This window comes from Mesorhizobium sp. M0052 (genome assembly GCF_040323255.1).
In the GTDB taxonomy this organism is placed as follows: Bacteria; Pseudomonadota; Alphaproteobacteria; order Rhizobiales; family Rhizobiaceae; genus Mesorhizobium.
Map to the genome: position 1 here is coordinate 57,672 of NZ_JAMYUS010000002.1, position 55,740 is coordinate 113,411.

Annotated in this window: 55 protein-coding genes and 1 tRNA gene (2 of these 56 running past the window's edge); 25 read left to right on the plus strand and 31 right to left on the minus strand. The window is 63.2% G+C overall.

The features are described 5' to 3' along the window. Together gltB and NKJ77_RS02535 are read left to right on the plus strand one after the other, a co-directional pair. Positions 1-1,053, plus strand: partial view of a glutamate synthase large subunit gene (gene gltB / locus NKJ77_RS02530; protein WP_352534161.1) — the 3' end only. Its footprint begins 3,729 nt before the window's first position; the window shows 1,053 of its 4,782 coding nt (coding positions 3,730-4,782); its start codon lies beyond the left edge, outside the window; the stop codon is at positions 1,051-1,053. A 140-nt stretch (positions 1,054-1,193) separates the two neighbouring features. Next, the gene (locus NKJ77_RS02535; protein ID WP_023671207.1) at positions 1,194-2,648 is read left to right on the plus strand and encodes a glutamate synthase subunit beta; all 1,455 of its coding nucleotides are present in this window, start codon (positions 1,194-1,196) and stop codon (positions 2,646-2,648) included. Here NKJ77_RS02535 and NKJ77_RS02540 read toward each other — a convergent pair. Beyond that, complete coding sequence (locus tag NKJ77_RS02540) at positions 2,645-3,850, minus strand: SGNH/GDSL hydrolase family protein (protein ID WP_023832927.1); 1,206 nt, start codon at positions 3,848-3,850, stop codon at positions 2,645-2,647. The genes NKJ77_RS02535 and NKJ77_RS02540 overlap by 4 nt on opposite strands. Positions 3,851-3,952: 102 nt before the next feature. Next, entirely contained in the window at positions 3,953-5,176 is a 1,224-nt protein-coding gene (locus NKJ77_RS02545; RefSeq protein ID WP_023832928.1) for a lytic murein transglycosylase, read from the minus strand. A 207-nt stretch (positions 5,177-5,383) separates the two neighbouring features. On the opposite strand from NKJ77_RS02545, the gene galU reads away from it, so the two are divergent. After that, positions 5,384-6,289, plus strand: a complete 906-nt coding sequence (galU, locus tag NKJ77_RS02550; RefSeq protein WP_023671956.1) for a UTP--glucose-1-phosphate uridylyltransferase GalU — start codon at positions 5,384-5,386, stop codon at positions 6,287-6,289. On the opposite strand, the gene NKJ77_RS02555 is transcribed toward galU, so the two are convergent. After that, positions 6,290-8,074: an outer membrane beta-barrel protein gene (locus NKJ77_RS02555; RefSeq protein WP_031196011.1), complete on the minus strand. Its 1,785-nt coding sequence runs from the start codon at positions 8,072-8,074 to the stop codon at positions 6,290-6,292. Positions 8,075-8,224: 150 nt separating this feature from the next. On the opposite strand from NKJ77_RS02555, the gene NKJ77_RS02560 reads away from it, so the two are divergent. Next, complete coding sequence (locus NKJ77_RS02560; protein WP_023832930.1) at positions 8,225-9,220, plus strand: KpsF/GutQ family sugar-phosphate isomerase; 996 nt, start codon at positions 8,225-8,227, stop codon at positions 9,218-9,220. An 82-nt stretch (positions 9,221-9,302) separates the two neighbouring features. On the opposite strand, the gene NKJ77_RS02565 is transcribed toward NKJ77_RS02560, so the two are convergent. The 12 genes from NKJ77_RS02565 to NKJ77_RS02620 all read right to left on the minus strand — a co-directional run bounded on the left by NKJ77_RS02565 (position 9,303) and on the right by NKJ77_RS02620 (position 23,662). Continuing rightward, a complete protein-coding gene (locus NKJ77_RS02565; RefSeq protein WP_023686409.1) occupies positions 9,303-9,767 on the minus strand; it encodes an NfeD family protein in 465 nt (154 codons plus the stop codon). A 96-nt stretch (positions 9,768-9,863) separates the two neighbouring features. Next, entirely contained in the window at positions 9,864-10,814 is a 951-nt protein-coding gene (locus NKJ77_RS02570) for an SPFH domain-containing protein (protein ID WP_023832931.1), read from the minus strand. A 158-nt stretch (positions 10,815-10,972) separates the two neighbouring features. Next, entirely contained in the window at positions 10,973-12,037 is a 1,065-nt protein-coding gene (gene hemH, locus NKJ77_RS02575; protein WP_023828224.1) for a ferrochelatase, read from the minus strand. A gap of 156 nt (positions 12,038-12,193) precedes the next feature. After that, a complete protein-coding gene (locus NKJ77_RS02580; protein ID WP_023832932.1) occupies positions 12,194-14,221 on the minus strand; it encodes a bifunctional metallophosphatase/5'-nucleotidase in 2,028 nt (675 codons plus the stop codon). Between the two features lie 197 nt (positions 14,222-14,418). Further along, on the minus strand, positions 14,419-14,796 hold the full coding sequence (locus tag NKJ77_RS02585) for an Omp10 family outer membrane lipoprotein (protein ID WP_023671949.1): 378 nt from the start codon (positions 14,794-14,796) through the stop codon (positions 14,419-14,421). A gap of 188 nt (positions 14,797-14,984) precedes the next feature. Then, complete coding sequence (locus NKJ77_RS02590; protein WP_023691759.1) at positions 14,985-16,430, minus strand: homospermidine synthase; 1,446 nt, start codon at positions 16,428-16,430, stop codon at positions 14,985-14,987. A 127-nt stretch (positions 16,431-16,557) separates the two neighbouring features. Beyond that, positions 16,558-17,796: a hypothetical protein gene (locus NKJ77_RS02595; protein ID WP_023832934.1), complete on the minus strand. Its 1,239-nt coding sequence runs from the start codon at positions 17,794-17,796 to the stop codon at positions 16,558-16,560. A 2-nt stretch (positions 17,797-17,798) separates the two neighbouring features. Next, complete coding sequence (locus NKJ77_RS02600; RefSeq protein ID WP_023832935.1) at positions 17,799-18,722, minus strand: heme-dependent oxidative N-demethylase family protein; 924 nt, start codon at positions 18,720-18,722, stop codon at positions 17,799-17,801. Between the two features lie 52 nt (positions 18,723-18,774). Beyond that, complete coding sequence (locus NKJ77_RS02605) at positions 18,775-19,437, minus strand: aminotransferase class IV family protein (protein WP_031196012.1); 663 nt, start codon at positions 19,435-19,437, stop codon at positions 18,775-18,777. Further along, positions 19,386-20,531 (minus strand): aminodeoxychorismate synthase component I, encoded by a 1,146-nt coding sequence (locus tag NKJ77_RS02610; protein WP_023671944.1) that lies wholly within the window; start codon positions 20,529-20,531, stop codon positions 19,386-19,388. The genes NKJ77_RS02605 and NKJ77_RS02610 overlap by 52 nt, the downstream gene beginning before the upstream one ends. 163 nt (positions 20,532-20,694) lie before the next feature. Next, positions 20,695-21,411, minus strand: a complete 717-nt coding sequence (locus NKJ77_RS02615; RefSeq protein WP_352534165.1) for a helix-hairpin-helix domain-containing protein — start codon at positions 21,409-21,411, stop codon at positions 20,695-20,697. Between the two features lie 412 nt (positions 21,412-21,823). Next, positions 21,824-23,662, minus strand: a complete 1,839-nt coding sequence (locus NKJ77_RS02620) for a M3 family oligoendopeptidase (protein WP_023832937.1) — start codon at positions 23,660-23,662, stop codon at positions 21,824-21,826. Positions 23,663-23,807: 145 nt separating this feature from the next. Here NKJ77_RS02620 and NKJ77_RS02625 point away from each other — a divergent pair, with 145 nt between their 5' ends. From NKJ77_RS02625 to NKJ77_RS02635, 3 genes are all read left to right on the plus strand, one after another. After that, a complete protein-coding gene (locus NKJ77_RS02625; protein WP_352534167.1) occupies positions 23,808-25,346 on the plus strand; it encodes a sigma-54-dependent transcriptional regulator in 1,539 nt (512 codons plus the stop codon). A gap of 389 nt (positions 25,347-25,735) precedes the next feature. Beyond that, positions 25,736-27,562 (plus strand): peptidoglycan L,D-endopeptidase MepK, encoded by a 1,827-nt coding sequence (gene mepK / locus NKJ77_RS02630; RefSeq protein ID WP_023832939.1) that lies wholly within the window; start codon positions 25,736-25,738, stop codon positions 27,560-27,562. A 120-nt stretch (positions 27,563-27,682) separates the two neighbouring features. Continuing rightward, positions 27,683-27,756, plus strand: a tRNA-Gln gene (locus tag NKJ77_RS02635). 137 nt (positions 27,757-27,893) lie between these two features. On the opposite strand, the gene NKJ77_RS02640 is transcribed toward NKJ77_RS02635, so the two are convergent. Then, positions 27,894-28,532, minus strand: a complete 639-nt coding sequence (locus tag NKJ77_RS02640; RefSeq protein ID WP_023817276.1) for a 2-dehydro-3-deoxy-phosphogluconate aldolase — start codon at positions 28,530-28,532, stop codon at positions 27,894-27,896. A 174-nt stretch (positions 28,533-28,706) separates the two neighbouring features. On the opposite strand from NKJ77_RS02640, the gene trhO reads away from it, so the two are divergent. Beyond that, the gene (trhO, locus tag NKJ77_RS02645) at positions 28,707-29,633 is read left to right on the plus strand and encodes an oxygen-dependent tRNA uridine(34) hydroxylase TrhO (RefSeq protein WP_023832940.1); all 927 of its coding nucleotides are present in this window, start codon (positions 28,707-28,709) and stop codon (positions 29,631-29,633) included. A gap of 25 nt (positions 29,634-29,658) precedes the next feature. On the opposite strand, the gene NKJ77_RS02650 is transcribed toward trhO, so the two are convergent. Continuing rightward, positions 29,659-30,021, minus strand: coding sequence for a YybH family protein (locus NKJ77_RS02650; RefSeq protein WP_023832941.1), 363 nt, complete (start codon positions 30,019-30,021; stop codon positions 29,659-29,661). 202 nt (positions 30,022-30,223) lie between these two features. Between NKJ77_RS02650 and NKJ77_RS02655 the strand changes: the two genes are divergently transcribed. Then, entirely contained in the window at positions 30,224-30,961 is a 738-nt protein-coding gene (locus tag NKJ77_RS02655) for a tellurite resistance TerB family protein (protein WP_023671935.1), read from the plus strand. Between the two features lie 87 nt (positions 30,962-31,048). On the opposite strand, the gene NKJ77_RS02660 is transcribed toward NKJ77_RS02655, so the two are convergent. Then, positions 31,049-31,171: a hypothetical protein gene (locus tag NKJ77_RS02660; RefSeq protein ID WP_023710951.1), complete on the minus strand. Its 123-nt coding sequence runs from the start codon at positions 31,169-31,171 to the stop codon at positions 31,049-31,051. A 142-nt stretch (positions 31,172-31,313) separates the two neighbouring features. On the opposite strand from NKJ77_RS02660, the gene NKJ77_RS02665 reads away from it, so the two are divergent. Beyond that, positions 31,314-32,075, plus strand: a complete 762-nt coding sequence (locus tag NKJ77_RS02665; RefSeq protein ID WP_023832942.1) for an SDR family oxidoreductase — start codon at positions 31,314-31,316, stop codon at positions 32,073-32,075. 12 nt (positions 32,076-32,087) lie between these two features. Here NKJ77_RS02665 and NKJ77_RS02670 read toward each other — a convergent pair whose 3' ends face one another. Further along, entirely contained in the window at positions 32,088-33,272 is a 1,185-nt protein-coding gene (locus NKJ77_RS02670) for a pyridoxal phosphate-dependent aminotransferase (RefSeq protein WP_352534170.1), read from the minus strand. Between the two features lie 83 nt (positions 33,273-33,355). Here NKJ77_RS02670 and NKJ77_RS02675 point away from each other — a divergent pair, with 83 nt between their 5' ends. Genes NKJ77_RS02675 through denD form a run of 4 tightly spaced genes read left to right on the plus strand, consistent with a single transcriptional unit; the run spans position 33,356 to position 36,289 of the window. Then, positions 33,356-34,042, plus strand: coding sequence for a GNAT family N-acetyltransferase (locus NKJ77_RS02675; RefSeq protein WP_023671931.1), 687 nt, complete (start codon positions 33,356-33,358; stop codon positions 34,040-34,042). Positions 34,043-34,057: 15 nt separating this feature from the next. Beyond that, the gene (locus NKJ77_RS02680; protein ID WP_023832944.1) at positions 34,058-35,029 is read left to right on the plus strand and encodes a cation diffusion facilitator family transporter; all 972 of its coding nucleotides are present in this window, start codon (positions 34,058-34,060) and stop codon (positions 35,027-35,029) included. 58 nt (positions 35,030-35,087) lie between these two features. Then, the gene (locus NKJ77_RS02685) at positions 35,088-35,294 is read left to right on the plus strand and encodes a hypothetical protein (RefSeq protein WP_023686390.1); all 207 of its coding nucleotides are present in this window, start codon (positions 35,088-35,090) and stop codon (positions 35,292-35,294) included. Positions 35,295-35,305: 11 nt separating this feature from the next. Beyond that, positions 35,306-36,289, plus strand: a complete 984-nt coding sequence (gene denD / locus NKJ77_RS02690; RefSeq protein ID WP_023747152.1) for a D-erythronate dehydrogenase — start codon at positions 35,306-35,308, stop codon at positions 36,287-36,289. Positions 36,290-36,299: 10 nt separating this feature from the next. Here the strand turns inward: denD and NKJ77_RS02695 are convergent, their stop codons facing one another. The 4 genes from NKJ77_RS02695 to NKJ77_RS02710 form a co-directional block, all read right to left on the minus strand. Next, positions 36,300-37,472, minus strand: coding sequence for a nickel/cobalt transporter (locus tag NKJ77_RS02695; RefSeq protein ID WP_502902113.1), 1,173 nt, complete (start codon positions 37,470-37,472; stop codon positions 36,300-36,302). Positions 37,473-37,480: 8 nt separating this feature from the next. After that, positions 37,481-38,149, minus strand: coding sequence for a DUF1007 family protein (locus tag NKJ77_RS02700; RefSeq protein WP_023671926.1), 669 nt, complete (start codon positions 38,147-38,149; stop codon positions 37,481-37,483). Positions 38,150-38,238: 89 nt separating this feature from the next. Further along, positions 38,239-39,138 carry a LysR family transcriptional regulator gene (locus tag NKJ77_RS02705; RefSeq protein ID WP_023671925.1) on the minus strand — a complete coding sequence of 300 codons (900 nt, stop codon included), beginning with the start codon at positions 39,136-39,138 and terminating at the stop codon, positions 38,239-38,241. A gap of 2 nt (positions 39,139-39,140) precedes the next feature. Next, complete coding sequence (locus NKJ77_RS02710; RefSeq protein ID WP_023725171.1) at positions 39,141-40,340, minus strand: amidase; 1,200 nt, start codon at positions 40,338-40,340, stop codon at positions 39,141-39,143. 541 nt (positions 40,341-40,881) lie between these two features. Here NKJ77_RS02710 and odc2 point away from each other — a divergent pair. Both odc2 and NKJ77_RS02720 read left to right on the plus strand, forming a co-directional pair. Continuing rightward, entirely contained in the window at positions 40,882-42,015 is a 1,134-nt protein-coding gene (gene odc2, locus NKJ77_RS02715) for an ornithine/lysine decarboxylase (protein WP_023671923.1), read from the plus strand. Positions 42,016-42,159: 144 nt separating this feature from the next. Next, positions 42,160-42,702 (plus strand): GNAT family N-acetyltransferase, encoded by a 543-nt coding sequence (locus tag NKJ77_RS02720; RefSeq protein ID WP_023686385.1) that lies wholly within the window; start codon positions 42,160-42,162, stop codon positions 42,700-42,702. Between the two features lie 69 nt (positions 42,703-42,771). Here NKJ77_RS02720 and NKJ77_RS02725 read toward each other — a convergent pair whose 3' ends face one another. From NKJ77_RS02725 to flhA, 7 genes are all read right to left on the minus strand, one after another. Continuing rightward, positions 42,772-43,056 carry an SCP2 sterol-binding domain-containing protein gene (locus tag NKJ77_RS02725; RefSeq protein WP_023683274.1) on the minus strand — a complete coding sequence of 95 codons (285 nt, stop codon included), beginning with the start codon at positions 43,054-43,056 and terminating at the stop codon, positions 42,772-42,774. 194 nt (positions 43,057-43,250) lie between these two features. Beyond that, positions 43,251-43,799, minus strand: coding sequence for a hypothetical protein (locus NKJ77_RS02730; protein WP_023683275.1), 549 nt, complete (start codon positions 43,797-43,799; stop codon positions 43,251-43,253). Positions 43,800-43,827: 28 nt separating this feature from the next. Beyond that, on the minus strand, positions 43,828-44,244 hold the full coding sequence (locus NKJ77_RS02735; protein WP_023671919.1) for a hypothetical protein: 417 nt from the start codon (positions 44,242-44,244) through the stop codon (positions 43,828-43,830). A gap of 13 nt (positions 44,245-44,257) precedes the next feature. Further along, positions 44,258-44,830 (minus strand): rod-binding protein, encoded by a 573-nt coding sequence (locus NKJ77_RS02740; RefSeq protein WP_023832945.1) that lies wholly within the window; start codon positions 44,828-44,830, stop codon positions 44,258-44,260. Between the two features lie 291 nt (positions 44,831-45,121). Next, entirely contained in the window at positions 45,122-45,505 is a 384-nt protein-coding gene (locus NKJ77_RS02745) for a hypothetical protein (RefSeq protein ID WP_023832946.1), read from the minus strand. Position 45,506: 1 nt separating this feature from the next. Next, the gene (fliR, locus tag NKJ77_RS02750) at positions 45,507-46,259 is read right to left on the minus strand and encodes a flagellar biosynthetic protein FliR (RefSeq protein ID WP_023832947.1); all 753 of its coding nucleotides are present in this window, start codon (positions 46,257-46,259) and stop codon (positions 45,507-45,509) included. Beyond that, positions 46,256-48,343 carry a flagellar biosynthesis protein FlhA gene (flhA, locus tag NKJ77_RS02755; protein WP_023832948.1) on the minus strand — a complete coding sequence of 696 codons (2,088 nt, stop codon included), beginning with the start codon at positions 48,341-48,343 and terminating at the stop codon, positions 46,256-46,258. The genes fliR and flhA overlap by 4 nt, the downstream gene beginning before the upstream one ends. Positions 48,344-48,466: 123 nt before the next feature. On the opposite strand from flhA, the gene NKJ77_RS02760 reads away from it, so the two are divergent. Further along, positions 48,467-48,766, plus strand: coding sequence for a putative quinol monooxygenase (locus tag NKJ77_RS02760; protein WP_023691739.1), 300 nt, complete (start codon positions 48,467-48,469; stop codon positions 48,764-48,766). A gap of 66 nt (positions 48,767-48,832) precedes the next feature. On the opposite strand, the gene NKJ77_RS02765 is transcribed toward NKJ77_RS02760, so the two are convergent. Further along, a complete protein-coding gene (locus tag NKJ77_RS02765) occupies positions 48,833-49,120 on the minus strand; it encodes a hypothetical protein (RefSeq protein ID WP_155924037.1) in 288 nt (95 codons plus the stop codon). Between the two features lie 170 nt (positions 49,121-49,290). Between NKJ77_RS02765 and NKJ77_RS02770 the strand changes: the two genes are divergently transcribed. The 8 genes from NKJ77_RS02770 to NKJ77_RS02805 all read left to right on the plus strand — a co-directional run. Further along, positions 49,291-49,560 carry a hypothetical protein gene (locus NKJ77_RS02770; protein ID WP_023740977.1) on the plus strand — a complete coding sequence of 90 codons (270 nt, stop codon included), beginning with the start codon at positions 49,291-49,293 and terminating at the stop codon, positions 49,558-49,560. Positions 49,561-49,650: 90 nt separating this feature from the next. After that, the gene (locus NKJ77_RS02775; protein ID WP_027049833.1) at positions 49,651-50,304 is read left to right on the plus strand and encodes a helix-turn-helix domain-containing protein; all 654 of its coding nucleotides are present in this window, start codon (positions 49,651-49,653) and stop codon (positions 50,302-50,304) included. Between the two features lie 37 nt (positions 50,305-50,341). Continuing rightward, positions 50,342-51,418, plus strand: a complete 1,077-nt coding sequence (locus NKJ77_RS02780; RefSeq protein ID WP_023728389.1) for an extracellular solute-binding protein — start codon at positions 50,342-50,344, stop codon at positions 51,416-51,418. Between the two features lie 22 nt (positions 51,419-51,440). After that, on the plus strand, positions 51,441-52,313 hold the full coding sequence (locus NKJ77_RS02785) for an ABC transporter permease (protein WP_023691735.1): 873 nt from the start codon (positions 51,441-51,443) through the stop codon (positions 52,311-52,313). After that, a complete protein-coding gene (locus NKJ77_RS02790; RefSeq protein ID WP_023695739.1) occupies positions 52,313-53,110 on the plus strand; it encodes an ABC transporter permease in 798 nt (265 codons plus the stop codon). The genes NKJ77_RS02785 and NKJ77_RS02790 overlap by 1 nt, the downstream gene beginning before the upstream one ends. After that, complete coding sequence (locus NKJ77_RS02795; RefSeq protein WP_023686365.1) at positions 53,107-54,222, plus strand: ABC transporter ATP-binding protein; 1,116 nt, start codon at positions 53,107-53,109, stop codon at positions 54,220-54,222. Before NKJ77_RS02790 ends, NKJ77_RS02795 begins: the two co-directional genes overlap by 4 nt. A 50-nt stretch (positions 54,223-54,272) precedes the next feature. Further along, on the plus strand, positions 54,273-55,658 hold the full coding sequence (locus NKJ77_RS02800) for an NAD(P)/FAD-dependent oxidoreductase (protein ID WP_352534175.1): 1,386 nt from the start codon (positions 54,273-54,275) through the stop codon (positions 55,656-55,658). A 58-nt stretch (positions 55,659-55,716) separates the two neighbouring features. Then, positions 55,717-55,740 carry the start of a cupin domain-containing protein gene (locus NKJ77_RS02805; protein ID WP_081726812.1) on the plus strand. The gene runs 345 nt beyond the window's last position, so the window shows 24 of its 369 coding nt (coding positions 1-24); its start codon is at positions 55,717-55,719; its stop codon lies off the right edge, out of view.

The following is a 55,740-nucleotide window of genomic DNA, read 5'->3' on the forward strand; positions in this document are numbered from 1 at the left end:
GACCAGATCATCGGCGACAGCGACCTGCTGGAAAAGCGCGAGATGATCCAGCATTGGAAGGCGCGTGGGCTCGATTTCGGCAAGATGTTCTTCAAGCCGGACGCGCCGCATGAGGCGGTGCACTGGACCGAACGGCAGAAACACCCGATCGACGATGTACTCGATCGCAAGCTGATCGAACTGGCGAAGCCCGCGCTCGAAAGCAAGCAGCCGGTCAAGATCGAGGTCGACATCCGCAATGTCGATCGCTCCACGGGCGCCATGCTGTCGGGCGAAGTCGCCAAGCGCTTCAGGCACAAGGGCCTGCGCGAGGACACGATCCAGGTGAAGCTGACCGGCACCGCCGGCCAGTCGTTCGGCGCCTTCCTGGCGCGCGGCATCTCGTTCGATCTCGTCGGTGCGGCCAACGACTATGTCGGCAAGGGCCTGTCGGGCGGACGCATCGTCATCCGGCCGCCGGAGGAGTCCAGGATCGTCGCGGCGGAATCGATCATCGTCGGCAACACCGTCCTCTATGGCGCGACCGAGGGCGAGGCCTATTTCGCAGGTGTCGCCGGCGAGCGCTTCGCGGTGCGCAATTCGGGCGTCGCCGCCGTCGTTGAAGGCGTCGGCGATCATGGCTGCGAATACATGACCGGCGGCATCGTCGTCGTCATCGGCCAGACCGGTCGCAACTTCGCTGCCGGCATGTCGGGCGGCGTGGCCTATGTTCTGGATGAGGCCGGCGATTTCGCCGCGCGCTGCAACATGGCGATGGTCGAGCTGGAGCCGGTTCCGGAAGAAGACGATCTGATGGAAAGGCTGCTGCATCATGGCGGTGACCTCGACCACAAGGGTCGCGTCGACGTCTCGGGCGACATGACCACCCATGACGAGGAACGGCTTTACCAGCTTATCTCGAACCACGTCCATTTCACCGGTTCGGTACGCGGCCGCGAGATACTCGACGACTGGACGACCTTCCGGCCGAAATTCCGCAAGATCATGCCGGTCGAATACCGCCGCGCGCTGATCGAGATGGAACGCATGCGCATGGGCGTGGCGGCGGAATAGGTTTTTCGACTTGCCGGGAGGCGCAGGCTTCCCGGCGGAACTTTCAGCGACAGTTTGACCTCGGATGCAAGGTTGCCACGGCTGCCTCAAGGGGTTAACGGGTGCGAAAACCGCACCATCTGGACAGCAGGAACTGGACTATGGGCAAGGTAACAGGCTTTCTCGAAATCGACCGGCAGGTGCACAAGTACCAGCCGGCCTCCGACCGCATCCGGCATTTTCGTGAATTCACGCTGCCGATGTCGGACAAGGAGGTCGAGAAACAGGCGGCGCGCTGCATGGATTGCGGCATCCCGTTCTGCCACGGGCCGACCGGTTGCCCGATCCACAACCAGATCCCGGACTGGAACGACCTCGTCTACAATGGCGACTGGGACAATGCGATCCGCAACCTGCATTCGACCAACAATTTCCCCGAGTTCACCGGCCGCATCTGCCCCGCGCCCTGCGAGGAAGCCTGCACGCTGAACCTCGAGGACATTCCGGTTGCCATCAAGACTGTCGAACAGGCAATCGCCGACAAGGCTTATGAAACCGGCCATATCCGGCCTTATCCGCCAGAGAAGAAGACGGGCAAGCGGGTCGCTGTCATCGGCTCCGGCCCGGCAGGGATGGCGGCGGCGCAGCAGCTTGGCCGCGCCGGCCACGAGGTCAGCGTTTATGAGCGTGAGAGCCGTCCCGGCGGGCTGATGCGCTACGGCATTCCCGACTTCAAGATCGAGAAGCACTATATCGACCGCCGCATCGAGCAGATGCAGGGCGAGGGCGTGACCTTCCATTGCGGCGTCAATGTCGGCGTCGACAAGCCGGTGGCAGAGTTGCTCGCCGGATATGATGCGGTGCTCTATTGCGGCGGTTCGGAATCGCCGCGTCCGGCCAACATTCCGGGCGACGATCTCGGCGGCGTCTATGACGCCATGCCCTATCTGGTGCAGCAGAACCGTCGCGTTGGCGGCGAGCCGATCCAGTCGGTGGCCTGGCCGTCGCATCCGATCATCGCCGGCGGCCAGCATGTCGTCGTCGTCGGCGGCGGCGATACCGCGTCCGACTGCGTCGGCACCGCCTTCCGCCAGGGCGCGGTGCGCGTCACCCAGCTCGACATCCGCCCGCAGCCGCCGGAGAAGGAAGACAAGCTTTCGGTCTGGCCTTACTGGGCGACCAAGATGCGCACCTCGTCCTCACAGGCCGAAGGTGCGGAGCGCGAATTCCAGGTGGCGACGCTCGAATTCATCGGCGAGGACGGCCAACTGACCGGCGTCAAATGCTGCGAAGTCGACGAGAAGCGCAAGCCGATCGCCGGCACCGAATTCGTCATCCGTGCAGACCTCGCCTTCATCGCCATCGGCTTTGCCGGACCGGCTGCCGCCGGCGTCGCGAAAGAGCTGGACGGTGAGATGAAAATCACCACCGACAGCCGCCGTTCCCGCAATGTCGAAGCCAACGATCGCGACTACAAGACCAGCGTCGACAAACTCTACGCCGCAGGTGATGTGCGCCGCGGCCAGTCGCTGGTTGTGTGGGCGATCCGCGAAGGCCGCCAGGCCGCGCGCTCGATCGATGAAGCGCTGATGGGGTCGACGGTACTCCCCCGTTAACGGTTGATCGCCGTCGTCGTATCCGTCGCGGCAGCGGCCTTGGGCGGCCACGAGAAGTCGTCGACGCGGCCGGGCGAGGCCTCGGGCGCCTTGCCTTCGAGGATTAGTTTTTCGCCGGGCAGATCCGGATTGGCTTTCGGCGCCGCCGCCGCACCGAGAAGTTCGGTACCGCCGTCGAGCGCCGGATCGTTGAGCAGCATTGGAACGGTGCGGTCGACCACGATCGGGGCGGCGGGCAGCGACGGCGCCTCGACCGGGGCGCCGGCCGGTGCGGCAGCCGTCACCACGCTTCCCGGCGCTGCCAGGCCGAGGATCTTGGCCAGCGGCTTTTCGGTGTAGAAGGCGAGCTTTCGCTTGCCGGCTTTCGAGACGTTGATGCCGTCGTCGGAGCGCAGCCGCACGGCCTGGCCGTTAATGTCGGGGCCGGTCGAGACAAAGGCGCCGTTCTCGTCGACGAACCCATCCCAGACATCGACGAATTCGCCGCCGTTCTTCTCGGCTGCCGAGTGGTAGATGTCGTTGAATGCCAGCATGTCGGAGGTCATCTTCGGCGTCTTGAAGGCTGGCATGCCGACCCACAGATAAGGCACCTTGGTCGCCGCCAGTGCCTTTCCCAAGGCTTCGGTCCGGCGTTCGTATTCCTTGGTCCAGTTCTCGGAGCGCGGCTGCTCGCGCACATCGTTGACGCGCATCTGCTGGCGGTCGTTGGAGCCGAGCATGACGACGACCACGGAGGGTTTTTCGGTCTCGACCAGCGATTTGACCTGTTCGGGCCAATTGTAGACATCATCGCGCACGAAACCCGAAGAACCGTTGGCGCGCTCGACGATCCTGACGTTGGCATTGTCGGCAAAGGCTGTTTCGAGGCCCTCGGCCAGGCCGTTGGCCATGAAATCGCCGATCACCAGAACGACGCGGGCATCCGGTGTCTTCTCGACAATCGGAGCGGAAGGTTCAACGGGTGCACGGGGCTTCTTCTTGACCTTCGGCTTTGCCTTGCGGACGTCGAGCGGCGGCTCGATGCGTTCGCTGCGGCGCGGGAACAGAAGGTCGCGCAGCGACCAGCCGCGGTTCTGCGGTTGCTCCTGCGCCAAAGCCGGTGTGTGGAAACTGCCGGCGACCCCCGTCGCCAGGACGACGATGGCCAGAATGAGGATCGGCAAGCGGAAAACGATCACACGGATACGCGCTGCCGAAACCAAGCACCCTCTCCATCCCTTGGTGCATGGCCCTTGCAGGGGATCATGCACAGACCGATGCTACGGCATCCCTTGCGTCGCAAATGCAAGCTGCCGTCGCTGGCTCTATTTCTTTCTGAGCCATTTGAGCACTTCCATGCTCGGATACCCGTCCTGGGTCAAGCCGACCGTTGCCTGATAGGTCATGATGGCGGTTTTCGTGCCGTCACCGATCTTGCCGTCGAACTTGCCGTCGTAAAGTCCGTGCTGCGAAAGCCGCTTCTGCAACTCCTGCCTTTCCTCGAAGGACAGTTTGGTGAAAGGCCGCTTCCAGTCCTGCACCAGACCATTAGAGCCGGCGATTTCGTCGGCAAGAAGGCCGACGGCCAGGGCATATTTGTCGGCGTTGTTGTAGGCCTTGATGACGGAGAAGTTCTTGATCATCAGGAAGGCCGGTCCGCCGCGGCCGTCCGGCACTTTCAGCGTCGCCTTTTCGGTTGCGTTCTTGAACGGCTTGCCATTGGCCCTGGCTACGCCGAGCGCCTGCCACTGCGCCAATGTCTTCGAGCCGGCAGGCAGTTTGCCGGCTGGAATGGTGACCTCGTAGCCCCAGGTCTTGCCGCCCTGCCAGCCATTCTTCTTCAGCAGATTGGCTGATGTCGCCAACGCATCGGGGATCGAATTCCAGATGTCGCGCTTGCCGTTGCCGTCCATGTCGACGGCATAATGCTGGTAGCTGGTCGGGATGAACTGGGTCTGGCCCATGGCGCCGGCCCAGGAGCCCATCAGGTGGCTTTCGTCGATGTCGCCGGTCTGCAGGATTTTCAGCGCGGCGACCAATTGGGTGCGGGCGAATTTCGAACGCTTCGGGTCGCCATAGGCGAGGGTTGCCAGCGAGCGGATGACATTGCGCATGATGTCGTCGCGCTTGAGGATCTCGCCGTAATTCGATTCCATCGACCAGATGGCGAGCAGGATGTAGCGGTCGACGCCGAACCTCGCCTCGATCCGTTCCAGCCACGGCTTCCATTTTTTGGCCATCTGCTGGCCGACGGCAACGGACTGGTCGTGGACGCGGTTGTCGAAATAGTCCCAGGCAGGTGCGGTGAATTCGGGCTGGGTGCGTGCCTTTTCCAGCACCACCGGGTCGGGTTCATTGATGCCCCGGAACGCCCGGTCGTAGACCGCGCCGGAAACGCCGCCCGCCACGGCCGTGGCGCGGAAGCCGGCGACCCATTGCCGAAACCCGGCATCGGCGAAGGCCGGTCCGGCCGGCATCAGCAAGGTGAGCGAGAGGCTGGCCGCCGTCAGCACGCTGGTAAAGAGTTTTGCGGCACTGCGAACGGACATATTTTCCCCTTTCTCTATCTCAGGAAAGACCATTCATCGCCGAACCGGGTTAGCAATTGGTTTACCATAGGCGGCGCCTGGAACGAAAAGACACCTGGATGCTTTACCGGTTGATGTTTCCCTCAATGGCCCGATAATCCACAATTCCGGCGCGAAAATGTCGCGAGGCGGGATTGCCGGGCACGCCCTCAAACGGATAATTGACGCATGAAGCGAGTTCGCAAGGCAGTTTTCCCGGTCGCCGGTCTCGGCACACGGTTTCTCCCGGCCACCAAGGCCATTCCCAAGGAGATGCTGACCGTCGTCGACCGGCCGGTCATCCAGTATGTCGTCGATGAGGCGCGCGAGGCCGGCATCGAACATTTCATCTTCGTCACCGGCCGCAACAAGGCGGTCATAGAAGACCATTTCGATATCCAGTTCGAGCTCTATGATACGCTGGCACAGCGCGGCAAGGACGATCAGCTGGCCCGCTTGCAGCGGCTGCAGCCGGCGCCGGGGCAGACCTCGTTCACCCGCCAGCAGGTGCCGATGGGTCTCGGCCACGCCGTCTGGTGCGCCCGCGAATTGGTCGGCGACGAACCCTTCGCGCTGTTGCTGCCCGACATGATCATGCAGTCGGAGAAGAGCTGCACGAAGGCCATGGTCGAGCTTTACGAGGAGACCGGCAACAACATCATCGCGGTGCAGGAATGCGATCCGGCCGAAACCCACAAATATGGCATTGTCGGCCGCGGCGAGGACACGCATCACGGCTTCCGCATCACCGAGATGGTCGAAAAGCCGAAGACCGGCACCGCGCCGTCCAATCTCTACATCAACGGCCGCTACATCCTGCAGCCCGAGATTTTCAAGATCCTCGAAAGCCAGGAAAAGGGCGCCGGCAACGAGATCCAGCTCACCGACGCGATGCTGAAGCTGGAAAAGCAGCAGCCCTTCTTTGGCTACCACTTTCAGGGCCGCACCTTCGATTGCGGCTCGCCGGAAGGCTTCGTCGAGGCCAATGTCGCCTTCGCGCTGTGGCGCAGCGACATGAACGAGAACATGGCCGGCGTCATCCGCACGCTGCTCGATGAGATGAAGCCGTCCGAGCGTCGCGGCGCTGCTTTTTAGCTATCGCTGCAGCTTCAGCCCCAAATAGATGCTGTTGGCGGTGTAGTTGCGCCCGGGCAGATAGCTGGTCAGCTTTTCGGTGCGGGCGCGGCTGGTGAGGCCGACATAGCGGTTCAGCCACCAGGTCAGCCCGGCCTCTGCACTTAGCGTCATGTCATGGCCGTCGGAGCCGGTGTAATTGCGCCAGTCGAGCCCAAGGGCTGCGTTGCCGGTCAAGTCGGTGCGGATCTGCCGCTCGCCGGTGAGGCGGCCGGAATAGAGGATGTCGCCGCTCTCACCGGCGTTCGTCGTGCCTTCGACCGTGGTTTGCCCGGTGAGGCCGATGATGGTGCCGCGCTCGGGTGACCATTTGAGGTCGGCATTGATGGTGGCTCCCGAAATCGCCTCCAGGTTCTTGTCGTCGATCGCTTCCCGCAGCCAGCCGGCCGAGAACTCACCCTTGAGCTTCTCGCCCATGTCGACTTCGATACCGGCGCGTGCGCCAAGCCGGGTCGAAGAGCGCTCGAAGCCCTTGTTGTCGATCCGTTGGTCATATACCCGGCGGCCGAGCTCAATCTCGGCAAAGGGCGTCAGAGCCGGGGAAATTTCATAGCCGGTCCGCAACGTTGCGGTGTAGAGCGTGTTGTCCTGATCCTTCTGCGACAACACGGTGCCGTCCGTTAGCTTGGCGTCGCCATAGATGTCGTGGGAGACCGCACCGGTCAGCGCAAAGCGCAGCTTGCCGACATCCTTCTCGACGGCGAGGCTGCCGTCGACAGTCTGGCGGATCGGCTGCGAGGTGACGCCGGCAATCGCGTCGGGCGCGGAGGCCGATTCCGGCGCAATCTCGTAGCCGAGCTTGGCGATGGCGCGCAGTTCATTGTCGAGGTCGACATTGTACGTGCCTTGGATACGGCCGCGTGCCTCATTGATCTTCTGGCCCGAAATGGTGTTGCGGAAATTGCCGTAGCCGTCGATGACCGCCGAATTCTCGCGCCAATCGGAGGCGGCGGAGAAACGCAGCGCCGTTTCGGACAGCACCGCCGACTTGCCGCCAGCGCTGGAATCGGCGTTCGACGTGACGGCAACGCCCTGCTCGAGCGTCGGCCGCAGCAGGAACGAGCCGACCTTGATGCCGGTTGCCGCGTACGGGTCGTCCTCGAGCTTCTTCTTCTGGCCCTCGATGGCGTCGGTGCGCTCGGCGCCGGGGTCGAGCTTTCGTCGGTCGACACCGCCGACGGTGAGGACACGGCGGTTGGCTGTGTCCTGATCGGCGTCGCCTGCCGCAGTGCCGTCCGGGGTCGTTCCGGTGGTGGTCTGGTCCGTGGCTTTGCCAGGCTTCTTCTTGTCGGCAGCCTTGGTTTTGTCCTTGGCCTTGTCTGCATCCGCGGCGGCGCGTTGTTTTGCCGTCGATGGCCGGCGTGGCTGGACGGTTGGCGGCTTGTCGACGAACGAATCGTCGATGGTCGCCGGCGGGTCGAAAATGCTGTTTGCGCCGGCCTGTGACGGGTCGGTGTCGTCAGGCAAGGCGCCATCGCTGGCCGGCACATAAGCGGTTGGCGTGTTTCCCGTGGGGGCGGTGTCGGCAGGGGCGGGCTTGACCTGCGTGTTGGCCTTGGTCAATTGCCTGGCCCGGCGCTGCTGGTCGGACAGGATCGCCGATTCCGAAACTTCGCCGCGCAGCTCGGTCTCCTGGGCATGAAGCGCAGTTGGCCGCAGCAAAGCGAGCACGCTCGTCGCCAGAAGCAGAGCGCAAAAGGCTCTGCCCGTTCGACCTTTTTTCTCTTGAGGCTGGGCCCGCGACATCGTCACCACTGCTTGCGCGGCGCAAGCGCGCCATACTTACCGAACCGTAAACGGGGATGGTTAACGGAGGGTTGAAGGTGTGCCTGTACGACATGGCTGGACGGCAATTCTGTTGGACAGGCGAACGGCAAAGCGCTAATCGCATCAGCCATGCATGCGGGATCCCCAGAAAAGAAGCCTTTGGAGGCTTCGGTCGCCTCGGCGCTGAGAACGGTAGCCACGGAACAGGCCGGCGTGGCGGCATTGGCCGCCGCGCTGGAGAACGAACTGGCCGAACCTTTCGCCCGCGCCGTCGACATGGTGTCGCGCATCAATGGCCGCGTCATAGTCACCGGCGTCGGCAAAAGCGGCCATATCGGCACTAAGATCGCGGCTAGTCTGGCTTCGACCGGCACGCCAGCCTTCTTCGTCCATCCGGCGGAGGCCAATCATGGCGACCTTGGCATGATCGCCAGAGACGATGCCATCATCGCCATGTCATGGTCCGGCGAGAGCAAAGAATTGATGGGCATCGTCGCCTATTCCAGGCGCTTCTCGATCCCGCTGATTGCGATTACCGCGGGCGCGGCCTCGGCGCTGGCGCGCGCGGCCGACGTGGTGCTGCTCCTGCCGTCCGCGCCGGAAGCCTGCCCGCACGGTTTGGCGCCGACGACATCGACCCTGCTACAACTGGTGGTCGGCGATGCGCTGGCCATAGCGCTGCTCGAAGCGCGCGGCTTCACGCCCGACCATTTCCGCACATTCCACCCCGGCGGCCAGCTCGGCGCCAATCTGACTCTCGTCTCCGAGATCATGCGGGTCGGCGATCAGATTCCGCTAGCGGCGCTCGGTACCAAGATGCCGGAAGCGGTCATGACGTTGTCGAACAAGAAAGTCGGTTGTGTCTGTGTCGTCGACGGGAAGGGCGAGCTGGTCGGGATCATCACTGACGGTGATGTCGCGCGCAATCTGCATCGAAACCTGGCCGATATCGCCGTGGACGACATCATGACCCGCACGCCGAAGACGGTCGATCCGCAGACGCTGGCCGGAACGGCGATCGCGCTTCTCAACGAATACAATATCGGTGCGCTGGTAGTGACGGAAAACAGGATGCCCGTTGGGGTGGTTCACTTCCACGATTTGCTGCGTATCGGCGCAGCCTGAGGAAACTAAAACCGCATTGCGTTGGGGTGACCTACGCGGCGCGCTTCGATTGCTGCCAAATGCGCTGCGGGCCTTCGGGCGCTCAGACGGCCTCGACGGTCAGTTCCAGATCGGTGTCGGCCGAACTGACGACGCGCACCTGCGTGCCGGCCGGCAGGTCGGGACCCGAGACGCGCCACAGTGTGTCGCCGAGTTTGATGCGGCCGCGACCGTCCTTGATCGGCTCGGCCAGCGTTGCCATCCTGCCGACCAACTGCGCGCCGCGCCGGTTGAGCAGCGGCTGGTCGCTAGGGGTATTACGCCCACCAACCAGCTTCTTTCCGGCAAGGGCCGAGACCAGCGACAGGGCCAGGAAGGCGAGGACCTGGACTTCCCAGGCCCAGAAGCTTGCGTCCCAGACGAGCAGGGAAATCACACCGATCACCAATGCGGCGATGCCGATCCACAGCATGAATATTCCTGGCGCGATGACCTCCATCACCAGGAGGACGAAGCCCAGAACCATCCAGTTCCACGGACCAAGTTCGGAAATGATGCGGTCGAACATGGGAGTGCGCTCCTACTTCCTGTGGAGCATGATCTTTTCCGAAAACCGGTTCCCACTTTTCGGGATCATGCTCGCGACCTCAGTTCTCGCCCGATCTCAGTTTTCGCTTGGGCGAACCACCGGAGGGCGGGCGGCCTGCCTGGCGGCGCCGGCGGTGCCTTCGCTGCGGAACACCTCCCTGGCGATCTCGCCTATGCCGCCGAGCGTGCCGATCAGCGCCGAGGCTTCCATCGGCATCAGCACGACCTTGCTGTTGTTGGCGGTACCGATCTTGCCCATCGCTTCGGTGTATTTGAGCGCCACGAAGTAGTTGAGTGCCTGCACGTCGCCCTTGGAGATGGCTTCCGATACAACCTGGGTGGCTCGCGCTTCGGCTTCGGCCGAGCGTTCGCGCGCCTCGGCGTCGCGGAAGGCGGCTTCCTTGCGGCCTTCGGCCTCGAGGATCTGCGACTGCTTGAGGCCTTCGGCGGCGAGGATCTGCGCACGCTTGTTACGTTCAGCCGTCATCTGACGACCCATCGATTCGATGAGGTTGGCCGGCGGATTGATATCCTTGATCTCGACGCGGGTGATCTTGATGCCCCACGGATGGGCCGCTTCGTCGACCACGCGCAGCAGCCGTTCGTTGATGGCGTCGCGGTTCGACAGCAATTCGTCGAGGTCCATCGAGCCCATGACGGTACGGATGTTGGTCATCGTCAAATTGAGGATGGCGTTCTCCAGGCCGGCGACCTGGTAGGCGGCCTGCGCCGCATTGAGGATCTGGTAGAAGGCGATGCCGTCGACGCCGACAATGGCGTTGTCGCGCGTTATGATTTCCTGGCTCGGAACGTCGAGCACCTGCTCCATCATGTTCATCTTGGCGCCGATGCGGTCGACGAACGGCACGATGAGGTTGAGGCCGGGGCTTAGTGTTTTGGTGTAACGACCAAAGCGCTCCACCGTATAATTATAGCCTTGCGGGATTGTCCGGATGCCTTTGATAAGAAGCACCAATACCAGAAAGGCAAGCGCACCAATCGCAATACCGAAACCACTGAAGTCCATTTGAATCTCCCTCAGATGCCGGCCATGGCGTTGATTCCATGCAACCGACTTCACCAAACACTTAGGTGTGTTTCAATAATGTTACAATCAGGTGATCGTTGATTATTAGTGCATGGAATAGCGCAACTGCGGCGGTCGATCGCCGCAACGTGGCGGCCTCAGACCCAGCCCGACAGCTCGCGCCGCACCATCGCCTCGATCACCGCCATGCCTTCTGCACTGTCGTTGAGGCACGGGATGTGGGCGAATTTCTCGCCGCCGGCGTGATGGAAGGTCTCGGCCGCCTCGCGGCCGATTTCGTCCAACGTCTCGATGCAGTCGACGGAAAAGCCTGGATTGACGATGGCGATCGATTTGACGCCGTCCTTCGCCAGTTTCTCGATCGTCTTGTCGGTGTAGGGCTGCAGCCATTCCTGGACGCCGAAGCGCGACTGGAAGGTGATGATCAGCTTCTTTTCATCCCACCCCAGTCGTTCACGCAACAGTCGTGTCGTCTTCTGGCAGTGGCAGTGATAGGGATCACCCTTTTCGAAATAGGGCTTCGGGATGCCGTGATAGGAGGTGATGACCACCTCCGGCTCGAAGTCTAGCGTTGCCAGATGCCGTTCGATCGAATGGGCGAGCGCCTCGATGTAGACCGGCTCGTCATAGTAGGGCGGCACGCTGCGGACCGCCGGTGCGCGACGCATTTTCATCAGCGCGCGAAAAAGCTGGTCATTGGCGGTGGCGGTCGTGGTCGCCGAATATTGCGGGTAGAGTGGGAACGACAGGATGCGGTCGCAGCCTTGCTCGACCAGCCTTTGAGCGACGCTCGCGGTCGAGGGGTTGCCGTAGCGCATCGCCCAGTCGACCACGACATCGGGTAGGTCGATGAGCGCTGCGGCCAGCTTTTCGCCCTGCGCCCGGGTGTAGGTGCGCAGCGGCGACTCGTTCCTCTCGCGGTTCCATATCCTGGCGTAATTGGCGCCGGACTTCTTCGGTCTGGTGGTCAGCACCAAGCCGTAGAGGATCGGATACCAGATCGCCTTGTTGAGTTCGATGACGCGCGGATCGGACAGGAATTCGCGGAGATAGCGCCACATCGGCTTGAAATCGGTACCGTCGGGCGTGCCGAGATTGACCAACATGACGCCGATCTTGCCTGCCTTTACCGGCGGATGTCCGGCCGGTAGCGGGTCGAGCGCTTTCGCGGCTTTGGGGTCGACAGGCGTGGAAAGCGTCATGAAGGTCTCCCGACACCGCGAAAACCGACGATGTCGGGCGAAACTAGCGATGCGGAGCAAGTTTTCAATGCTGCGTCTGGCCGCACCTTACCTTGAAAGCCAAAAACCCGTCCGGTTACCCGGACGGGTTTTGCTGGTCGCAAGTGCGAAGCGAGGTTACTTCGCCGGAATGGTCAAGGTCGCGCCGACAGGAAGCCGGCGTGGTTCGTAGCCTTTGTTGGCCTCGGAGATCACCTTCCACTTGGCGCCGTCGCCGTAGGCCTTTTTGGCGAGATCCCAATAGGTATCGCCGGCGACGATGACATGGCTGGCTTCGGCCGGGGCGGCGTCAGCCGGCTTTGCCGGAGCAGGTGCGGCTTCGGCCGGTTTTGCCGGTTCGGCCGGAGCCGGCGTTGCCGGGGCGGTTTCCGCCGGGACAGTCGGCGGCGTGGTGGTGATGTCGCCGGAGCCTGCCGGCAATGCGGGCATCGCCGGCTCCGCCGGTGCAGCCTCGGCCGGTTTTGCCGGTTCCGCTGGAGCAGGTGCCGGTTCGGCTGGTTTTGCCGGCTCGGCGGCCGGGGCAGCCGCTACGGTTGCGGCAACCTCGGTGATGCGGCCGTCGAGCTTGGGCGTGTAGGGCCGGTGCGCGGCGAGATAGTCGGCGACCACCTGTTCGAGGCCCGGGCCGTAATCATAGGCGTTCTTGGCCTTCTCGGCGAAGACCTTGTAGCCGTCGCCGCCCTGGCGGACGTAATTGTTGGTGGCGACCAGATAGTCCTTGTCCGGATTGATCGCCGCCCAGGCACCGTTCTGCATCACCTCGACCGACTTGACTCGGCCGGCATTGGGCGCGACCGACTTGTCGAAGGAGTATTTAAGACCTGCCACCTGCGGGAAGCGGCCGCCGCCGTCCTCGACCTGGCTGACGCCGTTTTCCAGCCCGGCAACCAGATCCTTGCCGGAAATCTGGAAGGTCGCCAGCGTGTTCTGGAACGGCAGCACGGTCAGCACCTCGCCCATGGTGACGGTGCCCTTGTCGATCGAAGCACGCAGGCCGCCGCCATTCGAGACGACGATCTCGACGCCCTGTCCCTTGACGCGGTCGAGGATGGCGTCGGAGACGAGGTTGCCCATCGCGCATTCCTTGGTGCGGCAGCTTTCGCGGCTGCCGTCGATGGCCTCGGTGGTCTCGGCCACTTCCTTGTTCTTCAGCGCCTCGATCGGCGCGCCAAGCTCCTTGATGCGGGCAAGAACGGCCGGATCGGGAGTGATCGACTTGTCGAGGAAGATCGGGTCGCCGCTGGCTTCCTTGACGTTGCCATTGTCGTCGAACACGACCTTGAATTCGCCGAGATATTTCGAATAGGACGCGGCCTGCACCACAGGCACCTTGGAGCCGTCGGGGTTGTCGACCATCGTCGGGTAGGGGCCTTCAGCCTTCGGGTCGGTGTTGGACAGAAGCGAATGGCTGTGGCCGCCGACCACCACATCGATGCCCGGGATCTTGGCGATGACATCGCGCTCGCGCCTGTAGCCGATATGGGTGACGGCAATGATCTTGTTGACGCCTTGCGCCTTCAGCTTCTCGACCTCGGCGGTGATCGACTTGACGTCGTCCTCGATGGTAATGTTGGGGCCGGGAGAGGCGAGTTCCGGCGTGTCGTTGGTCACGGCGCCGACAATGCCGATCTTCTGGCCGCCGACCTCAAGCACAATCGACGGCTTGATCTTGCCTGCGGCGCCGGACTTGTCGTTGGGCACGACATTGGCGCTGACGATCGGGAACTTCGCCTTGTCGAGATAAGGCACCAGCGCGCTCTCGCCATCGTCGAATTCGTGGTTGCCGAGCGTCACCGCGTCGGGCTTGATCTGATTGAGGAATTCCTCCTCCGCCGTGCCCTTGTAGGTGATGTAGAACAGCGATCCCTGAAAGCTGTCGCCGGCATTGAGCAGCAGCACGTTCTGGCCTTCGAGCTTCTTGCGCTCCTGTGCGATCGCGGTGACCAGCCGGCCGGCGCCGCCGATGCACTCACCCTTGGTCTCTTCCTCGGCCGAGCAGGTTGACTCGTATTTGTTGTTGCCTTCGATGCGGCTGTGCCAATCGTTGAAATGCAGGATGTTCAACGTGTAATCGGCAAAGGATGGTGCGGCCGACAGGCCGAGTGTCGAGGCAGAGAGGGCGGCAATGGCGGCGAGCTTCTTCATCTTCGTCTCCCGGATATGATCAAAGGCGTTTAACGCTCTTGCCCGACTGCAGGATAACAGCCAGCATTTCGGGTATGTTCACATCGCGGTTGTGGCGATGCAAGAAGAATCAGGGCGGATAACCGGCATCGGTTTGCCGGCATAAAAAAGGCGGCGGCATCGCGCCGCCGCCATCCGCAAAGCCGCATGGGAAAGGTTCAGCCGCGCCTGGTCAGCACGAAGTTCTGCCCGGCGGAGCTGGTGCAATTCAGCTGGTTTATGGACACCAGCAGGCAGTTGAAAGCGATTGGCTGCTGTCGGATCAGCGAGGTTCCGTTGATCTCGACCGAGGTGGCGCCGGTCTTGGTGTAGCTGCCGTCAGCGAATTTCTCACCGGTCTCCGCCGAAACGGTGGTGAAGACGCCGCCGTTCAATGTCGAGACCGCCTTGCCTTCGGCGTTCAGCCATGAGCCTTCGACGCCTCGCGCCTGCGATGAGATCGGTGGCCCGTCGGAGCCGCCGGTGGTGCAGGCGGCAAGCATCGTCGCAAGAACGCCCGCCGCGCCCGCAGAAAGAATTTTGCGCGCAATCGTCATATCAAATCCTCTCCTGACGCATCGGCCCAATCGTCAAACGACGTTTTGGGGAACACGATGTGCGTGGCCTCAAGTTTCCAGAGCCGTCCCTCGTGCGTCCAAATGGATGCACACTGCGCTCGTCCGCATCCCTTCAATCGCCCGATTTCCGGGCGATTGCAAGGCAGTGATGCAGGGGTATGGAACCGCTATCGAACGAGGATGTTGCGGAATTGCCACGGGTCGCTTTTGTCGAGGTCTTCGGGAAACAGGCCCGGACGGTTATCGAGCGGCGTCCAGTCGGTGTAGTAGCCCTTGACCGGTCCGAGATACTGGGACTGCACTTCTAGGCAGCGCTTGTAGTCCATCTCGTCGGCCTCGACGATGCCGGCTTCCGGGTTTTCCAGCGCCCAGACCATGCCGGCGAGCACGGCCGAGGTGACCTGCATGCCGGTAGCGTTCTGGTAGGGCGCCAGCTTGCGGGCTTCGGCCAGCGACAGCTGCGAACCGTACCAGTAGGCGTTCTTGGCATGGCCGTAGAGCAGCACGCCAAGCTCGTCGACGCCGTCGACCAGCTCGTTTTCGTCGAGCACATGGTGGACCGGCTGCGGCTTGCCGGCAGCGCCGAACATTTCGTGGAGTGACAACACGGCGTCGTTGCAGGGGTGATAGGCATAGTGGCAGGTCGGGCGGTATTGGACCTTGCCCTTCTTACCGCGCACGGTGAAGAAGTCGGCGATCGAGATCGCCTCATTATGCGTCACCAGGAAACCGTATTGCGCGCCCGGCGTCGGGCACCAGGAGCGCACGCGGGTGTTGGCGCCGGGCTGTTCGAGATAGATCGCAGCCTTGGAGCCATGCTTGTGCTCCTTGCCGTTCTTCGGCATCCATCTCTCATGCGTGCCCCAGCCGAGCTCGGCCGGCTGCAGCCCTTCCGAGATGAAACCTTCGACCGACCAGGTGTTCCAGAACACGTTCATCGGCTTCGGCTTCTTGGTGCGCTGGGTGTCGCGCTCGGCGATGTGGATGCCCTTGACGCCGGCCTTCTTCATCAGCTTGGCCCAGCCGTCACGGTCGTCCTGCGCGGGTTCGGAAAACTCGAGGCCGAGGTCGCCGGCAAGGTTCAGCAGCGCCTGCTTGACGAACCACGAGACCATGCCCGGATTGGCGCCACAGGTCGAAACCGCGGTAGCGCCGCCGGGCTTGTCGTGCTTCTCCTTGATCAAGGCTTCGCGCAGCGCGTAGTTGGTGCGGCTGGCATTGTCGGCCTTGGCGTCGAAATAGAAGCCGAGCCACGGCTCGACGACGGTGTCGATGTAGAGCACGCCGAGCTTGCGGCAGAGCCGCATCAGGTCGACCGAGCCGGTATCGACCGACAGATTGATGCAAAAGCCCTGGCCGCCACCATTGGTCAAAAGCGGCGTCAGCAGTTTCTTGTAGTTTTTCTCGGTCACATGCTCCTGCACGAAGGCGATGCCGCGCTCGTCGAGCAGCTTGCGGTCGGTGTCGAGCGGGTCGATGACCGTCATGCGCGACTTGTCGAATTTGAAATGGCGCTCGATCAGAGGCAGCGTTCCCCGTCCGATCGAACCAAAGCCGATCATCACGACAGGGCCGGTGATTTCACCGTAAACGGGCCAGTTTTCATTCGCCATTTTATCGAGCACTCCTTCAAGCAACGCGCCAAAACGGCCGTTCGACCGCCGCGCGACAAACCATAGATCATTGTCACAATAAAGCGAAAAGCAGGGATAAGGTTAGTTCCCGGCCGCGCAGATACGCCTACGGTTCGAGCAGTTTCGCGAATTCCGGTGTGAACAGCGCTTGTGCTTCGGAGACCGGCATTTCAACGAGATCGCCGCCGCAAGCCTGGATGACGTTGGGCAAACCTTGCAGGCCGAAGACCAGAACCTGCCTGTCGCCATCGCGCTTCAGGCTGGCGCCGAGATAGTCGCCGATCAAATCGTGGATGCCGCATTCGGCCTCGTAATCCACCTCGGTCTGGTCGCTTGGCTTCTTGCGCTTCTCCTTGACGAAGGTGGCCAGCGAGGGGCCTGGCTTGCCGTCGACCGTATCGGAAAACATGTCCTGAAGGGTAAGCAAGGCGCCACGGCGCACGTCCATGACATAGGCGTCGGAATAGTTGTTCGGATGCGCACCGCCGCAATAGAGGCTGCCGGATTCCGACCAGCTCATCAGCTTCGGCGTCAATGACGTAACTTTGGACGTCGTGTCTTCATAGCCGCCAAGCGAATCGTCGTCCATGCCCTCCATCGGCGGCCCGTCGTGGAAACCGGCATATTGCAGCGCCGCGCACGTCAAGGCGCTGAGGCTGTGATGCCAATGGCGGTTCTGCAGCAAGGCATTGGCGGCTTCGATCGGCGCACTGCCGGCGAGATCGACGATGCGCGGCCTGGCGAATTTGGTGCGCGGATCGGTGACATAGTTGTAGGCTGCATCCGGCCAACCTTCCTTGGCGTCTGCCTTGGGCGCGAAATCCAGCTTGAGATAGTCGTAGGGCGATGCCGCCATGGTGATCGGCGCATCGTCACCCGAGAATGTCATGTCGGTGAAATCATAGAGATCGCGTGGCGTCGTCGCCGGCGTCTCCGTCTGGGCACGGCTGGCGATCCTTGTCAGCTTCAGCGGCAGGGTCTTTTTGGCCGTCCAGGTGCCTTCCAGCGTCTTGCCCTTGTCGGCGGAACTCAACCGCCAGACGGCGCCGATGGGTGGAGCCTGGCCGTCGCCGCACTTCTTGGCATCGCAGGCTTCTTCCTCGGCCAATTGAAAGGTGGCGCCCTTGCTCGACTTCGCCTGCAGAGGAATATCGACGCCCTTGGAACGGTAGAAATAGCGCGCCGCCAGTGCCTCTCCAGCCGTCGCAGGATCACCGGTAAACTCGACGACGATGTCGATGTTGCCGAGCTTCCCCGCATAGGTCACCGGTTCCGCATGCGCTGTTGCCGGCAACGCCAGGAATGCACCGAGCAGGACGGCTAGCTTCAGAACATGTCGGACCATCGTCACTCCTGAGCCATGGTTTGCAGGCGTTGCACCAGCCGGTCACGGTCTGATGTCATCCCCTTGTAGTCGAGTTGAGCCTCATCCAGCGCCTGCAATTGCGCCGCGAAAGAGGCGGCAAGTGTTGCCCGGTCGGGATGCCGCGCCAGCACTTTCAACGGGTCGAGATGGATGCGGATGGTGAACAGGATGTCGCGCGAGACGGACAGTTTGCGCAGCGTCTGGCGCTCGACGCGGATGAAGGCGTGGGCGTTTACGTCGCCGTCGGGAAATCGCGAGGGGCGCCTGGTGGCACGGTCGATGCGCTCGACATTGGAGAGCGGATGATAGAGCGCGTCGTCGGCCTGGATCGACCAGTTGAAGCGTTCGACAGCCTGACCCTGCAGGCCGTCGAACATGCGGTTGATGAGCTCGGCCGGCCTGGTGCCCGGACCGAAGCCCGGCACCGGTGCGTGGATCTGCTGCAGCGGCCGGCCGAATTTCTCGACCAGCGACCAGGATGACGGGAAACACAGCGAGCCGGCGGCGAGCCGCCAGCCGGTGTCGTCACGGCGCATCAGGATCAGGTCTTCCTGGACGAGCAGCGACGCTGCGACCAGCGGGGCATCGGGGAAGGTGGCGTCAGAGTCGGCTTTGGCGCCAATGACCTCAACCCCGGCATTGGTGCGCCGGTACATCCCGGGAAATCTCGACAGCAGATGTGCTTCGATGAGGCCGCGCACTTCGCGCTGGGCGTCGCGCGTGCCGTCTTCCTCGACAAACACCTTGTCGGGAATTTCGGCATACAGCCGGCGCTTTTCGGCGAGATGGTCGAAGAGATACCGGTCGACCTCGATCCACTTGTCGAGTTCGAGCGGCTTCAGCCCGATGGTGAAGAGCTTTGAGGAGCCATCATAGGGCGTGTGCGTGGGCTGACGAGAATTCATGCTTCGCTAGAAAGTGCCCAATGCCGGCGGTTATTCTCGCAGCCGCTTCGTATCAGGCCAATGTTGCCGGGATCAAGCCGCGCAGAGAATTGCCGACGAACAGTGTTTTGGCGGATTTCAACTCGTCATAGCTGTAGATCGCCTCTTGGGCGCGGCCTTCGTCCAGCAGCTCGGCGCGCAATACGCCAGGCAGCAGGCCGCAGTCGAGCCTGGGTGTCATCAGCATGCCATCACCGAAATCGGCGAAGACGTTGGTGATGGTGCCTTCGCAGATTTCGCTGCGCTCATTTGCGAGCAACACTTCGTCGGCCTGGGTGATCAGATATTCGGAGCGGGCGTGGGTGTAGATCTGTCGCCGGCTGGTCTTGTGGCGCAGCAGCGCGTCCGAGGAAGAGAGCCGGACCCGCGCCAGTCGCAGCCGCCAGACCTTGTCGGCGGCGAACGGCTCATAGGGCTGGACCGAGGCGGTCACTTCGCCATTGCGCTGCAGGGCGAGCCGGGTGCGCAGCGCCGTCTGCTGCGCCCCGATAGTATTCGCCAGCACCTCGCCGATCCGCTGCGGATCGCAGGCAAAGCCGAGTTCTTCCGCCGAGCCGTAAAGGCGTGCGAGATGGCGTTCGAAGCGCAGAAAGCCCTGGCCGGGCTCCCAGCGCATCGTCTCGATCAGCTCGAAATCGGCGGTGTCCCCGTCGCGAAGCGCGCCTTCAGCAGACACTCCTGATACTCCTCTTGCGCCGTCGAATCGAAGACGACGCCGCCGCCGACATTGTAAACGGCCTCGCCACTGGAAAAGAGCGATATGGTGCGGATCGCCACCGAAAAGCGCATCATGCCGCCAGGCGCGATCCAGCCGATGGCGCCGCAATAGACGTCGCGCGGTGTCTCTTCCAGCTCGTGCAGGATTTCCATGGCGCGGATTTTCGGTGCGCCGGTAATCGAGCCACAGGGAAACAGCGCGCCAAAGATTTGGCGGATGCCGAGATCAGGCAGAAGCTTCGCCCGCACACGGCTCACCATCTGATGGACGGTCGGGTAGCTCTCGATGCGGAACAGTTCCGGCACTTCCAGCGTGCCGATCTCGCTGATCAGGGAGATGTCGTTGCGCAGGAGATCGACGATCATCCGGTTCTCGGCCTGGTTCTTTTCGTCGCTGCGCAAGAAGGACTTCAACCGCGCGTCCTCGGCCTTGGTCGCGCCGCGCGGTGCGGTGCCCTTCATCGGATGGGTTTCGATCATGCCTAAGGCATTGATCTCGAAGAACAGCTCGGGCGAACGCGATAAGATGATGGGATCGCCGAGCGAAATCAGTGCGCCATACTTGACCGGCTGGCGTCCTGTCAGTGCGTCGAAGGCAGCAACCGGATCGCCCGACCATTGGGCACGGACCGGAAAGGTCAGGTTGCCTTGGTAGCAGTCGCCCTTGCGGATGTGGTCGTGAAGGCGCGCGAAGCGTTTGGCGTAGTCCTGAGCGGACCAACTGGCCCTGGCGTCGAAGATGGGGCCATTGGTGGCCGGCGCATCGTTGCGCGGCACGGCCTCTTCGGCCGGAGCATTGAAGACACCCAGACAAACCAATGGCGCGCGCCGGCCTTCAGGCAGCAGCGGCACGAGTTTCGGTTCGAGCAGATAGCCCGCTTCGTAGGAGAAATAGCCGGCCAGCCATTTGCCGGCATCGCTCGCCGCCTGCGCAGCCGCCAGCGCCGGCAGAAAATCCTTGGCATCATAGGCAATGATGATGTCGGCCGGGTGGTCGAAGACCAACTGACGGCCGCTTTCATCGTTGCGGAAAATGGCAGAGGGCAGGGGCATGGGGCTCGGGTACTGCGGTCGATGACGCCAGAACCGCTCTATATGGGGGCCGGGCGGCGTGCAATCGAGGGAGCGGCGTCGCAGGGCGCAAAGACAGTGGCGAATGCAAAAACAAAGACGGCGCCCGAGAGCGCCGCCTTCTGCTTATGTTGCCGATGACAGATCAGTTGTTGTTGGCGGTCCCGGCGCTCGGGAATTGGCGTGCGAACTCCTTTTCGTCGCCGGCGGCAAGCAGCTTGGCCTGCTCGACCCACTTTTCGCGAGCGATGCGGCCGTCGAAATTCAGCGTGTCCTCGATGCGCTTGACGTCGGCCGCGGTCCAGCCGGCGATCTGCGCGTAGGTCGTGACGCCAAGGCCCTTGAGCAGTTTGTCGTTGACCGGGCCGATACCGATCAGGCGACGCAGATTGTCGGCCTTTCCAGCTGCCGGGGCGGCCTTCTTCGGGACGGCGGCGGGCTTTGAAGCCGCGGCTTTGGGCGCGGCCTTGGCGGCGGCAGGTTTGCTGGCCGCTGGTTTTGCGGCCGCGGATTTGGCCGCAGCTGGTTTGGCCGCGGCGGGTTTGGCGGGGGTCGGTTTCGCGGCCGGGGCGGACTTGGCCGTTGCCGCTGTCGATACCAGGGCGGCCGGCGCCGAACTTGAAGGCTTGGCGGATGGAGCTGATGTTTCACGCAGCCGCCGTTCGAGATCGGCGCGGGTCTTGCCGCAGGCGTCGAGTTCGCCAGTCAGGCGATCGGCGTCGGCGCGCAGTCTGTCACGCTCGCTGCGGGTGCGGTCGAGATCGCCGCGCAGGCTGTCGAGTTCGCCGCGCAGCCGGCCCCAGATAAACCAGCCAACCAACACACCTACAAGGAACGCCAGGACAATGTAAAAGAAGGTCATCGTCTCTCTCCAGTCGGATCCGTCCGCCGCCGTCCCAAGTCATGACCTTGGCAGATCGGATCATCCAATGTGGTTCGGCGGCTCAGGGAACAGCCGGTCTGTCGTCGAGTGTCGGCGTTCGGCTTTCCGCCCATTGCCAACCGTCGCTGTCGCATTCGTCAGACCGCTGCCATGGGCCGGGATACTGTCCGGCCTTAAGCCGCGCGCCCGGCTGAGCTTCAGTCGGAAAGCTATCATACGGTTTCGGGAAAGCTAACGGAATTTTCGCCGGAGAGTTATTCAAGAACAGATATTTAGAACAAGAACAGAGCTGCCGTCACATGCATTCCGGCTAAACTGTTCTGCGATTCTGCAAAGTCGAGGCCGCTGCTGAACCTGCCACTCTGCGCCATCGGTCCAATGGGTGCGCGCATTAACTGTCGAGCGCTTCCAACTCGTCGATCAGGCCGCCGATCACGCCAAGCCCGATCTGCCAGAAGGCGGGGTCGGTGGCGTCGAGGCCGAAGGGCGCGAGAAGCTCCGAGTGATGCTTGGTGCCGCCGGCGCGCAACATCTCGAAATACTTATCCTGGAAGCCATGCTCAGCGTTCTGGTAGACCGCGTAGAGCGAGTTCACCAGGCAGTCGCCAAAGGCATAGGCGTAGACGTAGAAGGGGGAGTGGACGAAGTGCGGGATGTAGGTCCAGAAGACCTCATAGCCCTCGCGCAGCTTGATCGCCGGCCCCAGGCTTTCGGCCTGCACCTCGAGCCAGAACTGGCCGAGCTTGTCGGAGGTCAGTTCGCCGTTCTTGCGCTCCGCATGCACCTTGCGTTCGAACTCGTAGAAGGCGATCTGGCGCACGACCGTGTTGATCATGTCCTCGACCTTCTGGGCGAGCATCGCCTTGCGCTCGCGCTTGTCGGTGGTCTGGTCGAGCAGCGAACGGAAGGTCAGCATCTCGCCGAACACCGAGGCCGTCTCGGCCAAAGTCAGCGGCGTCGAAGCCATCAGCGCGCCCTGGCCGCCGGCCAGCACCTGATGCACGCCGTGGCCGAGTTCATGCGCCAGCGTCATCACATCGCGCGGCTTGCCCATGTAGTTGAGCAGCACGTAAGGGTGCGCCGAAGGCACGGTCGGATGGGCGAAGGCGCCGGGCGACTTGCCGGGCCTGACCGGCGCGTCGATCCAGTTGCGGTCGAAGAAGACGCGGGCGATCTCCGCCATATCGGGGGAAAAGCGCTGATAGGCCGACAGCACGGTGTTCCTGGCGTCGTCCCAAGGGATCACGGCCTGCGGCGTTTCGGGCAAGGGCGCGTTGCGGTCCCAGTGGTTCATCACCTCCATGCCGAGCCAGCGCGCCTTCAGCGCGTAGTAGCGATGAGACAGGCGCGGATAGGCCTCGCGCACGGCCGACGCCAGCGCATCGACCACGCTGCGCTCGACGCGGTTGGCGAGATGGCGTGAATCGGCGATGTCCTCGAAGCCGCGCCAGCGGTCGGAAATCTCCTTGTCCTTGGCCAGCGTGTTGGTGATCAGCGTGAAGGTGCGCAGGCTCTTGCGGAAGGTCGCGGCCAGCGCTTCGGAGGCGTGGCGGCGGACCTCGCCATCGGCGTCCTGCAGGCGGTTCAGCGCCGGCTCCAGCGTCAGTTCCTCGCCGTCTATGTCGAAGCGCAGATCGGTCATCGTCTCGTCGAACAGCCGGTTCCAGGCACCGCGTCCGGTGATCGACTTCTCATGGAAAAGCTGCTCGACCCGATCCTCGAGCTGGTAGGGCTTGTCCATTCTGAGGTCGAGCACCCAAGGCCGGTAATGGGCAAAGCCGGCGTCGGCGGCGAGGGCTGCTTCGAGCGCCTTGTCGTCGATCAGGTTCAGCTCCAGCGCGAAGAACAGAAGATGCGCGCTGGCGTCGGTCATCTTTTCCTGGATGTCGCCATAGAGCTTTGCGCGCTGCGGATCGGCGGTATTGCCGGCATAGATCAGGCCGGCATAGGAGACGATGCGGCCGATCAGTTCCTCCAGCGCCTCATAGGCTGTCAGCGCCTCGCCAAGCCTGCCGGCGCTGCCGCGCCCGGCCTCCGCGGCCAGTGTGCCCTTCCAGCGGTTCTCGAAGGCGACGGCATCGGCCGCCGCCTTGGCAAGGTCACGCTTCAGTTCGGGCGCCTCCATGCCGGAATAAAGGTCGGCGAGATTCCATTCCGGCAGGTCGCCGAGTTCCGCCGCGCCCTGACCGGACGCTGCCGCCGCAAGCTGCCGACCGAGAATCCTGCGCATCAACAATTACCTTCTGGAATCAAGGGGAAAGGACAAGCCGGTCAAATCCTAAGGAATTCATTCACCGGGTTTTTTGAAACCTTGTTTAGAACCCTGTGCCAAGATGATCCATGGGAATTTCCCAGGCGGGCAACTCAAATCAGTCATGACAGGTTCCATTCTTATAGTCGATGACGATCCCGTGCAGCGCCGGCTGCTCGAGGCGGCGGTGACGAAATTCGGCCACAGCGCCATCGTTGCCGATGGCGGCGAGGCCGGTCTGAGCGCGCTTGACGGACCCAATGCGAGGGATATTTCGGCAGTCATCCTCGACCTTGTCATGCCGGGCCTCGACGGCCTCGGCGTGCTGAAGGCGATGCGCGAGCGCGGCATCACTGTTCCCGTCATCGTGCAGACTGCGCAGGGCGGCATCGAAACGGTGGTTTCGGCGATGCGCCACGGCGCTTTCGATTTTGTCGTCAAGCCGGCGTCTCCCGACCGGCTGCAGACCGCGGTCGGCAACGCCCTCAAGGTCGAGGCGGTCGAGGACGAGGTCAAGCGCACGTCGCGGCGTCGCGGCGGCCACCTGACCTTCAAGGACATGATCACGCATAGCCCGGCGATGGACCGGGTGATCCGCCTCGGCCAGAAGGCTGCGGCCTCCAACATCCCGATCCTGATCGAGGGCGAATCGGGCGTCGGCAAGGAATTGGTGGCGCGCGCCATCCAGGGCAGCGGCGAACGCCGCACAAAACCGTTCGTCACCGTCAATTGCGGCGCCATCCCCGACAATCTGGTCGAATCGATCCTGTTCGGTCACGAAAAAGGTTCGTTCACCGGCGCCACCGAAAAGCACACCGGCAAGTTCGTCGAGGCGCATTCGGGCACGCTGTTCCTGGATGAGATCGGCGACCTGCCGCTCGACGTGCAGGTCAAGCTGTTGCGCGCCGTGCAGGATGGCGAGGTCGATCCGGTCGGCGGCCGTTCCACCGTCAGGGTCGACATCAGGCTGATCTCGGCCACGCACCGCAACCTTCTGCAGCAGGTCAAGGACGGCAAGTTTCGCGAGGACCTGTTCTACCGGCTCAACGTTTACCCGATCGTCGTGCCGCCGCTGCGCGACCGCCGCGACGACATCCCCTATCTGGTCAAGCATTTCATGGACAAGGTGGCGCCGGCGGGCAATCGCCTGCACGGCATCTCGGATGCCGCACTGGCCATGCTGCAGGCCTATGACTGGCCGGGAAACATCAGGCAACTGGAAAACGCCGTGTTCAGAGCCTCGGTGCTTGCCGAAGGAGATGTGCTGACGACTGACGAATTTCCGCAGATCCGGGCGCAGGTCGACGGCACCGTCAATCTCGACGCCGATGCGTCCTTGTCGGACCCCGGAATGGCCTCGAGCACCGAATTGCAAGGCGATGGCGCGCAGACTGATGACGCCGGTACTGCAGCTGCCGAGCTCGCCCCTCCGGCGAGGCTGCTTCAGCGTTTCGGCACATTGAGGGCGCTGGACGAGCGTGGCAATGTGCGTGCGCTGGCCGATGTCGAACTCGAAATGATCAAGCTCGCCATCAACCACTATAACGGCCAGATGAGCGAGGTCGCACGGCGTCTCGGCATCGGCCGCTCGACGCTCTACCGCAAGCTCAAGGAATACGGCATCGACCCGGAAACCGGCCGCCTCGACCGCCTTGCCTCCTGAACGCCGAATTCCACAGCTTGCCAACGCAAGGCCGGGACCAGCTTGCCATGCCACATCCAGCGCTGCATAAGGGTTGGGGCGGGAATATGGCTGATGCGGACAGCGTTGTTCACGCATTAAGGCCAGCGGTAACAGATCGTGTAGCGCGAAAAGGCTGAATCTTGATCTAAACCAGCAGTTTACCAAGAAATCCTGTGTATTATTTTTGACGGGATATCGCCACGGTGTTACCGCATTTCGGCTTCAATAAGCGATGATTAACCATTAGGATCGATATTCGGATGTGAGAACCACGCATCCGTTTGGACAAATCCGGGGACAAACGGCAGCCTGCAAGGCCTTTTGATTTGAACAAAGTCGAACGACACAGAAACGGGCGGCGCGATCACATGGGCGTCTGGCCGAGATGGCTGGCAGCGGTGATCGTTGCGTTCGCTTTCCTTGCCGCAACTGCTGCCGGCGCCAGCGCCGAAACGCGCTCGCTCAAGCTCTATCACCTCCACACGCACGAAAAGGCCGAGATCGTCTACAAGCGCAATGGCCGCTACGATCCGGCAGGCCTCAGGAAGATCAACATCATCCTGCGCGACTGGCGTCGCAACGAACCGACCAAGATGGATCCGCGCCTGCTCGATCTGGTGTGGGAAGCTTACCGGCAGGCCGGCGCCACCGACTATATCCAGGTCGTCTGCGGCTATCGCTCGCCGTCGACCAATTCGATGCTGCGCAGCCGCAGCCGCGGTGTCGCCAAGGAAAGCCAGCATATGCTGGGCAAGGCGATGGACTTCTACATTCCGGGTGTGCCGCTGAAAAAGCTGCGTAACATCGGCCTCAAGATGCAGGGCGGCGGCGTCGGCTACTATCCGTCGTCGGGTTCGCCCTTCGTCCACATGGACGTCGGCAATGTGCGGCATTGGCCAGGCATCAGCCGCCAGGAACTGGTCAGCCTGTTCCCCAATGGCAAGACGCTGCATGTGCCGAGCGACGGCAGGCCGTTGCCGGGTTATGACCAGGCGCTCGCCTCCTACAAGGCGCGCAAGGGCGCCGGTTCTCCTGCCATCATGATGGCCAGCGCAGGCGGCAGCACCAAGAAATCCGGTGGCTTCCTGTCCGCGTTCTTTGGCGGTGGCGGTGAAGACGAAGCCGACGACAGCGCCGATGTCGCTACCGCCGCGCCGCCGCCGAGAAGCGTGAAGCCGGTGCTGGCTGCCACGAGCAACAACAACAGCAATCTGCCTGGCATCGCGATCGTGTCGCCGCAGAACGCCAAGCGCGCCAACATTCCGCAGCTTGCCGACGACAGCGCTGACGATTCGGAGCCGCAGGACACGCCAGAGACGATCATCGCCGCGCTGCCCGCCAAGGAAGTGCCGCTGCCCGCTTTCGCACCGCGGCCGAAGGCCGATGTCGGCGCGCAACAACCTGAGACCGTGCCGTTCGGCGTCGCCGATGCCACCACCGAACAGACGGTGGCGACGGCGCAGGCGCCGGCCAATGTGCCGTTCGGCACGGCCGATGCGAGCAATGCCGACCAGGGGGCCGATCAAGCTGCCGCTCCGGCGCAGGTCGCGGTCAACGTCCCGTTGCCGACCTGGCGTCCCGACCGCTCTTCGCCGCCGGCTGAGCTTGCGCCGCAGGACAAGGGCGTTCTGCTGGCGCTGGCCGATACGGCTGCCCACAAGCAGACCGCAACCGACGCGTTCTCGGTGCTGCCGTCGCAGCGTCCGGACGAGGTCAAGGCGGTTCTCGAACAGGCCAGCGCCGCCGATACAGCCGGTGCTACCGACGACTATCAGGTTGCGTCGCTCGAGCCTCGCTCGGCGTTCAACGATCCGTCAGGTGTCGATGCCGCATCGCCGCGCGGTGCTATTGCTGCCCGTCCCGCCGGTACCGATCCAGCCTCGGTGATCGGCGCCGGCGTCAAGACGACACGCAAGGAAGCAAGGGCTTCGGCTCGCGACCTGAAGCCAGGACCGAAGGCAGTGGTGGTGGCGGCCGAACCGCAGGCGGCGCGCTGGGCGCTGAGCAGCGGCGACAACATCGCCACCGTTTCCAGCCCGACGACTGCGCCGCGCTATGCCTACAACATCGTGCATACGCCGCCGAGCGAGGTCTACACCGCAGGCTTCCAGGCGGACAACCAGATGGCCGATGCCAACCGCTTCACCGGCAATGCCGTAAAATTCCTTTCGGTCGCCCGCTTCCAGACGAAGTAAGGGCGTGACCGGGGCGTTATCGACTCGAAGCCGCGCTGGGCAACCTGTGCGGCTTTTGTTTTTAGCGAGATTTCGAGCACTGGCTTCCATCGCCACAGAATGCTAACCACCAAGCTGCATTCCCGCTTCGTCTAATGGTAGGACAGCGCCCTTTGAAGGCGTGAATCGTGGTTCGAGCCCATGAGCGGGAACCAAAATCTCAACGCGTAGCAAACCCGGTCGGCGCAGCTGGCGGGTTTTTGTGCCGAGTGCAATTCCGGGAACACTGTGATTTTCCCGGGAAAGCGCGGAGCGCTTCCTTGGGAATTGCGCAAAGACAAAGTAGCGGAGGTTATTTTCCGAGCTTGCTCGCGGTCTGTGCGAGCGCCTCGATCTCATCCCACTTGCCGGCTTTGACCAACTCGTCCGGCGCCACCCACGAGCCGCCGACGCAGATAACGTTGGACAGGCTGAGATAGTCGGCGGCGTTCTTGGCCGAGATGCCGCCGGTCGGGCAGAATTTCACGTCGGCCAGCGGCGAGGCAAAGGCCTTCAGCGAGGCGATGCCGCCGGATTGTTCGGCCGGGAAGAATTTCAGGAACCGCAGGCCGGCCTCGCGGGCAGCCATGATCTCGCCGGGCGTGATGGCGCCGGGCAGCAAGGGAACGTCGCTGTCCTTGGTCGCCGCCAGCAACTCTCGCGTGATGCCGGGGCTGACGATGAATTTCGATCCGGCGGCCGCTGCCTCGTCGAACTGCTTGGCATCGAGAATTGTGCCGGCGCCGACAATGGCGCCCTCGACCTCACCGGCGACGCGGCGGATCGCTTCCAGCGCATCGGCGGTTCTCAGCGTGATCTCGATCGCCGGCAGGCCGCCGGCGGCGAGCGCCCGGGCGAGCGGGACGGCGTCCGCGACATTGGCGATCTTCAGCACCGGAATGACCGGCTGGCCATTGAGCAGCGACAGGAGCTTTTCGGTCTTGCTGGGCATTGGCTTGTCTCTCCCTAGGTGATTTCAACCGATTAGCAGAAGGCCGATTCCGAGTCCACGAAACCCGGCCTGCCGCGATGTCACATGCCGGCCAACGAGCCTGCTGGCGAATACCGACAAGGTGTCTTTAGCTCTGCCTTGAATCCGCTTTGACCACGGTTTAGTGGCTTGGCGATGACCAACCATGAACCCGTGCGCGTCGCTGCGCTCTACAAATTTGCGAGGCTGGGCGACTTCGACGCGCTGCGAGAATTGCGCACGCCGCTTGCCGCCTTCTGCTGCGGGCGCGGCATCAAGGGCACATTGCTTCTGGCGCAGGAAGGTATCAACGGCACGGTCGCCGGCAGCGAAACCGACATAGCCGACCTGATCGCTTATCTCGAGGCCATCGAGGGTCTTGCCGATCTCGAGGTCAAATACAGCACTGCCGCCGAAATGCCGTTCCATCGCATGAAGGTGCGGCTGAAGCGCGAGATCGTCACCATGGGCGTCGAAGACCTCGACCCGGCGACGGGTGCGGGGACCTATGTCGCGCCGGCCGACTGGAACGCGCTGATCTCGGACCCCGGCACCATCGTCATCGACACTCGCAACACGTACGAAGTGTCGATCGGCACGTTCGAGGGCGCGGTGGATCCACGCACGTCGAGCTTTCGCGAATTCCCGGCCTGGGTGGAAAAACACCGCGACCAACTCGACGGCCGCAAGGTCGCGATGTTCTGCACCGGCGGCATTCGCTGCGAAAAGGCGACGGCCTATGTGAAGTCGCTCGGCTGCGAGGATGTGTTCCATCTCAAGGGCGGCATCCTCAGATATCTTGAAGAGGTGCCGGCCGAAAACAGCCTGTGGCAGGGCGAGTGTTTCGTCTTCGACGAGCGGGTCTCGGTGTCGCATGGGTTGACCGAAGGCGAGGCCGAACTCTGCCGCGCCTGCCGGCATCCGCTGACGCCGGAGGACCGGCTGTCGCCGCATTTTTCCACCGGCGTGTCATGCCCGCATTGCTACGAGGCACGCTCGGATGAGGACCGCGCCCGCTATGCCGAGCGCCAGCGCCAGGTCGAACTTGCGCAGGCGCAGGGCAGGGGACATATCGGCAATTAGCGCCCGATCGCTCGTATCGTTTCTGTCACCACGCGACGGAATAGCGGTCGATCACCCACAGCCATGCGCCATCTCTCTGCCGGCGCGCGACCTCTGAGGTTATCGAGCCGTCGGCAAGCCTGGTCGACGTCAACGCGAGGTCGCCGTTGATGGCCGCCGGGCGCTGCTCGCCGCGCTGGAATTTTCGCCCGCTCGCGGCAAAGGCTTCGAACAAAGCGCGGATCGCCTCGTGGCCACGCGTCAATTCGGCTGCTCCGGTGTCGATGGCGGCATCGGGTTCGAACAGCGCCACCATGCCGTCAATGTCTCCCACCCACTGCCGCTCGATCAGCAGACGTTCCAGATCCTGCGGATCGCGCGCCGGTTCCCGGCCAGGTTGATCGGTCACGGCAAGGTTCCTCCCTCGGCAATGCGGCGGCGACATTAGCGCAAGCCGAGGCCGGTATCGACACACCGATTACCGATTTGCGGCATTGCCGGGCCGATAGCAAAGCGTGCGTCCGTCATTGTAATGTCAGTGTGCGGGCCCTACGTCTGCAACGTCCAAAACCTGCCCGTCCACGTTTCGCGGGCCCTTTTCTGGAGGCACCATGTTCGACCCCAAAAAGCTTCTCGACGATCTGCTCGGCTCGCAAGTTCCCGGCACAACCGGCACCGTCCGCGACAAGGCCGGGCAGGCTGTGCAGATGGCCAAGGACAATCCGCTGGCCGCCGGCGCGCTGGCTGCGGTGTTGCTTGGAACCGGCACGGGACGGCAGGTCACCGGCACGGCCGTGAAGCTCGGCGGACTGGCTGCGATCGGCGGTCTCGCCTACAAGGCCTACCAGAATTACAAGGCCGGCAATGCACCCGAGCAGGCGCCGGCGGCCGGCCAGCCGGAATTGCTGCCGCCGCCCGCCGACACCGGCTTTCATCCTTCACAGGCGCCACAGGGGGAGGACGAGTTCACGCTGACCCTGGTGCGGGCGATGATCTCGGCGGCCAAGGCCGATGGCCATGTCGATGACGCGGAACGCCAAAAGATCGCCGGCAAGCTCAGTCTGGCCGGCATCGGCACGGAAGCGGAAAAGTTTCTGATGGCGGAGCTGGACAGCCCGCTCGACCTCGATACGCTGGTCGCCGGCGCCAAGACCGATGAGCAGAGGCTCGAGCTCTACACGGCGTCGCGACTGACGATTGACCCCGATACGCGCGCCGAACGCGGCTATCTCGACCTGCTCGCCGGCCGGCTCGGCCTGCCGGATGCGCTGGTCGATCATGTCGAGGCGACGGTGTCGGCGGCCAAGGTGCCGGTTCCGTCAGGCACGGCGCCGAACCCGCGCTGGTAGACAACGCAGCCGCGCGCCTGGGGCAGGGGACCGAGGCCGGAAAAAATGCGTTAACGTCTCGTTTACCGAGGAAGCGCATGATTTTAGTCAGTCGGATCGGCTTTCCTCCTCCCAAGCCCGGTTCAGATCAGGGCGGTCGCCAATGACCGCCCTTTTTGTTGGACCGATCACATAAAGTGCGTCGCGCTTCATGTTTTTGTCCTGATGCATGTCGTTCTCTCACAACCGGGGCCACTTTGAGCGACATGCATAGTGTCCGGCTTGCCATGATCGCCTTCATTTGCGATGGGTCGGTGCATTCGGATGCACCCCGATCTGTTGCCGGGATGCGCGGCGCGCAGGAGCAAAATCCATGACAGTCCTCACAGAGAAAACCGCCATCATCACCGGCGCCGGCACCGGCATCGGCAAGAGCGTCGCCACGGCGCTGCTGAAGGCGGGCTGGAACACGGTGTTTTGCGGCCGCCGCAAAGCGGTGCTCGACGCCGCCATTGCCGAAGCAGGGAAAACGGACGCCAAGGCGCTGGCGGTTGCCTGCGACATCAGCAAGGCCGGCGAAGTCGATGATCTGTTCGAGACGGTGGCCGCAGCCTTCGGCCGCGTCGACCTGCTCTTCAACAATGCCGGCATGAGCTACAAGTCGACGCCGATCGACGAGATCCCGGTCGAGGTCTGGAACGATATTGTCGGCGTCAATCTCACCGGATCGTTCCTATGCGCCCGCGCCGCCTTCGGCGTCATGCGCAAGCAAAAGCCAATGGGCGGCCGCATCATCAACAATGGCTCTGTGTCGGCCTATGCGCCACGGCCGGGCTCGGTGCCCTACACCGCGACCAAGCACGCCATATCGGGGCTGACCAAGACGCTGGCGCTCGACGGCCGGCCCTATGACATCGCCTGCGGCCAGATCGACATAGGCAACGCGCTGACCGATATGGCGCACGCAATGACGGTCGGCGTGCCGCAGGCCAATGGCACCATCGCCGCCGAAGCGGTGATGGACGTCCAGCGCGTCGCCGACGCCGTCGTCCACATGGCCAGCCTGCCGCTCGATGCCAATGTGCTGTTCATGACGGTGATGGCGACCAAGATGCCGTTCGTGGGGCGTGGGTGAAGAGCCGAAGGCCTACCTCTTCAAAAACGACTCGATCCGCTCCAGCGCGCGCAAGATGTTCTCTTCGGAATTGGCGTAGGAGAGCCTGATGTAGCCTTCGCCGAGAATGCCGAAATCGGGGCCGCCGATCAGCGCCACGCCGGCCTCCTCGAGCAGTGCCGAGGCGAGCTTCTTGGCCTTCCAGCCGGTCTTCGAAACATTCGGGAAGGCATAGAATGCGCCCTTGGGCGTGATGCAGGAGACGCCGGGCAGCGCGTTCAGCCCCTCGACCACGATCTTCCTGCGGTTGTCGAAGGCGCGCATCATCTTGTCGACATCGTCCTGCGGGCCGTCGATGGCGGCGATGCCGGCGAACTGGCTCGGCGCGTTGACGCAGGACCAGCAATTGACCGCCAGCTTGCGCACCTTGTCGTAGAGATGCGCGCCCTTGTCGCCATTCGGCCAGATCGACCAGCCCATGCGCCAGCCGGTCATCGCCCATGTCTTCGACCAGCCGTTGAGCACGATCAGCCGGTCGCGAATTTCCGGAAAATTGAGCAGCGAAAAATGCGTCTCGCCGTCATAGGTCATGACGTCGTAGATTTCGTCGGAGAGGATAGCGACCTGCGGATGCGCTTGCAGCCCCTCCACCAGCTTCTCGATCTCGGCGCGCGGCGTGACGCCGCCGGTCGGGTTGGCCGGTGAGTTGAGGATTAGCAGCCTCGTCTTCGAGGTGATCAGCCCCAGCGTCTCCTCGGCCGAGAAGGCAAAGCCGTTCTCTTCGCGGATCGGCACCGGAATGGGCGCGGCGCCGGTGAACTCGATCATCGAGCGATAGATGGGAAAGCCAGGGTCGGGATAGAGGATCTCGGCGCCGGGTTCGCCGAACATCAGGATCGCCGCGAACATGGTCGGCTTGCCGCCGGGCAGGATCATCACATTTTCCGGCGAGACCTCGACGCCGGTGGTGGCCAGCGTGCGCCGCACCACCGCTTCGCGCGTCGCCAGCAGGCCGTTGGCCGGGGTGTAGCCATGGTGACCGTCGCGCAGCGCCTTGATCGCTGCGTCGACAATGTGCTGCGGCGTTTTGAAGTCGGGCTGGCCGATGCCGAGATTGACGATATCGCGGCCCTGTTGAGCCAGTGCGGTCGCCCGCGCCAGCACGGCAAAGGCGTTTTCCTCGCCGAGGCGGTCGAAGGCCGAAATCATGTGGAGCATTTTTCCCGTCCGTGTGGTTCTTGCTGTTAGGTCGCGTTTTTGTGAGCGTCTGCTCACAAAAGTCAAACGGATTGGAGTTTTGCGTGTCGGAAAATCTCAAAGATTGGCAAGCGCGTCCGCGGCCCGAGCGCAAGCCCATTGACGGGCGCTATGTCCGGCTCGAACCGCTGAGCGCCGAAAAGCATGGCGACGGCCTTTACGAGGCGTCGTCGGTGCCTGACATTGACGGCCGCTTTGCTTGGCTGCCCGACTACCCGCCGCAAACCCGCGCCGATTTCCAGCCATGGCTGGACAAGGTCGAGGCGAGCGAGGATCCGCTGTTCTTCACCGTCATCGACAAGGCCAGCGGCAAGGCCGCCGGGCGACAGACGCTGATGCGCATCGATCCCACCTATGGCGTCATCGAGATCGGCAACATCTATTGGGGGCCGCTGATCTCGCGCAAGCCGGCAGCGACCGAGGCGCAGTTCCTGTTCATGAAGTATATTTTCGACGGGCTCGGCTATCGCCGCTACGAGTGGAAATGCAACAACCGCAACGAGCCGTCAAAGCGCGCGGCGGAACGGTTCGGCTTCAAGTTCGAGGGCATTTTCCGCCAGCATCTTGTGGTCAAGGGTGAAAACCGCGATACGGCATGGTACTCGATCATCGACAAGGAATGGCCGGCGCTGCGCAAAGCCTATGAGGCATGGCTCGATCCTGCCAATTTCGATGGCGAAGGCCGGCAGAAGCGGCGGCTCGAGGATTTCCGCGCCGAGTTCGGCGCGTAACAGGAGTTTCTTCCGATGGCGCACAGCCATGATCATGGTTTGCATGCTGGGCATGGCGCCGGCCACGTGCATGGCTCGACCGACAAGAAGCGTGTGCTGATCGCAGCCTGCCTGACCGCCGGCTTCATGGTGGCCGAAGGGCTTGGCGGCCTTTTGACGGGATCGCTGGCGCTGCTGGCCGACGCCGGCCACATGCTCGCCGACTCGATTGCGCTTGGCCTTGCCTGGTACGCCTTCCATCTTGGCGGGCGGCCGGCGACGGTGCGCCTCACCTACGGCTTCGGCCGAGTCAAGACGCTGGTTGCCTACACCAACGGCATTGCCATCTTCGCCATTGCGCTGTGGATCGTCTACGAAGCCTGGGGCCGGCTGATGACGCCGGCGCCGGTGCTGGGCGGGCCGATGCTGGTGGTGGCGATCGCCGGCCTTCTGGTAAACTTCGCCTCGTTCTTCGTGCTGCATGGCGGCGACCACGACAGCCTCAACATGCGCGGCGCCATCCTGCATGTGCTGGGCGACCTGCTCGGCTCGGCGGCGGCGATCGTGGCGGCGCTGGTCATACTGGCCACCGGCTGGACGCCGATCGATCCGATCCTGTCGGTGCTGGTCTCCCTGCTGATCCTGTCCACCGCGTGGTCGCTGATGCGCGAAGCCGCCCACGTCCTTCTCGAAGGCGTACCGGCAAGCCTCGACCGCGACCTCATCGCCAAGGACATTGCCGGCACCGTCAAGGGCGTGCGCGAAGTGCATCACATGCATGTCTGGTCGCTCGACGGGTCCAGCAACATGGCGACGCTGCATGCCTGCCTCAACGATGGCGTCGATCCGCACCAGGCGGTCAGCGCCATCAAGAAGCGGCTCGCCGCCGAACACGGCATCAGCCACGCCACCGTCGAACCGGAATTCGGCCAGTGCGCCGACAGCCATGACGAGCACGATCATGAACATGACCATGGTGCGCCACCGCATCATGGCCATTATCACTGACAGGGAATTTCATGGCGTTGGCATCCGAGTTGACGAGTTCCCGCGATGGCGGGCCGGCATGATGGACCGCGACACGCGAAACGCGCTGATTGCCGCAGCCTGGATCATGCTGCTGTTCGGCATCGCGGCGTTCTATTTGCCGACCGTGATGCTGGCCGTCGGCAATGTCTCGACCGTACTTGCCGGCATCGTCGGCATCGCCTTCGTGCTGGCATTTTTTCTGGTGTTCTGGTTGCGGGGCCGCAGCCAGAATAAGGGCAAATAAGAGGCTTTCGAATGCGCATCCTGATTACTGGCGCGGCCGGCATGGTCGGCCGCAAGCTTGTCGACCGGCTGGCCAAGGACGGCACGCTCAACGGCCGCAAGATCACCGGGCTCGACCTGCACGACATCGTGCCGCCGCAGGCGCCGGCGATGGACGGCGTCAGCATCGCCACGCATACCGGCGACCTTGCCGACGCCGGTGCTGCCGAGAGCCTGGTCGCCTCACGCCCCGACGTCATGTTCCATCTCGCCGGCATCGTGTCGGGTGAGGCGGAAGCCAATTTCGATCTCGGCTACCGCGTCAATCTCGACGGCACACGGGCACTGTTCGATGCGGTCCGGCTGGCGGGCTTTTCGCCGCGTCTGGTCTTCACCTCGTCGATCGCGGTGTTCGGCGCGCCGTTCCCCGATGTCATCCCGGACGACTTCCATCCGACGCCGCTGACCTCCTACGGCACGCAGAAGCAGATGAGCGAAGCGCTGCTGGCCGACTATTCCAGGCGCGGCTTCTTCGACGGCATCGGCATAAGGCTGCCGACCATTTGCGTGCGGCCCGGCAAGCCGAACAAGGCGGCGTCAGGGTTCTTCTCCGGCATCATCCGCGAGCCGCTGAGCGGCCATGAGGCGATCCTGCCAGTGCCGCGCTCGGTGCTGCACACCCATGCCAGCCCGCGCTCGGCGGTGAACTTCCTGATCCATGCCGCCGGGATCGACAGTGCCGCCGTCGGGCCACGCCGCAACCTCACCATGCCGGGCGTTGCCGTCACCGTCGGCGAGCAGATCGAGGCGCTGGAACGCATTGCGGGCACCAAGGTGGCGAGCCTGATCCGTGAGGAGCCCGACGAGACGATCTGGGCGATCGTCAAGGGTTGGCCGACGCGCTTCGAGGCGCGACGGTCAAGAGACCTCGGCTTCAGCGCCGAAAAAAGTTTCGATGAAATCATCCGCGCGCATATCGAGGATGAGCTGGGCGGAAAGATCGCGGGTCAGGCCTGACCCGCCGAGATCATACAGTTCCGGACAGGCTCGCCGACAACAGCAACAGTCCGAACAGGAAGACGAAGGCGGCGCCGCCGATCTCGACGAATGTGTGAATGCGGTTGCCCATGCGGCCATCGCCGGCGAAATAGACCGCCCAGTTCTTGGCGGTGACTGCGATCGTTGCCAGCGCCGAGACTGTGATGGCGGTTCCAATCGACATCGCCAGCACCGAGAGCAGGCCGCCGAGCCACAGGCCGTTGAGCAAAGCGAAGCTCAGCACAATCAGCGCGCCGGAGCAGGGGCGGATGCCGACGGCGGCTACTGCCGACCAGGCCGTGCGCCAGTCGAAGCGGTCGCCCGACAGCAGCGCCGGATCGGGCGCATGTGAGTGGCCGCACGTACCACAGACTTCGCCGGCTGGGTGATCGTGAGCGGCGTGATCGTGATGAGCGTGGTCGTGATGGGAATGATCGTGTGTGTCGTGGTCGTGCGCAGCGTGATCGTGATGATCATGCGAATGGTCGTGATGCACATGCAAGGCATGCGAATGCGCATGCGCCGCGTGGCTGTGAGCGGCATGCGAATGGCCGCCATGGGAATGACCGGCGTGGGCTGCCGACAGGCTGTAGGCGGGCGCCTTGCCGAACCAGCGCAGGACCGTAGGCCCGAGCTTGCGCCACAGTAGCCAGGCGCCGAACAAAGTGACGAAGACATAGCTCATGATCTCCATGAACCAGGCTGCGTCGGTCATCGAGATCGCGGTGCCGCGCAGGACGAAATAGGCAAGCAGCATCACCAGGATCGCGGTCAGGCCCTGCAGCAGCGCCGAGACGAAGGACAGCAGGATACCGCGCCTGAGCGCCACTTCATTGGCCACCATGTAGGACGAGATCACCGCCTTGCCGTGGCCGGGGCCGGCGGCGTGGAAAATGCCGTAGGCGAAGGACAGGCCGATCAGCAGCCACATGTTGCTGCCGTCCTCGCGCATTGCTTTCATCGCCGTGGCCAATGCGCGGTAGAATTCCTGCTGGCGCAGATTGATCCACATCAGGATGTGGGCGAACGGGCCGGTGGTGGGCGCCATGCCGTCATTGACGCCGATGCCGAGTGAGCTCTGGGCATGGGCCTGCCCGAGAAAGTGCGTCATCAGCAGGGCAGCGGCCACGAGGCCGAATGCCAAACGCAGGGACGGTTTCATCACCGGATCTATCCTTCTGGCGGGCAATTCAGTTCGAGCTTGGTGGCGAAGATCTTGCTCATGTCGGTGCCTGTCGGGTCGTTGAAGAACGCGTCCGTCAGGGTCTTCTGGTTTTCCTTGATCGCCTCGTCTGGATCAGGCCGGATGACGCTCTTGGTGCAGTTCGAGGGCAGGCCTTCCACCGTGATGTTGCTATCCTCGGTGAAGTCGATCGCTGTGTAGAAGGTTGGATCGTAGACGCCGAAATCGATCTTGCCGGCGAGCTTGATCGGCACCTTGGGTTCGGATTCGAACAGGATGATCAACTGGTCGTTGTCGAAATTGGCCATCAGATGCGGTGGCGGCGTCATAGGCACGTCCTTGCCGTCGACGGTGACGAGCTGGAAATAGTTGAATTCGGCCAGCGAGGCATGAACTGTGTCGGCGACATCCTTCAGCTCCTTGTCGTCAAGCTTCAGGTCGGAGTTCTTGTCGAACTCCATCATCACCGTACTCGAAAACAGATCATCGAAACGCCAGAGGTGACGCAGCGCTTTCACACTTTGGTGATCCGGCGAGAGGATCACGTCGAGGCGGGCCTCGGCGAAGACATGAGGATGCGCGCCAGCCGCTCCGACGGAGGCAAAAGTCGTCGCCAGGGCCGAAGCGAGCATGATTGCGTGCCGTTTCAGATGCATTCTCGGTCGCTGTTCCATCGGCCTCGGAGAGATTTCGAGAGGTTACCAGAAACGGGGCGAAATTGGGACCGCGGCACGGCAGGGCCGGCTCAAGCGCTCTCGCGGTTCTTGAACCATTGCACCAGGAAATCGACGAAAACACGGACCTTGGCCGGCAGATAGCGACGGTGCGGGTAGACGGCGAAAATGCCGCTGCCCGACTGGATGCGGTCGTCGAGCAACGACACCAGAAGCCCGGATGCGAGGTCGGGCGCGGCGATGAAATCCGGCAGGATGGTAAAGCCCAGACCGGACACGGCGGCGGCTCGCGCGGCCATCGGGCTGTTGACCTCGATCGGACCCGATACGTTGACACTGACTGACTCCTCGCCATCGCCCCTGAAGCGCCAGTTGGCAAGCGAGCGGCCATTGGTGTCGACGATGCAGGGCAAGTTGGCGAGATCCTGCGGGCGCGTCGGCTTGCCGTGCTTGGCGATCAGCTCCGGCGAGGCGCAAAGCTTGATCGAAAACGGCCCCAGGCGGCGGGCGATCAGCGATGAGTTCTCCAGGCGCGAGATGCGCACGGCAAGATCGAAACCTTCCTCGACCAGATCGACAAAACGGTCGTCGAGATGGATGTCGAGCACGATGTCGGGATGCTGTTTGGCGAAGTCGATGAGCGATTGGCCTATCGGCGCGTCGGCGAAGGTGCGCGCCGCCGACAGCTTGATCCTGCCGCGCACGTCGCCGGAGGATTCGCGCACGGCGTCGGCCAGGCTGTCGACCTCGCGCACGATTTCCGAAGCGCGGCTGTAATAGGTATGGCCGGCCTCGGTCAACGAGAACTGCCGCGTGGTGCGGTTGAGCAGCAGCGCGCCGAGTTCGTCCTCGAGTTCGCGCACATATTTCGACAGCAGCGCCTTGGAGCGACCGATCTTGCGCGCGGCCGCCGAAAAGCCTTCGGCCTCGACGACGTCGATGAAGGCGCGCATGCGGGTCAGTGTATCCATCATCAGGCCTTTCGTGCCGCATCGAGAATTCGCCGGCCGAGCCGTATCAGGGCAATGTCGCTGCCGGGAGGGCCGAGCAGCGAGAGGCCGAAAGGGGCACCGTCAACCGAGCCCAGCGGCAGGGTGATTTGCGGAAAGCCTGAAAGACCCGAAAGGCACAAAAGATGCAAGGCCCTTTCGCGGTAGGCCTGGAGCTGCTGCGGCTCGCTTTTGACCAGAGGTGCGGGGCCTGGAACGGTGGGCAGGACAAGAAACCCGTCCTGGCCGAGCAGCGCGGCTAGCTCGGAGCGGAAGGTCAGGCGGCGCACCGCCTCGGCCCGCGCGGTCTTTTCGTCGATTGTCCTGCCGAAACCAAAGCGCTCCTCGACGCCCGGCCCGAGATCGCGCTCGCCCGAAATGATCCAGGCGCCATGCTGCTGCCAGGCCTCGGCGGCCTGGAGGCGGCGAAAGCACCAGTAGAGCTCGTCGGGGAAGGAGGCGAAGGTGTATTCCACCGGCGCCGGCTCGCCGACAAGGCCGGCCGCCAGCGCTCTCATCCTGGCGTATTCGGCTGCCTCGGCGGGGCCGGCCACGAAAGCGTCCAGCCAGCGGATCGAAAGCGGCCGGGTGAGCGGATACGGATGCGGGTCGCGGCCGAGCAGCAATTTGCCGATTGTCTCATATGTCTCGATGTCGTCGGCGAACCAGCCGAATGTGTCGAAGCTCGGCGCCAGCTTCATCGTGCCTTCAAGCGAAATGCGGCCATGCGTGGTGCGCAGCCCGATCAACCCGCAAAAGCTCGCCGGGGCACGGATCGAGCCGCCGGTATCGGAGCCGGTGGCGATATCGGCAAGCTTGTCGGCCACCGCCGCCGCCGATCCGGAGGACGAGCCGCCGGTGACGCGATCGGGAGCGGCCGGGTTCACCGGAAACGGAAAATGCGCGTTCTGGCCCATCAGCGAGAAAGCGAACTCGTCGGTCTGCGTCTTGCCGATGAAGCGCGCGCCGGCGTCGAGAATCATCTGCACGGCCGGTGCCGTGCTGGACGCGGCATGCGCCTCGTCGAACTTCACCGGATTGCCGCAACCGGTGCGGTAGCCGGCGACGTCGTAAATGTCCTTTACCGCCAGCCTGAGCCCGGCCAGCGGCCCCAGTTCCGCATTGGCGACCGGCATGCGGCGCAGGTCGAGAAAGGCGTTGAGCGGGCCGTGCGTGCCTGGCATCGTTCGATATCCGTACACAGTAGGCCCAGCATTGTTCGATGCCGGAAATTTTACAACCTGGGATACGATTTTTATTGATTGTGAAATCTTTCGATCTTATATCGCGCTTGCCCAAAGTCGCACGTGCCTGTGGGTGTCCGCCGATCCTCGAATGGTGAGGGAAATCGGTAAGGTAACTGGAGCTAACCCCTCCAGTCGGTCTAGCGGCCAACCGCCAGCCCGAGGACACCTTGAAGCAACGACGGTGCGGGCCTTTCTGGTGTTCTGCCGGTCGTCCAAAGACCGGGGTTACTGAAGAGGCACACCTTCATTGCCGGCAGTGCGGACGGGTCTCCCATCCAAGCCAAGGCAGACAAAGCGAACCGAGGCCGGGCAAGGCCAAGGTTCACCGCCGCGAGATGGCGTTTCATGGTTCCGGGGTCTCCACCGGCTGGTTCCATGGATTTCCGTCCCGCCTTTGTTTGACCGCGTGTTCGCGAGGCCGAAAGCCCCGCGTCCGCAGCCTTATTGCGCGCCGCAAGGCGTTAATGGAGAGACCCCGATGGCCACCCAGCGCATCCTCGACTTCCTCGCCACCCGACGTCCGTCCGGCCCCTGCCTCGTCGTCGACCTCGATGTCGTGCGCGACAATTTTCGCGCCTTCGAAAAGGCGCTGCCCGATTCCCGGATCTACTATGCGGTGAAAGCAAATCCGGCGCCGGAAATCCTGCGCCTGCTTGCTGCGATGGGCTCGTCCTTCGACACCGCTTCCGTTGCCGAGGTCGAGATGGCGATGGACGCCGGTGCGCCGGCGGACCGTATCTCCTTCGGCAACACCATCAAGAAGGAGCGTGACATTGCACGCGCCTACCAGCTCGGCATTCGGCTGTTTGCCGTCGATTGCGTCGAGGAAGTCGACAAGATCGCCCGCGTCGCTCCCGGCGCCCGCGTGTTCTGCCGCGTGCTGACCGACGGCGAAGGCGCCGAGTGGCCGCTGTCGCGCAAGTTCGGCTGCGTGCCGGCGATGGCCGTCGACGTGCTGCGCCATGCCAGGACGCTCGGCCTCGACGCCTATGGCGTGTCGTTCCATGTCGGCTCGCAGCAGACCGACCTGACGGCGTGGGACCGTGCGCTGGCCGACGCCAAGAAGGTGTTCGCCACGCTCGCCGATGAAGGCATCGTCCTCAAGATGGTCAATATGGGCGGCGGTTTCCCGACGCGCTATCTGCGTGACGTGCCGGCGGCCCAGGCCTATGGCCAGGCCATCTTCTCGGCGCTGCGCAAGCATTTCGGCAATGCGATCCCTGAGACCATCATCGAGCCGGGTCGCGGCATGGTCGGCAATGCCGGCGTCATCAAGTCGGAAGTCGTGCTGATCTCGAAGAAGGCCGAAAACGACAATGTGCGCTGGGTGTTCCTCGACATCGGCAAGTTCGGCGGTCTGGCCGAGACGATGGACGAGGCGATCCGCTATCCGATCGTCACCCGCCATGACGGTTCGGAGACCGCACCTTGCGTGCTCGCCGGCCCGACCTGCGATTCGGCCGACGTGATGTACGAGAAGACGCCGTATCCGCTGCCTCTGTCGCTGACCATCGGCGACGATGTGCTGATCGAAGGCACCGGCGCCTACACGACCACCTACTCGGCGGTCGCCTTCAACGGCTTCGAGCCTCTCCGATCCTACGTGATCTGACGGCTTCGGCCTTCAGATCACCCCAGGCGGACGTTTGCGTCCGCCCGGGTTCGCCTGTGGAACAAGCTCCGCTCGTGAAGGATCGCGGAAATGGACATTGTAAATTACATTGACGGCATTGGATTCTCCCCCCCCGAGGGGGAGATGGCCGGCGCCATTCCCATCGTCGCCGAAACTGCGGCAGACATTGCATCGCGTGAAGCGTTGCTCGATCGCGCCATGGGGCCGATGCGGCGCAAGAAATCGTCGGAGAAGCTGCGGCGCGGCCGCCGGCCTTCCGAAGGCCTCGCTTTTGTCGTGCGCGATGCAACCGGCGCGGTTGCTGGTACGGTGCGGCTGTGGGACGTGCGTCTTGGCGAGGGTGGCCCGGGAGCACTTCTGCTCGGACCGCTCGCCGTCGATCCGGCGCTGAAGAACGCCGGCATCGGCTCGGCGCTGATGCGCCATGCTTTGGCCGAGGCCGCGCGTCTCGGCCATGCCGCGGTGCTGCTGGTCGGCGATGCGCCTTACTATGGCCGCTTCGGCTTCTCGGCGGAGAAGACCGGCGCGCTCGCCATGCCTGGTCCGTACGAGCGGCACCGCCTGCTGGCGCTGGAACTGATCGATGGTGCGCTCGACGGCGCGCATGGCACGCTGAAGGCTGCAGGTCGCAAGCTCAAGGCACAGAGGCTGTCGCTGGCCGCCTGATTGTCCAAAAACAAACGCCGCCGGTCCTTTGCATTTCAGCGAGGGCGGCGTTTTGTTGTTGCGAAGGGCTCAGCCGATCAGTTGGCTGAGCGCCATGGCGACCGACATATCGCCTTCGACCTTTATCTTGCCGGACATGAACGCCATGGTCGGGTTGAGGTCGCCGGCGATCAGCGAATCCAGATCGTCGAGCGACAGCTTTATGGTGCAGTCGGTCGGCGCGTCGGTGGTCGAGACGGTCGCGCCGTCGATGACGATGACGCCGTTGCTGCCGGTATCGAACTTCACGGAATGTTCGAACCCGGCGCTCGCCACGCGCGACCTCATCTTCTCGGCAATATCCTGAACGCTCATGACTGTTCTCCTGGTCTCGTTGCGTTTTGCCGCGCTTCAGTGACCGGCCTCCGCCGAAGTCACTGTCTCGCGCGTACCGCGATCTGGTCGCTTGGCGCATATAGCTTCGAGTTGACGTAAACGTCAACGCGCGATGCGTCATCTCGTTTCAGTCGGAAGGAATGCGGCAGAGAACATTCGCCCTGCGACGAAGGTTAGTGTTCAGCAGCGGGCTTCGCCGCCTCGGCCTGGGCCGATTCCGCCGGGGCCGGTTCGGTCGGCGTGGCCGGATCCTTGCGGCGGCGCATGGCGTTGTCGCGGATTTCGTCCTTGGTCAGGAAGTTGACCTGGTCGATCAGCACTTCATGCACCAGGTCGGCGCCGACGCGGGCGTTGACGGTGTCGCGTATGGCCTTGCGGAAGGCATCGAGATCGATGGTTTCCTTCTTGGTGAAGTCGATCTGAGGATTGGAGTAGAGATAGGAATAGACCTGATCGGTCATCAGCGCTTCGGCCGGGATCGACATCTTCTTTATCTCGGCCGGCTCGACCGTGTAGACGAGCTTGGTGAGGAAATAGCCGTCGATCTTGGAATCGCGGATCAGCGGCACCGAGATGATGTCGGTCTTGACGTAGTCGAGGCCACCCAGCATCGGTTTCGGCGTCTCGCCGACGCCGCGCTCACCGGCCGCCTGGAACGAATAGAACACCGCGCCAAGCGTGGCGGCGCAGATCCAGATCGCGGCAGCGATGAATTTGATCACCGGTTGTTCCCGCCTGTTGCCGAGATCATCAGCTCGCCCAACCGAATTCGCCGGCCGAATAGGTGCCGTCGGCTTCGGCGCGCTGAATGGCGTTCTTCAACAGCGTGGCGACTTCGTTGACCGCGTTGAGGTGGGCGAGGATTGCAGCCTCGTTTTTCGCGAGCTTCTGGCGCAGCCGCGCCAGACTGTCGCGATGCTGTTCCAGGAATTCGATCTCGTTGGCGCCCTTCATGGCGCGGGTCAGCTCATAGAGGTAGCGGCTCTTGCGGGCGTTGGAGGCCTTGAGGTCATAGCTGGTGTCGTTCTTCAAACCGGCCGTCTCTTCCTCGACCGCTTCCTCGATGCGGCCGATGATGGCGGCAAGGTTGCCCGGCCGTGCAAACGGGATCGGCGCTTCGGACGTACGCGCCGGCAGGTTGGAAGAGTATTTTGAAAAATCGGCCATTGAAAATCCTGGTCTAGATCTTGATTTCGGTTTTGATGGTCGTCTCGTCGCCGGTCATCGACCGTGCGGCCTTGCGCTGCAATTCCTCGACCAGCGAGGTGGACAGCCGGGTCTGCTGGTCGATCTCGGTCTTGTGCGGCCCGGTTGACACCGGGCCGATCGGCACGGTGCGCTTGCCGTCCTTGTAGTGGTCGGCGAGCAGCGATTTGGCGATGCCGATCCCGCCGCGCTCGGCCATGACGTCGGCGACACGCTCGGCAAGCTGCGATTTCCACATGTCGCCGGCCAGCCCCTTGCCGTAGACGCCCTCGGTGTCCTTGGGCAGCATGTTTTGGATGAAGGTCTGCAAGACCATCGCCTCGAACTTCTTGAACTTGCTGCCGGGATCGGCATTTGCGGCGGCCTTGTCGGCGGTAGCGCGCGACAGGATCGAGCCGGCATCGACCGAAGCAGCCATGTCGACAGAAAAATTACCGCCAACGCCGTTGGCCCGCTTGGCCAGCGCGGCACGGGCAGCCTCGATATCCGTCGGGTCGACGGCTCGGGCAACATCGAGAACGATGTCGCTGGGTGGAGAAATCGCCAAGAAAGTCCGCCTCTTTGCCGCGTTTCCTGAGCGACCATGCCGCAACAAGCTTGTGGCAGGCTTGCCGGTTTGAAATCCTTCGCCGGATGCTGGGCCATTGCTATCAGCAGCGGCAAGTCCGGCTGGGTCGATGCGATCTGGTCGTTTGCGGTGGGCGCTGCCGGCGTCGCCATGGTCAGATCGTAGGTGGCGTAGGCGCAGAGGCCGAACACGGCGCCGTACACCCAATACAGCCCGCCGCACGGAACGAAACCGAACGCCGTCCGCAAGTGACGCGGCTTTAACTTTCGATTATTCCTGCCCGCGCCTCTGCGCGATCAGATCGAGCCGGTCGCGGTCGGAGCGTTCGCGTTCGTCCCGTCGGCGCACGTCCTTGTAGGCGCGCTCGACCATGTTGGTGCGCGCCGTCGCAGTGGCGATGAGCGTGACCTCCTGCCTGCCGCTTTCCAGGCTCGCTTCCTGCCGGACTAGCGCATTGGCGATGCGGCGATGGTAGAGGTCAGGGAACAGCACCGCCATCGACTGGTCGGCGTCGAAATGCTGGACAAGTTCCCTGGCCTCGGTTTCGGCGGTTGCCGCTGCCGCCAGGAAGGCCGCATGGCGCGTCTCGTGCAGGGCCTTCAACTGCTCCTGCACCTTGACCAGTTTCTTCAGCCGTTCCTTGCGCGTGCTCATCTCACCTCGCCAGCGTCAGATCGACAAAGCCGTCGACGAACAGCGACAGCATGGTGCCGATGGCGAAGTAGAAGATGATCATGCCGCCGGCGATGACGAAAGGCAGTGAGATGAAGTAGACCGGAATCTGCGGCGTCAGCTTGTTGACGAAGCCGATCGTCAAATTGACCAGGATGGCATAGGCGATGAACGGGCTGCCGAGCCGGATGACCAGGAAGAAGGCGTCCGACACCGTGTCGGTGAGATCGACCAGGGCGGCCTGCGGATTGAAGAAGACGTTGACCGGCGCCACCGTGTAGGAGGCGACCAGAGCGCGGATGATCTCGTGGTCGAAATCGAAGACGAAGAGCAGCAGCAACGCTGAAAACGAGATGATGGCGGCGAGAGCCGCCTGCGGTTCTGGCTCCTCGATGGCGGGGCCGCCGGTGCCGCCATAGCCGATCAGCATGGCCATGGCCGAACCCATGAAGCGCAGCGCCTCCATGTAGAGCCTCGTCATCGCGCCGATCAGCCCGCCGACCAAAAGTTCGGAGATGATCATCGGCGCCAGCACCTGCGGACGCGCATCGACGAAGGGAAAGATCTTGTCCCACAGGAAGGCGAGCAGGCCACCGGTGGCCGCGATCGACGCGAACAGCCGGACCTGGATCGGCACGCGGGCGCTGGACAGGCCCGGCATCAGCATGAAGCAGGCGCCGATGCGACAGAAGGCGAGGAAGGCGGCGATGACGACGCCTTGCGACAGTATGTTCACGAGATCGTCCCGAGCACCTTGATCTCGACGCCCTTGGCGATTTCGACATGGGAGAGAACGGGAAGCGTCGTGAACAGGCGCTCGATGATCATGCGCACATAGGGGCGAGCATCGGGCGCGGTGACGAGGACAAAACGCTCGCCGGCCTCGAGATGCTTGCGGATCGCCTTGGTCGCGTCCTGGCCGAATTCTTCCAGCTGGCGCGGGTCGATGTCGAATTCGCGCACCTCGCCCTTGGCGTCGCGCTTGAGGCTCTGGTGGAAGGCGAGGTCCCAGCGGTTGCCGAGGCGCAGCACCTTGAGCATGCCGCCCTCAGAGAGATCGCCGCAGATCTGCTGGGCCATGCGGATGCGGACATGCTCGACGATCTGCTCGGTGCGGCGCACATGGGGCGCGATCTCGGCGATAGCCTCGATGATCAAATGCAGGTTGCGGATCGATACGCGTTCGGCCAGCAGCAATTTCAGCACCGCCTGCAGGCCGGGGTAGGAGATGTGCGAGGTGCATATCTCGTCGGCCAGCTTGCGGTATTCCGGATCCTGGCGTTCGAGCAGCGCCTTCATGTCCTTGTAGGACAGAAGCTGCGGCAGGTTGTTGCGGATCACCTCGGACAAATGGGTGAGCAGCACCGACATGTTGTCGGCAAAGGCATAGTTCTCGCGCTTCAGATCCTCGGCGAAGGTTTCGAGCACCGAGAAGGCGCGCATGCCGAAGGCCGGCTCGCGGATTTCCTCGCCGGGAACGTCGGGCAAATCCCGGTTGCCTAGCAGCACCATGATCTCGCCGACGCGCATCTGGTATTCGGCGACGACGGTGCCGTGGACCTTGATCTGATAGCTTTTCGGCGGGATGCCGAAATCGTCGGCGACGCGGACTTCCGGCACGACGAAGCCGTATTGCGTAGCAAATTTCTTGCGCATCTTGGCCATGCGGAACACCAGTTCCTGATGCGACACCAGCAGCCGCGTCGACAGCTGCTTGCCGATCAGAAGCTCGATCTCGGCGGTGGTCAGAGAAGCCTTGACCGAGTTCTTCTCTTCCTCGACTTTGTTCGCCTTCTCCAGATCCTTGATCGCTTCGGCGGCGGCAGCCTCGCGGTTGGCGCGCATCGGGATGACGTAGCCAAGGCCGGCCATGCCTGCAGCCAGCGTGAAGAACGGGAAGAACGGCAGGCCGGGCATCAGGCCGAGCAGGACGAGCAGCGAGGCCGCGACATAGAGCGCGCGCGGATGCGCACCGAGCTGGCCGAACACCGCCTGGTTGGTCGAGCCGCGCGTGCCGCCCTTGGAAACAAGCAGGCCGGCGGCGAGCGAAACGATAAGCGCCGGGATCTGGGTGACGAGGCCGTCGCCGACCGACAGTTTGATGAAGACATCGGCGGCTTCGCCCATGCCCATGCCGTGCCTGATGTAACCGATGGCGATGCCGCCGACGATGTTGATGGCGGTGATGATGAGGCCGGCAATGGCGTCGCCGCGGACGAATTTCGAGGCGCCGTCCATCGAGCCGAAGAAGGAGGATTCCTCTTCCAGCTCGCGGCGGCGCAGTTGCGCTGTCTTGTCGTCGATCATGCCGGCGGACAGGTCGGCGTCGATCGACATCTGCTTGCCGGGGATGGCGTCGAGGGTGAAGCGGGCGCCGACTTCGGCAATACGGGTGGCGCCCTTGGTGATGACGATGAAGTTGACCACAATCAGGATCATGAAGACGATCAGGCCGATGACGAAATCGCTGGCCATCACAAGTTTGGAGAAGCCGGCGATGACATAGCCGGCGGCGTGCGTGCCCTCATTGCCGTGCGACAGGATCATGCGCGTGGTGGCGATGTTGAGCGATAGCCGTAGCATGGTGGCGATCAGCAGCACGGTCGGGAAGGACGAGAAATCGAGCGGCCGCTGGATCCACAGCGCCACCATCAGGATCAGCACCGACAGTGCGATCGAGAAGGCGAGGCCGATGTCGATGAGGAAGGCCGGGATCGGCAGGAATAGCACGGCCAGGATGATGACGATGCCGATGGCGAAGAAGACATCGCGGCCGTTCTTGGCCACTGTTCCTGTCGCTAAGCTTTCGCTGACCGCCATGTCGTCCCCAATCACAAGCCTGCCGAGCACGCGACAGCCCTTCGAGCCTAACCGGTCAAGCTTGCGCGAGGGTGGGAGGACTGGTTAGTTGCCGGGACGACAGAGGCCTTGAGGAGAGAGATCATGCTGGTGATCATCGGCACCATTCGCTTGCCGGCGGAACGGCTCGACGAGGCAAGGCCGGCCATGCGGCGCATGATACTGGGCAGCTGGGCGGAGCCCGGCTGCATCGAATACTCCTACGCGCAGGACGTGCTCGACGCCGGGCTCATCCATGTAATCGAGGTGTGGAGCGACAGGGCCGCGCTCGACGCGCATTTCCGCTCGCCTCACATCGCCGATTGGCGGGCGAGCTGGGCATCGCTCGGCATAGGCGAGCGCAACCTCATGCTCTACGAGGCCGGCGAGCCGAAGCCGATCTGAGGACCGGGCAGAGTCAAGAAGGCGTAGGCCCAAGAAAGTCTAGCAGGCGTTTACCTGTCTGCAGGATCATCCGCCGCCATCGGTATCGTGGCAGTCTTCATAGCTGCCGTAGCAGGTGTTCGTCGAATTGCGATACCAAGGGTAGCCGCCAGGACAGCAAACATCTTGTTGTGCAGTCTGGATAAATTCCTTTGCCGGCCGGCTTTGGTTTTCCGGATTGCCTCCCGCCAAAAAAAGAGACATCGGGTGTGACACAACAGACCTAACCGGCATATCCATGCTTGAATTGCTCACCGCAGACGAGCTCAAAAAAATCATGCCAACAGCTAATGAAAAAAATCCCCGCGCACTCATCTTCTCCTCCTTGAGGGAAATGGAGACGGCCAAAAATAACACAGCTGCGTCGATTGCGTAAGCGATCGCTCATGTACCTCGACACGCTCGCGGGGAATTGAAGCGGGGCGGCAAGCCTGACTGCGCCTCAGCGCCAGAATGGCGCCGCAAGCAGCCGGCATTATGTCGGCGTGCTGATCGTCGCCGAACTGCACAGCGATCCGTTCGATGGTGAGACGCCGGTGCTGGCGCCGGCCAAATTCCGGCATGCGGTGCTGGTGCCGACCATGAACGTCCAGTCCACCGCCGAAACCATCCAGCGCGCCGTCGCGGAGGAACTGGCGGTGGTCGAGAATTTCGACAACCGGGCCGTTGTCGGGCTTTTGACCGAGGGCCATCTGATACGGCGCTACGCCGAGGAACTCGACAAGGCGCGGCGCGACCTGTCGGGCGAAGACTAGGCCTCGGCCGGCATCTTAAATGTCCCTACTCGGCGCTTGCCACGTGTACAGTGTCACTGTACAAATTGTTCAGTGGGAGAAAAAGACGGGATGAGCACCGACCAGGCTCCGGTCAAGAATGGCGTCGCCTCGACGGCGACGCATGCCCATCAGATGCTGGGCCAGCGGCTGAAGAGCCTGCGTCTCGGCCGGCGGCTTTCGCTGCGCGAACTCGCCGAGCTGACCGGGACCAGCGCCAGCTTCATCAGCCAGCTCGAGCGCGGCCTGACCGGCGCCAGCACCGCCTCGCTCAACCAGATGGCCTCGGCGCTTGGGGTGAGCGTGGCGATGCTGTTCGAGGATAGTGCCGCCGGGCAGCGCGGGGTCTTGCTGCGCAGCGAGCGGCCGAGCCTGCCGCCCAGCGACGGCTGCCGCAAGATGCTGCTCTCGCGTCCCCCTTTAAGCGACATGGAAGTCTATGTCGGCGAGTTCGAAATCGGCGGCTCGACCGGCCCAGCGCTCTACACCCATGGCGACGCGCACGAGATGCTCGTCGTGCTGCGCGGCATCGTCGAGGTTTCGCTCGGCGATGTCAGGCATGTGCTGGAAGAGGGCGACAGCATCGAATACGCGACATCGACAGCACATCGCTCAGAGAACATCGGCAGTGGCCGAGCCGAGGTGATGTGGATCATTGCGCCACCGACTTCGGTGCGCGCCGAACTCGATCAATACAGGGCCTGGAAACCGCTCGCAGCCAGGTAGGTTCAATCCATGCGGGTCAAATGGGAGAACAATAATCATGCTGAAAACAAGACATCTTGGCCTTGGCGCCGTGCTGGCGCTCGGCGTTCTGGCAACCGCAGCGTTCGCGCAGGAAAAGCCTGTCGCGGGTGAGGTCAAGGAAGGCTCGCTCAAGGGCAAGACGCTGACGCTCGTCTCCTATGGCGGCATCTACCAGGACGGCCAGGCCGCCGCGCTCAAGGAGTTCGTCGAAAAGTCCGGCGCCACGCTGCTCAATGACGGGCCGACAGAGATCGCCAAGCTGCAGGCGCAGGTCGAATCCGGCAACGTCACCTGGGACGTCGTCGACACCGCCGACCTGCCGCCTTACGTCTATTGCGGCAAGCTGTTCCAGAAGCTTGATTTCAGCAAGCTTGACGTCTCCAAGGTGCCCGAGGGCCAGGTCGGCGAATGCTCGGTGCCGGCCATGAACTACGGCGTCGTGCTGATGTACAACAAGGAGAAGTATGGGGATAACCCGCCCAAGAACTGGGCCGATTTCTTCGACACGGCAAAATTCCCCGGCACGCGCGCGCTCGACGGTTCGGGCGACCCGACGGGCGGCCTGCTGGAGCAGGCGTTGAAGGCGTCTGGCGGCGACCCGAAGGCGATGACGGCGGCCGACATCGACAAGGCCATCGATGTCATCCGCAAGCTCGGTCCCGACACGATCTATTGGAAGACCGGCGCTGAGTCGCAGCAGCTTGCCGAATCTGGCGAAGCCGACATGCTGATGATGTGGACCGGACGTGCCATGACGGCGGTGAAGAACGGCGCCAAATATGCGCCGGCCTGGCAGGACTGGCTGGTGGTGATGGACCAGATGACCATTCCGGTCGGCGTCAAGGATACGGATGCGGCTTATGCGCTGCTCAATGCCTATCTCGGCAAGGGGGCGCAGGAGATCCTGGCGCAGCAGACCTCCTATACGCCGATCAACAATGACGCGCAGCCCAAGGTCGATGCGTCGGTCGCCGCCTTCCTGACCAACACGCCCGAGCGCCAGAAGCAGGGTTACAAGCAGAACATCAAGTTCTGGGTCGAGAACTTCCCGGTGGCGCAGGAGAAGTGGTCGGCGCTGATGGCAGGCAACTGAACAGCCAAGTGAGAGCCAGGCCGTGAGCGCGTCCGAACCCATCGCCCAACCCGCCGCCCATGCGCGGCCGGGTCGGGCATGGCGGCCGTTCGCGCTCACGGCGCCGGCGCTCATCCTGCTCGTCGCGGTGATCGGGTATCCGCTGCTCACCATCGTGCTGCGCAGCCTGTCGGAACCTGAGTGGGGGCTGCAGAACTATGCCTGGTTCTTCGGCGCGCCGGTCAACCTGACAGTGCTGCAGCGGACTTTCGTCATTTCGGCCTGGGTGACGCTGGTCTGCGTCATCGCGGCCTATCCCTATGCCTATCTGATGACCGCGGTCGGGCCGCGCGTCCGGCTGGTGCTTGTGCTTTGCGTGCTGATCCCGTTCTGGGTGAGTGGTGTGGTGCGAACGCTGTCATGGGTGATCCTGCTGCAGGATTCGGGCGTCATCAATTCGTTGCTGCGCTCGGTCGGGTTCGGCGGCGTCAAGCTGATCCGCACCCAGACCGGCGTGGTCATCGGCATGGCGCAGGTGCTGTTGCCGTTCATGATCCTGCCGCTCTATTCCGTGATGCAAGGCATCGACCTCAGGCTGATGCGTGCGGCGCAAAGCCTCGGTGCGCGGCCGTCGCGCGCGTTCTTCACCGTCTATCTGCCGCTGTCGCTGCCCGGCGTCTATGCCGGCGCGATCATCGTCTTCATCCTGTCGCTCGGCTTCTACATCACGCCTGCTTTGCTCGGCGGCCCGCGCTCGACCATGCTGTCGACGCTGGTGCAGACGCAGGTGCTCAGCCTGCTGCAATGGGGCAGGGGCGGCGCCATGGGCGTCGTTCTGCTGGTCACCACCTTCGTGCTGCTGGCGCTGGCAGCACCTGTGATGCGGTCCAGTCATCGGGAAGCGGGGCGGCGCTGATGGAGATGAAGCCGCTCACCCGCGTTCTTCTCGGGCTCGTCTGCCTGCTGGTGGCGATATGGCTGGTGGCGCCGACGCTGGTCGTGGTGCCGATGTCGTTCAACGAAAACAAATCGCTGGCGTTTCCGCCGCAAGGCTTTTCCTGGCAGTGGTACCAGAATTTCGCCACCAATCCGGACTGGTCGAACAGCTTCCTGAACTCGCTGAAAGTCGCCTCCATCGTTGCCGTCCTGGCAACGGTGCTCGGCACGCTTGCCGCCTTCGGCCTCGACCGCATGAAGGCGCGGCCGGCGAACCTTTTGCGTATGCTGATGCTGACGCCGATGGTGGTGCCGGGCGTGGTGCTGGCGATCGGCATCTATGCCGTCTATCTCGACACGCAGCTCGTCGGCACGCTGCTCGGCTTCGTGCTGGCCCACACCATCCTTGCGCTGCCCTTCGTGCTGATCGCGGTCTCGGCCAGTCTCGAAGTGTTCGACCGCCGGCTGGAGACAGCCGCCGCGAGCCTGGGCGCCGGCGCACTGACCACGTTTCGCACGGTGACGCTGCCGCTGATCGCGCCGGGCGTGCTCTCAGGCCTGCTGTTCGCTTTCGCCACCTCGTTCGACGAGATTGTCGTGTCGCTGTTCATCACGAACCCCTATCTCAAGACATTGCCGGTGCAGATTTTTGCCTCGATCACGCGCGACGCCGATCCGACGGTGGCGGCTGTCGGCACGATCCTGCTTTTCGCGACCACGATCCTGATCGGCGGCGGCATGCTCCTTCTTGGCCGCGAGCGGAAAGGACGCCAATGAATCCGAAGCCGACAAGCAAGGGCGCGGCGATCGATCTCGAAGCGATCAGCAAGGCCTATGGCGGCTTCAAGGCGCTGGACGGCGTGTCGCTGCGCATCGAGCCCGGCGAGTTCATGACGCTGCTCGGCCCCAGCGGCTCGGGCAAGACGACGACGCTCAACGTGATTGCCGGTTTCACCGATGTCACCAGCGGCAAGCTTCTGGTCGGGGAAAAAAGCGTCGTCGGCGTGCCGGCGCACAAGCGCAACATCGGCGTCGTCTTCCAGCATTACGCGCTGTTCCCGCATATGAGCGTCGGCCGCAACGTCGCCTATCCGCTGACGCTTCGCGGCGTCGACCAGGCGACGAGGCAGACACGCGTGGCAAGGGCGCTCGACATGGTCAAGATGGGCGATTTCGCGCATCGCTATCCCAGCGAATTGTCGGGCGGCCAGCAGCAGCGCGTGGCGTTGGCACGCGCCATCGTCTTCGACCCGCCGCTGCTCCTGATGGACGAGCCGCTCGGCGCGCTCGACAAGAAGCTGCGCGAATGGCTTCAGCTCGAGATCAAGCGCATCCATCGCGAACTCGGCACCACCTTCGTCTATGTCACGCACGATCAGGAAGAGGCGCTGGTGCTGTCGGACCGCATCGCCGTGTTCAACCGCGGGCGCATCGAGCAGGTCGGCACCGGCCGCCAGCTCTATGACGAGCCGGCAACGCTGTTCGTCGGCCGCTTCATCGGCGATTCCACCGTGCTGCGCGGCAAGGCGCGCAGCGATGGCAACAGCACCGCGCTGAGCATCGCCGGCGAGACGGTGACGGTACCGCGTAAGCTGTCGGGAGAAGCCAGTCCGGTGATGCTGCTGCGTCCCGAAAAGCTCGCGATCCGAAGAGCCGGCCAAAGTGCTGCCAATGGCGCCAACCGCCTGTCGGGGACGATCGCGGAAGCCATCTATCTCGGCTCGGAATCGAAATACGAAGTTAAGCTCGCCGACGGCTCGGCCGCGATCGTGCGCTCACCACTGACCGGCGAGAGTTTTGGCCTCGGCGACAAGGTCGAGCTCTGCTTCGACGGCAGCGATGCCAAGCTGCTCGCGGACGACGCAAGCGCCGACACCACACTCACCTGATTCCATCTGGCTTGATCCCATCTGGCCTGATCCCATCTGAAAGTCATTCCATGCAAGCCAAGCGCAACGGCGACATATCGTTCTGGTATGCGGATCTGGGGGCGGTTCCCGTTCCGCGCCCGTCCTTGCCTGGAAACATCGAGGCCGATGTCGCCATTGTCGGCGCCGGCTATACCGGCCTGTGGACCGCCTACTATCTGAAAAAGGCGAAGCCATCGCTGCGCGTCGTGATCGTCGAGCGCGAATTTGCCGGCTTCGGCGCTTCGGGGCGCAATGGCGGCTGGCTGTCGGGCGGCTTCAGCTGGTCGCGCGAAAAATATCTCAAGACATCGAGCCGCCAAGGCGTGATGGCGATGCAGGCGGCGATGGCAGGCTGCGTTGATGAAGTGATCCGGGTCGCGACCGAGGAAGGCATCGACGCCGACATTCGCCGCGTCGACAATCTGACGGTGGCCACCAACGCAGCGCAGTTGGAGCGCGTGCGCGAAGAATGCGAGACGATCCGTTCCTGGGATGTCGACCCGAACCGCGTCGAGATGCTGGACGCCGCCTCAACGCGCACGCGCATCAACATCCGTAACGTCATGGGCGGCTTCGTCGTCCATGGCCAGGCGCGGGTGCAGCCGGCCAAGCTGGTGCGCGGGCTTGCCGATGCCGTCGAGCGGCTGGGCGTGCCGATCTATGAGAAGACGACGGTGACAAGCATCGCCAAGGGCAGCGTGACGACAGACCGCGGTACGGTGCAGGCGGAGACGATCATCCGCGCGACCGAGGGTTTTACATCAGGCATCCCCGGCGAGGAGCGGACCTGGCTGGCGCTCAACAGCGCGCAGATCGTGACTGAGCCGCTGCCTGCCGACCTGTGGCGCGACATCGGTTGGGAAGGGCACGAACTGCTCGGCAATGCGGCGCATGCCTATTGCTATGCCCAGCGCACGCGTGAGGGACGCATCACGATGGGCGGACGCGGCGTGCCTTATCGCTACGGCTCGCGCACCGACGTCAACGGCCAGACGCAGCAGGCCACGATCGACCAGCTGCACACGATCCTGACGACGCTCTTGCCGCAGACCAAGGGATGCCGCATCGATCACGCCTGGTGCGGCGTGCTCGGCGTGCCGCGCGACTGGTGCACCACGGTCGGCCTCGATCCCGCGACCCGCATCGGCTGGGCCGGCGGCTATGTCGGCCTCGGCGTGTCCAGCTCCAACCTTTCGGGGCGCACGCTGGCTGACCTTGTTCTCGGGGCAAACACCGAGCTGACGAAGCTGCCCTGGGTCAACCGCAAGGTCAGGCCATGGGAACCGGAGCCCTTCCGCTGGCTGGGCGTGCATTCGATGTACCAGCTTTATCGCATTGCCGATGGCCGTGAGGCGGCAGGCCTTGCGCACACCTCGAAGCTGGCCGCGTTGGCCGACAGCATCACCGGCCACTAAAGCCATTTGTTCTCACGCAATTCCGGGGCAGACCGCTTTCCTGGAATTGCTCTTATCCATGGAGCTAGACTTGATCGATCTT

Excerpts from the sequence above, each read along its gene's own strand:
- NKJ77_RS02535 (WP_023671207.1), top strand. The coding sequence starts at position 1,194 with ATGGGCAAGGTAACAGGCTTTCTCGAAATCGACCGGCAGGTGCACAAG.
- NKJ77_RS02545 (WP_023832928.1), bottom strand. The coding sequence starts at position 5,176 with ATGTCCGTTCGCAGTGCCGCAAAACTCTTTACCAGCGTGCTGACGGCG.
- galU (WP_023671956.1), top strand. The coding sequence starts at position 5,384 with ATGAAGCGAGTTCGCAAGGCAGTTTTCCCGGTCGCCGGTCTCGGCACA.
- NKJ77_RS02555 (WP_031196011.1), bottom strand. The coding sequence starts at position 8,074 with ATGTCGCGGGCCCAGCCTCAAGAGAAAAAAGGTCGAACGGGCAGAGCC.
- NKJ77_RS02560 (WP_023832930.1), top strand. The coding sequence starts at position 8,225 with ATGCATGCGGGATCCCCAGAAAAGAAGCCTTTGGAGGCTTCGGTCGCC.
- NKJ77_RS02565 (WP_023686409.1), bottom strand. The coding sequence starts at position 9,767 with ATGTTCGACCGCATCATTTCCGAACTTGGTCCGTGGAACTGGATGGTT.
- NKJ77_RS02570 (WP_023832931.1), bottom strand. The coding sequence starts at position 10,814 with ATGGACTTCAGTGGTTTCGGTATTGCGATTGGTGCGCTTGCCTTTCTG.
- hemH (WP_023828224.1), bottom strand. The coding sequence starts at position 12,037 with ATGACGCTTTCCACGCCTGTCGACCCCAAAGCCGCGAAAGCGCTCGAC.
- NKJ77_RS02580 (WP_023832932.1), bottom strand. The coding sequence starts at position 14,221 with ATGAAGAAGCTCGCCGCCATTGCCGCCCTCTCTGCCTCGACACTCGGC.
- NKJ77_RS02585 (WP_023671949.1), bottom strand. The coding sequence starts at position 14,796 with ATGACGATTGCGCGCAAAATTCTTTCTGCGGGCGCGGCGGGCGTTCTT.
- NKJ77_RS02590 (WP_023691759.1), bottom strand. The coding sequence starts at position 16,430 with ATGGCGAATGAAAACTGGCCCGTTTACGGTGAAATCACCGGCCCTGTC.
- NKJ77_RS02595 (WP_023832934.1), bottom strand. The coding sequence starts at position 17,796 with ATGGTCCGACATGTTCTGAAGCTAGCCGTCCTGCTCGGTGCATTCCTG.
- NKJ77_RS02600 (WP_023832935.1), bottom strand. The coding sequence starts at position 18,722 with ATGAATTCTCGTCAGCCCACGCACACGCCCTATGATGGCTCCTCAAAG.
- NKJ77_RS02610 (WP_023671944.1), bottom strand. The coding sequence starts at position 20,531 with ATGCCCCTGCCCTCTGCCATTTTCCGCAACGATGAAAGCGGCCGTCAG.
- NKJ77_RS02615 (WP_352534165.1), bottom strand. The coding sequence starts at position 21,411 with ATGACCTTCTTTTACATTGTCCTGGCGTTCCTTGTAGGTGTGTTGGTT.
- NKJ77_RS02620 (WP_023832937.1), bottom strand. The coding sequence starts at position 23,662 with ATGCGCAGGATTCTCGGTCGGCAGCTTGCGGCGGCAGCGTCCGGTCAG.
- NKJ77_RS02625 (WP_352534167.1), top strand. The coding sequence starts at position 23,808 with ATGACAGGTTCCATTCTTATAGTCGATGACGATCCCGTGCAGCGCCGG.
- mepK (WP_023832939.1), top strand. The coding sequence starts at position 25,736 with ATGGGCGTCTGGCCGAGATGGCTGGCAGCGGTGATCGTTGCGTTCGCT.
- NKJ77_RS02640 (WP_023817276.1), bottom strand. The coding sequence starts at position 28,532 with ATGCCCAGCAAGACCGAAAAGCTCCTGTCGCTGCTCAATGGCCAGCCG.
- trhO (WP_023832940.1), top strand. The coding sequence starts at position 28,707 with ATGACCAACCATGAACCCGTGCGCGTCGCTGCGCTCTACAAATTTGCG.
- NKJ77_RS02655 (WP_023671935.1), top strand. The coding sequence starts at position 30,224 with ATGTTCGACCCCAAAAAGCTTCTCGACGATCTGCTCGGCTCGCAAGTT.
- NKJ77_RS02660 (WP_023710951.1), bottom strand. The coding sequence starts at position 31,171 with ATGCATCAGGACAAAAACATGAAGCGCGACGCACTTTATGTGATCGGT.
- NKJ77_RS02665 (WP_023832942.1), top strand. The coding sequence starts at position 31,314 with ATGACAGTCCTCACAGAGAAAACCGCCATCATCACCGGCGCCGGCACC.
- NKJ77_RS02670 (WP_352534170.1), bottom strand. The coding sequence starts at position 33,272 with ATGCTCCACATGATTTCGGCCTTCGACCGCCTCGGCGAGGAAAACGCC.
- NKJ77_RS02680 (WP_023832944.1), top strand. The coding sequence starts at position 34,058 with ATGGCGCACAGCCATGATCATGGTTTGCATGCTGGGCATGGCGCCGGC.
- NKJ77_RS02685 (WP_023686390.1), top strand. The coding sequence starts at position 35,088 with ATGATGGACCGCGACACGCGAAACGCGCTGATTGCCGCAGCCTGGATC.
- denD (WP_023747152.1), top strand. The coding sequence starts at position 35,306 with ATGCGCATCCTGATTACTGGCGCGGCCGGCATGGTCGGCCGCAAGCTT.
- NKJ77_RS02695 (WP_502902113.1), bottom strand. The coding sequence starts at position 37,472 with ATGAAACCGTCCCTGCGTTTGGCATTCGGCCTCGTGGCCGCTGCCCTG.
- NKJ77_RS02700 (WP_023671926.1), bottom strand. The coding sequence starts at position 38,149 with ATGCATCTGAAACGGCACGCAATCATGCTCGCTTCGGCCCTGGCGACG.
- NKJ77_RS02705 (WP_023671925.1), bottom strand. The coding sequence starts at position 39,138 with ATGGATACACTGACCCGCATGCGCGCCTTCATCGACGTCGTCGAGGCC.
- NKJ77_RS02710 (WP_023725171.1), bottom strand. The coding sequence starts at position 40,340 with ATGCCAGGCACGCACGGCCCGCTCAACGCCTTTCTCGACCTGCGCCGC.
- odc2 (WP_023671923.1), top strand. The coding sequence starts at position 40,882 with ATGGCCACCCAGCGCATCCTCGACTTCCTCGCCACCCGACGTCCGTCC.
- NKJ77_RS02720 (WP_023686385.1), top strand. The coding sequence starts at position 42,160 with ATGGCCGGCGCCATTCCCATCGTCGCCGAAACTGCGGCAGACATTGCA.
- NKJ77_RS02725 (WP_023683274.1), bottom strand. The coding sequence starts at position 43,056 with ATGAGCGTTCAGGATATTGCCGAGAAGATGAGGTCGCGCGTGGCGAGC.
- NKJ77_RS02735 (WP_023671919.1), bottom strand. The coding sequence starts at position 44,244 with ATGGCCGATTTTTCAAAATACTCTTCCAACCTGCCGGCGCGTACGTCC.
- NKJ77_RS02745 (WP_023832946.1), bottom strand. The coding sequence starts at position 45,505 with ATGAGCACGCGCAAGGAACGGCTGAAGAAACTGGTCAAGGTGCAGGAG.
- flhA (WP_023832948.1), bottom strand. The coding sequence starts at position 48,343 with ATGGCGGTCAGCGAAAGCTTAGCGACAGGAACAGTGGCCAAGAACGGC.
- NKJ77_RS02760 (WP_023691739.1), top strand. The coding sequence starts at position 48,467 with ATGCTGGTGATCATCGGCACCATTCGCTTGCCGGCGGAACGGCTCGAC.
- NKJ77_RS02765 (WP_155924037.1), bottom strand. The coding sequence starts at position 49,120 with ATGAGTGCGCGGGGATTTTTTTCATTAGCTGTTGGCATGATTTTTTTG.
- NKJ77_RS02775 (WP_027049833.1), top strand. The coding sequence starts at position 49,651 with ATGAGCACCGACCAGGCTCCGGTCAAGAATGGCGTCGCCTCGACGGCG.
- NKJ77_RS02780 (WP_023728389.1), top strand. The coding sequence starts at position 50,342 with ATGCTGAAAACAAGACATCTTGGCCTTGGCGCCGTGCTGGCGCTCGGC.
- NKJ77_RS02790 (WP_023695739.1), top strand. The coding sequence starts at position 52,313 with ATGGAGATGAAGCCGCTCACCCGCGTTCTTCTCGGGCTCGTCTGCCTG.
- NKJ77_RS02795 (WP_023686365.1), top strand. The coding sequence starts at position 53,107 with ATGAATCCGAAGCCGACAAGCAAGGGCGCGGCGATCGATCTCGAAGCG.
- NKJ77_RS02800 (WP_352534175.1), top strand. The coding sequence starts at position 54,273 with ATGCAAGCCAAGCGCAACGGCGACATATCGTTCTGGTATGCGGATCTG.